The sequence below is a fragment of the Pseudomonas sp. NUPR-001 genome (assembly GCF_052147955.1).
Taxonomy (GTDB): Bacteria; Pseudomonadota; Gammaproteobacteria; order Pseudomonadales; family Pseudomonadaceae; genus Aquipseudomonas.
Genome location: NZ_CP197353.1, coordinates 3,592,189 through 3,647,356 on the forward strand (window position 1 = coordinate 3,592,189; position 55,168 = coordinate 3,647,356).

The 55,168-nt window shown below is 61.6% G+C and carries 60 protein-coding genes and 1 tRNA gene (2 of these 61 running past the window's edge); 25 read left to right on the top strand and 36 right to left on the bottom strand.

What is annotated here, in order from left to right:
* The 11 genes from ACP6KB_RS16025 to ACP6KB_RS16075 all read right to left on the bottom strand — a co-directional run.
* Nucleotides 1-24 carry the beginning of a DUF4398 domain-containing protein gene (locus tag ACP6KB_RS16025; RefSeq protein ID WP_442108005.1) on the bottom strand. Its footprint begins 381 nt before the window's first position, so the window shows 24 of its 405 coding nt (coding positions 1-24); it begins with the start codon at nt 22-24; its stop codon lies off the left edge, out of view.
* Nucleotides 25-306: 282 nt separating this feature from the next.
* Complete coding sequence (locus ACP6KB_RS16030; protein ID WP_442108007.1) at nt 307-810, bottom strand: GNAT family N-acetyltransferase; 504 nt, start codon at nt 808-810, stop codon at nt 307-309.
* A gap of 93 nt (nt 811-903) precedes the next feature.
* Nucleotides 904-1,398 (bottom strand): DUF934 domain-containing protein, encoded by a 495-nt coding sequence (locus tag ACP6KB_RS16035; RefSeq protein ID WP_442108009.1) that lies wholly within the window; start codon nt 1,396-1,398, stop codon nt 904-906.
* On the bottom strand, nt 1,386-3,068 hold the full coding sequence (locus ACP6KB_RS16040; protein WP_442108011.1) for a nitrite/sulfite reductase: 1,683 nt from the start codon (nt 3,066-3,068) through the stop codon (nt 1,386-1,388). The genes ACP6KB_RS16035 and ACP6KB_RS16040 overlap by 13 nt, the downstream gene beginning before the upstream one ends.
* A 185-nt stretch (nt 3,069-3,253) precedes the next feature.
* Nucleotides 3,254-4,219: a Csu type fimbrial protein gene (locus ACP6KB_RS16045; RefSeq protein WP_442114319.1), complete on the bottom strand. Its 966-nt coding sequence runs from the start codon at nt 4,217-4,219 to the stop codon at nt 3,254-3,256.
* Nucleotides 4,216-6,510, bottom strand: a complete 2,295-nt coding sequence (locus ACP6KB_RS16050) for a fimbria/pilus outer membrane usher protein (RefSeq protein ID WP_442114320.1) — start codon at nt 6,508-6,510, stop codon at nt 4,216-4,218. The genes ACP6KB_RS16045 and ACP6KB_RS16050 overlap by 4 nt, the downstream gene beginning before the upstream one ends.
* A 116-nt stretch (nt 6,511-6,626) precedes the next feature.
* Nucleotides 6,627-7,415 (bottom strand): fimbrial biogenesis chaperone, encoded by a 789-nt coding sequence (locus ACP6KB_RS16055; protein WP_442114321.1) that lies wholly within the window; start codon nt 7,413-7,415, stop codon nt 6,627-6,629.
* A gap of 43 nt (nt 7,416-7,458) precedes the next feature.
* Nucleotides 7,459-7,950, bottom strand: coding sequence for a Csu type fimbrial protein (locus tag ACP6KB_RS16060; RefSeq protein WP_442108013.1), 492 nt, complete (start codon nt 7,948-7,950; stop codon nt 7,459-7,461).
* A 12-nt stretch (nt 7,951-7,962) separates the two neighbouring features.
* Nucleotides 7,963-8,496: a Csu type fimbrial protein gene (locus tag ACP6KB_RS16065; RefSeq protein ID WP_442108015.1), complete on the bottom strand. Its 534-nt coding sequence runs from the start codon at nt 8,494-8,496 to the stop codon at nt 7,963-7,965.
* A gap of 17 nt (nt 8,497-8,513) precedes the next feature.
* Nucleotides 8,514-9,044 carry a Csu type fimbrial protein gene (locus ACP6KB_RS16070; RefSeq protein ID WP_442108017.1) on the bottom strand — a complete coding sequence of 177 codons (531 nt, stop codon included), beginning with the start codon at nt 9,042-9,044 and terminating at the stop codon, nt 8,514-8,516.
* A 49-nt stretch (nt 9,045-9,093) separates the two neighbouring features.
* The gene (locus ACP6KB_RS16075) at nt 9,094-9,621 is read right to left on the bottom strand and encodes a Csu type fimbrial protein (protein WP_442108019.1); all 528 of its coding nucleotides are present in this window, start codon (nt 9,619-9,621) and stop codon (nt 9,094-9,096) included.
* A 210-nt stretch (nt 9,622-9,831) separates the two neighbouring features.
* On the opposite strand from ACP6KB_RS16075, the gene zapE reads away from it, so the two are divergent.
* Nucleotides 9,832-10,917, top strand: coding sequence for a cell division protein ZapE (gene zapE, locus ACP6KB_RS16080; RefSeq protein WP_442108021.1), 1,086 nt, complete (start codon nt 9,832-9,834; stop codon nt 10,915-10,917).
* 119 nt (nt 10,918-11,036) lie between these two features.
* Here zapE and ACP6KB_RS16085 read toward each other — a convergent pair whose 3' ends face one another.
* The 4 genes from ACP6KB_RS16085 to ACP6KB_RS16100 form a co-directional block, all read right to left on the bottom strand.
* Nucleotides 11,037-12,926, bottom strand: a complete 1,890-nt coding sequence (locus tag ACP6KB_RS16085; RefSeq protein ID WP_442108023.1) for a propionyl-CoA synthetase — start codon at nt 12,924-12,926, stop codon at nt 11,037-11,039.
* A 236-nt stretch (nt 12,927-13,162) separates the two neighbouring features.
* A complete protein-coding gene (locus ACP6KB_RS16090) occupies nt 13,163-13,870 on the bottom strand; it encodes a YebC/PmpR family DNA-binding transcriptional regulator (RefSeq protein WP_442108025.1) in 708 nt (235 codons plus the stop codon).
* Nucleotides 13,871-13,966: 96 nt separating this feature from the next.
* Nucleotides 13,967-15,358 (bottom strand): FAD-dependent oxidoreductase, encoded by a 1,392-nt coding sequence (locus ACP6KB_RS16095; protein WP_442108027.1) that lies wholly within the window; start codon nt 15,356-15,358, stop codon nt 13,967-13,969.
* A 20-nt stretch (nt 15,359-15,378) separates the two neighbouring features.
* Nucleotides 15,379-16,695 (bottom strand): MFS transporter, encoded by a 1,317-nt coding sequence (locus ACP6KB_RS16100; RefSeq protein WP_442108029.1) that lies wholly within the window; start codon nt 16,693-16,695, stop codon nt 15,379-15,381.
* Between the two features lie 280 nt (nt 16,696-16,975).
* Between ACP6KB_RS16100 and ACP6KB_RS16105 the strand changes: the two genes are divergently transcribed.
* Nucleotides 16,976-17,845 (top strand): LysR family transcriptional regulator, encoded by an 870-nt coding sequence (locus tag ACP6KB_RS16105; RefSeq protein WP_442108031.1) that lies wholly within the window; start codon nt 16,976-16,978, stop codon nt 17,843-17,845.
* Nucleotides 17,846-17,915: 70 nt separating this feature from the next.
* Here ACP6KB_RS16105 and ACP6KB_RS16110 read toward each other — a convergent pair whose 3' ends face one another.
* Both ACP6KB_RS16110 and ACP6KB_RS16115 read right to left on the bottom strand, forming a co-directional pair.
* The gene (locus ACP6KB_RS16110) at nt 17,916-19,199 is read right to left on the bottom strand and encodes a Zn-dependent hydrolase (protein WP_442108033.1); all 1,284 of its coding nucleotides are present in this window, start codon (nt 19,197-19,199) and stop codon (nt 17,916-17,918) included.
* 32 nt (nt 19,200-19,231) lie between these two features.
* Entirely contained in the window at nt 19,232-20,719 is a 1,488-nt protein-coding gene (locus ACP6KB_RS16115) for an NCS1 family nucleobase:cation symporter-1 (protein WP_442108035.1), read from the bottom strand.
* A 325-nt stretch (nt 20,720-21,044) separates the two neighbouring features.
* Between ACP6KB_RS16115 and hydA the strand changes: the two genes are divergently transcribed.
* The 4 genes from hydA (at nt 21,045) to ACP6KB_RS16135 (ending at nt 25,787) form a co-directional block, all read left to right on the top strand.
* Nucleotides 21,045-22,490: a dihydropyrimidinase gene (hydA, locus tag ACP6KB_RS16120; RefSeq protein ID WP_442108037.1), complete on the top strand. Its 1,446-nt coding sequence runs from the start codon at nt 21,045-21,047 to the stop codon at nt 22,488-22,490.
* A gap of 95 nt (nt 22,491-22,585) precedes the next feature.
* Nucleotides 22,586-23,953, top strand: a complete 1,368-nt coding sequence (locus ACP6KB_RS16125) for an NAD(P)-dependent oxidoreductase (protein WP_442108039.1) — start codon at nt 22,586-22,588, stop codon at nt 23,951-23,953.
* Nucleotides 23,950-25,227 (top strand): NAD-dependent dihydropyrimidine dehydrogenase subunit PreA, encoded by a 1,278-nt coding sequence (preA, locus tag ACP6KB_RS16130; RefSeq protein ID WP_442114322.1) that lies wholly within the window; start codon nt 23,950-23,952, stop codon nt 25,225-25,227. The genes ACP6KB_RS16125 and preA overlap by 4 nt, the downstream gene beginning before the upstream one ends.
* 182 nt (nt 25,228-25,409) lie before the next feature.
* Nucleotides 25,410-25,787: a DUF2784 domain-containing protein gene (locus tag ACP6KB_RS16135; RefSeq protein WP_442108041.1), complete on the top strand. Its 378-nt coding sequence runs from the start codon at nt 25,410-25,412 to the stop codon at nt 25,785-25,787.
* A 9-nt stretch (nt 25,788-25,796) separates the two neighbouring features.
* On the opposite strand, the gene tam is transcribed toward ACP6KB_RS16135, so the two are convergent.
* From tam to ACP6KB_RS16150, 3 genes are all read right to left on the bottom strand, one after another.
* Complete coding sequence (tam, locus tag ACP6KB_RS16140; RefSeq protein WP_442108043.1) at nt 25,797-26,561, bottom strand: trans-aconitate 2-methyltransferase; 765 nt, start codon at nt 26,559-26,561, stop codon at nt 25,797-25,799.
* A gap of 83 nt (nt 26,562-26,644) precedes the next feature.
* A complete protein-coding gene (locus ACP6KB_RS16145) occupies nt 26,645-27,265 on the bottom strand; it encodes a TetR/AcrR family transcriptional regulator (protein WP_442108045.1) in 621 nt (206 codons plus the stop codon).
* 168 nt (nt 27,266-27,433) lie between these two features.
* Nucleotides 27,434-27,679, bottom strand: coding sequence for a DUF2790 domain-containing protein (locus ACP6KB_RS16150; RefSeq protein WP_442108047.1), 246 nt, complete (start codon nt 27,677-27,679; stop codon nt 27,434-27,436).
* A gap of 165 nt (nt 27,680-27,844) precedes the next feature.
* On the opposite strand from ACP6KB_RS16150, the gene pdxR reads away from it, so the two are divergent.
* Complete coding sequence (gene pdxR, locus ACP6KB_RS16155; protein WP_442108049.1) at nt 27,845-29,287, top strand: MocR-like pyridoxine biosynthesis transcription factor PdxR; 1,443 nt, start codon at nt 27,845-27,847, stop codon at nt 29,285-29,287.
* Between the two features lie 90 nt (nt 29,288-29,377).
* On the top strand, nt 29,378-29,815 hold the full coding sequence (locus ACP6KB_RS16160; protein ID WP_442108051.1) for a carboxymuconolactone decarboxylase family protein: 438 nt from the start codon (nt 29,378-29,380) through the stop codon (nt 29,813-29,815).
* Between the two features lie 90 nt (nt 29,816-29,905).
* On the opposite strand, the gene ACP6KB_RS16165 is transcribed toward ACP6KB_RS16160, so the two are convergent.
* From ACP6KB_RS16165 to ACP6KB_RS16175, 3 genes are all read right to left on the bottom strand, one after another.
* A complete protein-coding gene (locus ACP6KB_RS16165; protein ID WP_442108053.1) occupies nt 29,906-31,327 on the bottom strand; it encodes a short-chain fatty acid transporter in 1,422 nt (473 codons plus the stop codon).
* 131 nt (nt 31,328-31,458) lie between these two features.
* Entirely contained in the window at nt 31,459-32,115 is a 657-nt protein-coding gene (locus ACP6KB_RS16170; protein WP_274293214.1) for a CoA transferase subunit B, read from the bottom strand.
* Between the two features lie 36 nt (nt 32,116-32,151).
* Nucleotides 32,152-32,850 carry a CoA transferase subunit A gene (locus ACP6KB_RS16175; protein ID WP_028946065.1) on the bottom strand — a complete coding sequence of 233 codons (699 nt, stop codon included), beginning with the start codon at nt 32,848-32,850 and terminating at the stop codon, nt 32,152-32,154.
* Nucleotides 32,851-32,987: 137 nt separating this feature from the next.
* On the opposite strand from ACP6KB_RS16175, the gene ACP6KB_RS16180 reads away from it, so the two are divergent.
* The gene (locus ACP6KB_RS16180; RefSeq protein ID WP_442108056.1) at nt 32,988-33,908 is read left to right on the top strand and encodes a LysR substrate-binding domain-containing protein; all 921 of its coding nucleotides are present in this window, start codon (nt 32,988-32,990) and stop codon (nt 33,906-33,908) included.
* Nucleotides 33,881-34,702: an aldo/keto reductase gene (locus ACP6KB_RS16185; RefSeq protein ID WP_442108058.1), complete on the top strand. Its 822-nt coding sequence runs from the start codon at nt 33,881-33,883 to the stop codon at nt 34,700-34,702. The genes ACP6KB_RS16180 and ACP6KB_RS16185 overlap by 28 nt, the downstream gene beginning before the upstream one ends.
* Before the next feature lie 62 nt (nt 34,703-34,764).
* On the opposite strand, the gene ACP6KB_RS16190 is transcribed toward ACP6KB_RS16185, so the two are convergent.
* The 4 genes from ACP6KB_RS16190 to lexA are packed head-to-tail and all read right to left on the bottom strand — an operon-like array spanning nt 34,765 to nt 40,507.
* The gene (locus ACP6KB_RS16190; RefSeq protein ID WP_442108060.1) at nt 34,765-37,872 is read right to left on the bottom strand and encodes an error-prone DNA polymerase; all 3,108 of its coding nucleotides are present in this window, start codon (nt 37,870-37,872) and stop codon (nt 34,765-34,767) included.
* A complete protein-coding gene (locus tag ACP6KB_RS16195; RefSeq protein WP_442108062.1) occupies nt 37,848-39,263 on the bottom strand; it encodes a Y-family DNA polymerase in 1,416 nt (471 codons plus the stop codon). Before ACP6KB_RS16195 ends, ACP6KB_RS16190 begins: the two co-directional genes overlap by 25 nt.
* A 6-nt stretch (nt 39,264-39,269) precedes the next feature.
* On the bottom strand, nt 39,270-39,887 hold the full coding sequence (imuA, locus tag ACP6KB_RS16200; RefSeq protein WP_442108064.1) for a translesion DNA synthesis-associated protein ImuA: 618 nt from the start codon (nt 39,885-39,887) through the stop codon (nt 39,270-39,272).
* On the bottom strand, nt 39,887-40,507 hold the full coding sequence (gene lexA, locus ACP6KB_RS16205; RefSeq protein WP_442108066.1) for a transcriptional repressor LexA: 621 nt from the start codon (nt 40,505-40,507) through the stop codon (nt 39,887-39,889). The genes imuA and lexA overlap by 1 nt, the downstream gene beginning before the upstream one ends.
* 77 nt (nt 40,508-40,584) lie before the next feature.
* Between lexA and ACP6KB_RS16210 the strand changes: the two genes are divergently transcribed.
* Nucleotides 40,585-41,271, top strand: a complete 687-nt coding sequence (locus tag ACP6KB_RS16210) for an HAD family hydrolase (RefSeq protein WP_442108068.1) — start codon at nt 40,585-40,587, stop codon at nt 41,269-41,271.
* A 1-nt stretch (nt 41,272) separates the two neighbouring features.
* Here the strand turns inward: ACP6KB_RS16210 and ACP6KB_RS16215 are convergent, their stop codons facing one another.
* Nucleotides 41,273-41,623 carry a hypothetical protein gene (locus tag ACP6KB_RS16215; RefSeq protein WP_442114323.1) on the bottom strand — a complete coding sequence of 117 codons (351 nt, stop codon included), beginning with the start codon at nt 41,621-41,623 and terminating at the stop codon, nt 41,273-41,275.
* 160 nt (nt 41,624-41,783) lie between these two features.
* Between ACP6KB_RS16215 and ACP6KB_RS16220 the strand changes: the two genes are divergently transcribed.
* The 7 genes from ACP6KB_RS16220 to csrA all read left to right on the top strand — a co-directional run bounded on the left by ACP6KB_RS16220 (nt 41,784) and on the right by csrA (nt 46,476).
* Nucleotides 41,784-42,086 (top strand): DUF1883 domain-containing protein, encoded by a 303-nt coding sequence (locus tag ACP6KB_RS16220; RefSeq protein ID WP_133215748.1) that lies wholly within the window; start codon nt 41,784-41,786, stop codon nt 42,084-42,086.
* Between the two features lie 3 nt (nt 42,087-42,089).
* Nucleotides 42,090-42,260 (top strand): hypothetical protein, encoded by a 171-nt coding sequence (locus ACP6KB_RS16225; protein WP_442108070.1) that lies wholly within the window; start codon nt 42,090-42,092, stop codon nt 42,258-42,260.
* A 28-nt stretch (nt 42,261-42,288) separates the two neighbouring features.
* Nucleotides 42,289-43,362, top strand: a complete 1,074-nt coding sequence (locus ACP6KB_RS16230) for an NAD(P)H-dependent flavin oxidoreductase (RefSeq protein WP_442108072.1) — start codon at nt 42,289-42,291, stop codon at nt 43,360-43,362.
* Between the two features lie 81 nt (nt 43,363-43,443).
* Nucleotides 43,444-44,202, top strand: a complete 759-nt coding sequence (modA, locus tag ACP6KB_RS16235; protein ID WP_442108074.1) for a molybdate ABC transporter substrate-binding protein — start codon at nt 43,444-43,446, stop codon at nt 44,200-44,202.
* Complete coding sequence (gene modB, locus ACP6KB_RS16240) at nt 44,202-44,882, top strand: molybdate ABC transporter permease subunit (RefSeq protein ID WP_133215745.1); 681 nt, start codon at nt 44,202-44,204, stop codon at nt 44,880-44,882. Before modA ends, modB begins: the two co-directional genes overlap by 1 nt.
* A 2-nt stretch (nt 44,883-44,884) precedes the next feature.
* Nucleotides 44,885-45,973 carry a molybdenum ABC transporter ATP-binding protein gene (gene modC / locus ACP6KB_RS16245; RefSeq protein WP_442108077.1) on the top strand — a complete coding sequence of 363 codons (1,089 nt, stop codon included), beginning with the start codon at nt 44,885-44,887 and terminating at the stop codon, nt 45,971-45,973.
* 302 nt (nt 45,974-46,275) lie between these two features.
* Nucleotides 46,276-46,476 carry a carbon storage regulator CsrA gene (gene csrA, locus ACP6KB_RS16250; RefSeq protein ID WP_442108079.1) on the top strand — a complete coding sequence of 67 codons (201 nt, stop codon included), beginning with the start codon at nt 46,276-46,278 and terminating at the stop codon, nt 46,474-46,476.
* A gap of 72 nt (nt 46,477-46,548) precedes the next feature.
* Here the strand turns inward: csrA and ACP6KB_RS16255 are convergent, their stop codons facing one another.
* From ACP6KB_RS16255 to ACP6KB_RS16265, 3 genes are read right to left on the bottom strand one after another with little or no spacing between them, the layout of a single operon-like run.
* The gene (locus tag ACP6KB_RS16255; RefSeq protein ID WP_442108081.1) at nt 46,549-46,920 is read right to left on the bottom strand and encodes a response regulator; all 372 of its coding nucleotides are present in this window, start codon (nt 46,918-46,920) and stop codon (nt 46,549-46,551) included.
* A gap of 19 nt (nt 46,921-46,939) precedes the next feature.
* Nucleotides 46,940-48,385 (bottom strand): ATPase domain-containing protein, encoded by a 1,446-nt coding sequence (locus ACP6KB_RS16260; RefSeq protein ID WP_442114324.1) that lies wholly within the window; start codon nt 48,383-48,385, stop codon nt 46,940-46,942.
* A gap of 12 nt (nt 48,386-48,397) precedes the next feature.
* Nucleotides 48,398-49,552, bottom strand: coding sequence for a two-component system sensor histidine kinase NtrB (locus ACP6KB_RS16265; RefSeq protein WP_442108083.1), 1,155 nt, complete (start codon nt 49,550-49,552; stop codon nt 48,398-48,400).
* A 227-nt stretch (nt 49,553-49,779) separates the two neighbouring features.
* Here ACP6KB_RS16265 and ACP6KB_RS16270 point away from each other — a divergent pair.
* Both ACP6KB_RS16270 and ACP6KB_RS16275 read left to right on the top strand, forming a co-directional pair.
* Nucleotides 49,780-49,864: transfer RNA gene (locus ACP6KB_RS16270), tRNA-Leu, on the top strand.
* A 119-nt stretch (nt 49,865-49,983) separates the two neighbouring features.
* Nucleotides 49,984-50,397: a DoxX family protein gene (locus ACP6KB_RS16275; RefSeq protein WP_442108085.1), complete on the top strand. Its 414-nt coding sequence runs from the start codon at nt 49,984-49,986 to the stop codon at nt 50,395-50,397.
* A gap of 15 nt (nt 50,398-50,412) precedes the next feature.
* On the opposite strand, the gene ACP6KB_RS16280 is transcribed toward ACP6KB_RS16275, so the two are convergent.
* Nucleotides 50,413-50,598 (bottom strand): hypothetical protein, encoded by a 186-nt coding sequence (locus ACP6KB_RS16280; RefSeq protein ID WP_442108087.1) that lies wholly within the window; start codon nt 50,596-50,598, stop codon nt 50,413-50,415.
* An 85-nt stretch (nt 50,599-50,683) separates the two neighbouring features.
* Between ACP6KB_RS16280 and ACP6KB_RS16285 the strand changes: the two genes are divergently transcribed.
* Nucleotides 50,684-50,926 carry a hypothetical protein gene (locus tag ACP6KB_RS16285; RefSeq protein WP_442108089.1) on the top strand — a complete coding sequence of 81 codons (243 nt, stop codon included), beginning with the start codon at nt 50,684-50,686 and terminating at the stop codon, nt 50,924-50,926.
* A 27-nt stretch (nt 50,927-50,953) separates the two neighbouring features.
* Here the strand turns inward: ACP6KB_RS16285 and ACP6KB_RS16290 are convergent, their stop codons facing one another.
* Nucleotides 50,954-51,151: a hypothetical protein gene (locus tag ACP6KB_RS16290; RefSeq protein WP_442108091.1), complete on the bottom strand. Its 198-nt coding sequence runs from the start codon at nt 51,149-51,151 to the stop codon at nt 50,954-50,956.
* Nucleotides 51,152-51,372: 221 nt separating this feature from the next.
* Between ACP6KB_RS16290 and ACP6KB_RS16295 the strand changes: the two genes are divergently transcribed.
* Both ACP6KB_RS16295 and ACP6KB_RS16300 read left to right on the top strand, forming a co-directional pair.
* Nucleotides 51,373-51,612, top strand: a complete 240-nt coding sequence (locus ACP6KB_RS16295; protein WP_442108093.1) for a hypothetical protein — start codon at nt 51,373-51,375, stop codon at nt 51,610-51,612.
* 267 nt (nt 51,613-51,879) lie between these two features.
* Complete coding sequence (locus ACP6KB_RS16300; protein ID WP_442108095.1) at nt 51,880-52,464, top strand: hypothetical protein; 585 nt, start codon at nt 51,880-51,882, stop codon at nt 52,462-52,464.
* Between the two features lie 31 nt (nt 52,465-52,495).
* Here the strand turns inward: ACP6KB_RS16300 and ACP6KB_RS16305 are convergent, their stop codons facing one another.
* From ACP6KB_RS16305 to ACP6KB_RS16315, 3 genes are all read right to left on the bottom strand, one after another.
* Nucleotides 52,496-53,002 (bottom strand): hypothetical protein, encoded by a 507-nt coding sequence (locus tag ACP6KB_RS16305; RefSeq protein ID WP_442108097.1) that lies wholly within the window; start codon nt 53,000-53,002, stop codon nt 52,496-52,498.
* Between the two features lie 230 nt (nt 53,003-53,232).
* Nucleotides 53,233-53,427: a hypothetical protein gene (locus ACP6KB_RS16310; protein ID WP_442108099.1), complete on the bottom strand. Its 195-nt coding sequence runs from the start codon at nt 53,425-53,427 to the stop codon at nt 53,233-53,235.
* A gap of 122 nt (nt 53,428-53,549) precedes the next feature.
* Nucleotides 53,550-53,759, bottom strand: coding sequence for a hypothetical protein (locus ACP6KB_RS16315; RefSeq protein ID WP_442108101.1), 210 nt, complete (start codon nt 53,757-53,759; stop codon nt 53,550-53,552).
* 144 nt (nt 53,760-53,903) lie between these two features.
* On the opposite strand from ACP6KB_RS16315, the gene ACP6KB_RS16320 reads away from it, so the two are divergent.
* Both ACP6KB_RS16320 and ACP6KB_RS16325 read left to right on the top strand, forming a co-directional pair.
* Entirely contained in the window at nt 53,904-54,581 is a 678-nt protein-coding gene (locus ACP6KB_RS16320; protein ID WP_442108103.1) for a thermostable hemolysin, read from the top strand.
* Nucleotides 54,571-55,168, top strand: partial view of an AMP-binding protein gene (locus ACP6KB_RS16325; RefSeq protein WP_442108105.1) — the 5' portion only. 869 nt of this gene lie beyond the right edge of the window; the window shows 598 of its 1,467 coding nt (coding positions 1-598); it begins with the start codon at nt 54,571-54,573; its stop codon lies beyond the right edge, outside the window. Before ACP6KB_RS16320 ends, ACP6KB_RS16325 begins: the two co-directional genes overlap by 11 nt.

Consider the following 55,168-nt stretch of genomic DNA (forward strand, 5'->3'; position numbering starts at 1 on the left):
TTTTGAAGTGCGTTTTACAGCCATAGAAAGACTCCATCTGCGTTTAAGCAGTCTTCCCACCGTTCAGGCACGCAGACGCAACCGTTGCCCTGCAGCACAGGGCAATAGGTGTGTCAGAAAGTCTGCAAGCCGGGGATGGTGATCGGCGCGGTGAGCGCGCAATACACAACAAAAGGTGGGATTAACTGAACATCGGCGACAGCCGTTTAGTTGAGACGGCGCAAGAGTATTCCGACAGACAGGGCTTACCAATCGGAAGCATTCGCCCTATCTAGTAGGATTTTTCTACAGACAACACACTGATTGTCAGCCCCTGAGCATCACCCAATCGCGGTGCAACTCTGGCCCACACTGGAAAAACGCTTCGCCCACCTTGTGAAAGCCATTGCGCTGATAAAAGCCGATCGCCCGGGCATTCTGTTCGTTGACGATCAGGCGCACCGCGCCCGCCACCTGCGCCAGGGTGTCGTCGAGCAAGCGCTGCCCGGCGCCGGTACCGTGCTGTTGGGGCAACACGTAGCAGCGGCTGAGTTCCGGCAAGCCCTCAAGCGCCACAATCCCAAGGTCATCGGGCAGCGTGTCGATCATGCTGTAGCCGACCACCTGGCCGTGCTGTTCAAGCACCCGCAATTGCCTGGCTGGGTTGTCCAGGTGCAGATGAAAGTGCGCCGCTTGCAACTGCGTGTGGATATAGCATTGCAGGGCACTGGCAGAGGCATCTGCCGGACTTGCCAAGGCAAATGTCTGGGCAGCCACACGGCTTAACGCCTCGGCATCGCTATGCCGGGCTTCACGGGTACTGAAGGGCATGGAACAACATCCTGTTGTATCGGGCTGACCCGCATAGTAGCCCGACGCTGCGTGCACCGACAGTCTGTACCGCTCAAGCGCGTGTGGCGTGCTTTAACGCCGACGAAACAGCGGCCGTGGCTCGATTACCGAACGCCCATAGAGCACGCTCATCCCGGCCAGCCCCTTGAGCGCGTCCTCGGCGCTCTTGTCTTCGCGGATGGCAAAGCTGTCGAAACCGCACTGGCGCATATGGCTCAGTTGATCGCGCAGCACGTCACCAATGGCGCGCAGCTCACCCTGCCAACCCAAGCGCGTGCGTAACAGGTAGGCCTGGCTGTAGCCGCGGCCGTCACGAAAGCTGGGGAAATCCACCGCAATCAAAGGCACCTGCACCAGCAAAGGCCGCAGCGGCTCGACGTCGTCATCCGGCCCCAGCCACAAGCCATCGCGGCCTTCAGGCTGCATCGCCTGGCGCGCCAGCCAGGTCTGCAGGGGCAAAATCAGTGCCCCTGCAGGCAATGCCGAGCTGTCGTCGCGCACCAGCTGCCAGGCGTCCTCGACCTGCAACTGTGGCTCACCGTTGCGCAACGCAATCACATTACGCATATCAACTCCTCGGAACGCTTGGCATAGACTCGCTCCTTGAACGGCTCCAGACCGACCCGGCGCACCGTGTCGATAAAGGGTTCATCCAGTTCACGGTAAGCGCAATACGTAGCGATGATCTGCTCGATCACCCGCGGGATTTCTTCGGCGCTGAAGGATGGGCCAATCACCTTGCCCAGGGTGCTGTCCTTGCCCTGCGCGCCACCGAGGGTGATCTGGTACCACTCGCTGCCGTTCTTGTCGACGCCAAGGATGCCGATGTTGCCGATATGGTGATGGCCGCAGGCATTGATACAGCCCGAAATGTTCAGGCTCAGGTCACCCAGATCGTGCAGGTAGTCGAGGTCTTCGAAACAACGCTGGATCGACTGTGCAATGGGGATCGACTTGGCATTGGCCAAGGCGCAGAAGTCACCGCCGGGACAGGCGATGATGTCGGTCAGCAGGCCGATGTTGGCGGTACCCAGGTCACGCTCACAGGCCAGGCGCCACAGGGCGTGCAAGTCTTGCTTGCGCACGTCCGGGAGGATCAGGTTCTGTTCGTGGGCGATACGGATTTCACCGAAACCGAACTGTTCGGACCAGTCGGCCACTGCCTCCATCTGCGCCGCGGTCAGGTCGCCAGGGGGTGAGCTGATGCCGGGTTTGGTCGACAGCACCACGCTGGCATAGCCAGGGACTTTATGCGCCTTCACGCAGCAGGCCACCCAGCGGGCAAAGCCATGGTCCTGGGCCAGGTGGGTTTCGTACTCAAGGTCGTTGTCAGTCACGCTGGCATAGGCTGGCGGCTCGAAGGCTGCCGCCACGCGCTGGAACTCATCTTCGGTGAGCTGCGCCGGGCCGTCCTTGATGTGTTGCCACTCCTGCTCCACTTCCTCAGAGAAGGCCTCGATGCCCAGCGCCTTGACCAGAATCTTGATCCGCGCCTTGTACTTGTTGTCACGTCGGCCATGGCGGTTGTACACCCGCAGGATCGCCTCGACATAAGACAACAGGTGCTGCCACGGCAAGCCCTCACGGATCTGCAAACCCAGGATCGGCGTCCGCCCCAGACCACCACCGACCATGACCCGCAGGCACATGCGCCCCTGCCCGTCGCGGTACAGGTACAGGCCGATGTCATGCATCATGATCGCCGCGCGGTCTTCTTCGGCCGAACAGATGGCAATCTTGAACTTGCGTGGCAGAAACAGGAATTCCGGGTTGATTGTCGACCACTGGCGGAGGATTTCGGCCAGTGGCCGCGGGTCGAGCAGTTCGTCGGCCGCCACCCCGGCAAAGGCTTCGGTGGTGATATTGCGCACGCAATTGCCGGAGGTCTGGATGGCATGCATTTCGACTTCCGCCAGGCGCTGGAGGATGTCGGGCACCTGCGCCAGTTCGATCCAGTTGAACTGGATGTTCTGACGGGTGGTGAAATGCCCGTAGCCACGATCGTAGTCGCGGGCGATGTGCGCCAGAGTGCGCATCTGGCGGGCGCCGAGGGTGCCATAGGGAATCGCCACCCGCAGCATGTAGGCATGCTTTTGCATATACAGGCCATTTTGCAGGCGCAGCGGCAGGAACTCTTCTTCACTCAGCTCGCCAGCCATGAAACGCTGCACCTGGTCGCGGAACTGCGCCACACGCTCAAACACCAGCGCACGGTCATACTCGTCATACTGATACATGGTTCGGACCTCATCACGGAGGCCCTTACTATGGCGTTTGGGTGTACTGAGTTACAGATTCAGGTCTTGGGGATTTGTACGGATCAGATGAGTCCGCTTCGCGGGGCAAGCCCGCTCCCACCGGTGTGAGCAACTGTCTTGCACCACCGGTGGGAGCGGGCTTGCCCCGCGATGAACACCCTCAATCAAAACTGCACATCGAGAATCACGTTATCCAGATAGGTGCCGGCAGGCGGTGTGCTCTGGTCGCTGTAGATCCGCGCGTTGTAATTGAACACCTGACTGCCGGTCCCGGTGCCTGCGCCCGGGTTGATGTCCGCGTCGCTGCTGGCCCGTCGCGCACTGCTCAGCGCTCCCCAGCGCTGGCTGCCGGCGCTTTTGAAAATGTCGTAGGCAAGAAAGTCAGCGTTAGCAGATTTCATCCGCCGCCTTCCTGCCGCCGCGTTCTGCCCATCATCCAGGCCCACGGTGTAGCTGCTGCCCTTGGTGCACGACAGGCTGACACTCTGGTTGACGGCAGCAAAGCCACTGATCACCGGCGCGCTGCCAAAGCTGATCGCCGGGGTGGTGATCTGACAATCGTTGGTCACAGTCAGGCTGACGGTCAGGTTGGTGGTCTGTTTTAATACCTGACGGCCCAGGCATACATTGATCACACTGAGGCCGTAGCAATAGTTGATATCCCACTCCACCACGAAGGTCTCCTGATACAGCCCCGCGGCAACGTTGCTGCCGATCAGGGTTTTCAGGTAAATCGGCACGCTCTTGGGGACGGTACCGTTGAGCAATCCCAGCGCATCGATGATGCCATTACGGGCGAAGTCATAGCGCTGGTTGCGGGTGATGACGAAGTTGGTGGTGTTGTTGGCATACAGGGTGTAGTTGATGATGTCGCCAGTCGGCCCGACCAGCCCGGTGGTACCACCAACGGGGGTGAAGGTGGCATAGAAATGGTCGTCGCTGGCCAGCAGGCTCAACAGCGAGCCAGTGCACTGCAAGCCGGCGTTGGTGGTGGATGCCGATTGAACCACCAGGCGCACCTGGGTCGAATTCAGGTTGCCAAAGCTGGCCGGGTTGGTCGCCACGACCGAACACAGCGCCTGGGCCTGGGCGCTGATCAGCAGTAACAAGCTCGCCATCAGCCACTTCATTGGCATACCAGCGGCCCGATCAGCGGCACCTGCGCCTGATCAGCCGGTACCTTGAACTGCACCCGGCAACTGCTGCCATCGCTGAGCGCCACTTTCACACTGTTGTGTTCCGACAATCCTTCCAGGTACACCAAGCCATCCCAACCCACCACCGTGCGCGCCCCGCTCTGCTCGTCCAGCACCTGGCTGCCCAGCGGCAGGTCGTGCTGCGCCGCATCGACCAGGTGCAGGCTCGCCGCGACCACCCGCTGCATCGGAAACTCGAGTAAATAGCCGCTACCACGGCGTACCGCTATACGCTGCTCCACCTGCGACACTTGCACGGTGCTGGGCAATTCCATTGGATCAACTTCGTATTTGCCGCGGTAGTAACCACTGCTCCATGGCACCAGCAAATGGCCGTTGTTGTCGGTACGGCCGACCAGCTGATTTTCGTAGCGCACCGGCACGTCGGCAAAGCCATCGGTGCTGACCACCACGAACGCATCGTCGATGCGATTGGCGGCAAACACCCCGGCATCCATCCACACCAGCGAGCCACTGGCATCCGCCCAACGCGTGGTGTCAGACTCGGTGCCATAGGCGCCGACCTGTAACTGCACCGCCTGCAAGCGCCAGGTCAGGTCGGCCTGGCGATAGGCCTCGCGGTCGCTATTGGCATAGCCAAGGTTGTAGCCCACACCACTGTCCACCGGCACGGCGCGACTGTAGTTGACCCGCTGCAGCTGTTCACCGCTGTTGCTGCGCTCAAGGCTCAAGCTCAAGGTGCCACTGAGGTCGAACGGTATGACCCATTGCGCCTGCACGGCCCATTGGCTGTTACCGATTTCGCGGTTCGCTGACAGGTACAGGCTGCTGTTGCCCCACAAGGGTTTGCTCCAGCTCAGGTTCAGCAAGCGGGTACGACTGTTGTCACCGGCACGTACATCGAAGTAGCCCGCACCCAGGCTGCCGTAGCGCGCCAGGTTGAGGCTCAGGCTGACCTGCTCGCTGCGCTGGCTCAGGCGCGTGTAAGGGCTGTCGAGCAGCGACAGATCGGCGTAGTCGCCACGGCGCTGCAAGCGTTGGTAATTGAAGCCCAGGCGCGGGCTGTTGTACTGATAGCCCAGGCTCCATTGCTGCCCGCTCAGGCTGTCGAAACGGCTCTGGCTCAACGCCGCATTGACCACGCCCCAGTTACCCACCTGCCAGTTGCCGCCCAGCCCCCCCAGAGCCAGGGACTCTGCCACTTCAGCATGACTTTCCAGGGTAAAACGGTCACTTAGGCCATAGCGCAGGCTGGCAGCGGCCACCCCCGGACCATAGGCAAAGTCACGCAAGGCGTAGTCGCGGCGCAGGCTGCCGGCGGCCACCGAGAAGTCGCTCAAGCCTTTTTGCAACAGGCTGCTGGTGACATAGAACGGCAGCGTGGTGGATACCTGCCGCCCGAGAGCATCGGTGGTCACCACCACCGCTTCGCCGGCGCCGTTGATGAAGGGAATGTTGGTCAGGGTGTAGGGCCCGGGCTGCAACTGGGCGCTGGAGCTTTTGTAGCCGTTGATGAACAGGTCCAGGGATGAAGGCACCGCCGCTTCACCGGCAAAGGCCGGCAATGGATAGGTGACCAGGTCCGGACGTACGGCAAAGTCGCGCGACACCTGGATACCACCCAGGCGCACCGAACTGGTCCAGGGCAAGGCGCCGCTGAGTACATCACCCATCTCCAGGGTGAGCAGTCGGGTTTCATCGGTGTAGCGCCAGGTGGTGTCGTAGCGGCGAAAGCCTTTCTGGCTGTCGTCGACGTCATCGCCAGCCAAGGCCTGACGCCACTGCCCGGTGCTCGACAAGGTGCCCCAGGTGTCAAACAGGCGCACTTCGTTCCACGCCGCCAGGTAAGTGCCCGCATCGTCGCTATCGCTCAGGTACAGGTCATAGTTGAGCAGCGCCCCCAGGCTGCTGTGGGCTTCGCTGGCCGGGTACAGCTGGCGGTTACCGATGGCCTGGGTCGGCAACCAGGCCGCAGGCACTTGCAGCAGCAAGCGTTGCCCCTGGCTGTCGTAATCGCTGTGCAAGCCGTTGATGCTGTCCAGCGCCACGTCCCCGTCAGCCAACCCTGGCACTTGCACACCGGCGGCCTGCAGGTCGGCGCTGGCCATGTACAGGCGCCCGGCGCGTTGCTGCACCACCACCAGTTCAGGGCTGCTCATCTGATTGACCACCAGTTCCAGGTACAACTGCGCATCGCCAACGGCCTCCAGGCTCGCCGGTGGCGGCGGCAGTTCGCCGCCGAACAGCGGGCCACAGCAAAGCAGCAGCACACATGCCTTCAGTACCTGCGGGCCGAACGCGCCCGAACGAATACTCACGCACCGTATCCAACCATTACCGGGTCCTCCCTGGCCCCTGATCCTGCACTGTCACCTGCTACTTACTGGCCCTGGCTGAGGGTCTGTGCCGGCTCCTGTCCATTGACCCGCCCCTTTAGCACCGACGCCGCAGTCATTGGCTGCGGCAGCGGCCAGCGCATGCTGGCGCCGGGCAGTACGTAACCGAGCAAGCCTTCAACCAGCGGCCGAGGGTTGCCACCCTGTTGCAGCACGACATCGGTCAAGCGCGCATGCACCGGTCCCGTGTTGCGGATCTCGACGTACGGGCGGCCTTGTACCGACACCGGGCGCCAGCTCAGCGACGGCTTGCCGACACCGCTCTGATCACGCTGGCCATTGGGGTCGGGCTTGCCCCACAGGCCCTGGCCATACACGAACAACGGCACCGAATAGCGCATCTGAAAGCGAATGGCGGCCTGGGGTTTGCCGCTGCTGGCGATGTCGGGCAACGCTGGTGGGATTTCGTCGATGATGATCCGGTAAGCCTGCTCCTGGCCCACCGGTGAGGCGCTGGTGCGGGTCAGGCGGATCAACTGCTTTTGCCCCGGCGCGATCGTGGCCACCGGCGGGCTGCCGATGATCTCGCGCTGGGCCTGGTACTGGTCGTCATAGTCGCCCTGGCGCCAGGCGAACACCCGCACTTGCAGGTTGGTCACCGACGTACCACGGTTTTCCAGCCATAACGCCCCGGCTTTCTGATCGGCCTCAAGCACCGGATCGATCGGCCAGATCAGCACCGAGGTGGCGGCCTGCAGTGGTGCTGCGCAGAGCAGCGCCAGGGTAACGCCGAGCCCGCTGATGAGCCGCCGCGCTTTGCCCGTACCTGACATCATCCATCTTCTCCTTGATTGTCGATGGCCCCCGGCAAGTCCCTCACCAGGTCAATTGCACCTGCAGCACATCGGTGTAGCTGCCCGCTGGCACGCTGCCGCTCAGTTGTGCCCGGGCGTACAGCGGTAGCGTGATTGCATTGGCGTTGCTGTAGCTCACGGCAACCGGCTGGTCGATACCAATGCTCTGGCTGAAACCGGCGTCACTGAACAATTGATAAGCGACCAGCTGCGAGCCGCTGCTGCGTTTGAGGTTGCGGCCGTTGCTGTTGTTCTGGCCGGCGTTGATGCTCATGCTCAGCTTTACCCCCGGCGTGCATTGCAAGGTCACGGTGGTGCCACTGAGCGTGGTGCTGACCGGGCCGCTGAGCAGTGCCGAGTAGTTGCCGAAATCGAGGTTGCCGTAGGTGCTGACGCCACCGACCACCAGGCACCCCGCCACCACCTGGGCGCTGACCTGGAAGGTACTGGTGAGCGCCGCTGACAACGGCCCCGGTGGCAGCCACAGCAACCCTGCCAGCAGCCCATACTGCAACCGCACCACGCCTCAGAAACTCAACTCGACATTCACGGTGTCGGTGTAGGTTCCGGCCGGCAGATTCGCCTTACCCTTGGCCAGGCCATAGAGGTTGACCGTTTGTGCCACCCCGGTGCTGGTCGGCAGGGTGATGGTGCCGTTGATCGCCAGCACCTGTGAATGCCCGGCATCGGTGTAGAAATCGTAGGGCACAAAGTTGCCGCTGCCATCGGCCAGTGCCCGCGTGCCACCGGCGGATTGCGAATCGTGGGCACCGGCGCCGACCTTGATCACCGGCACAGTACCGCTGGAGCAGAGAATACTCATGGCGTTACCACCACCGCCCAACACCTGGCCCGGCGCCTGGGTAAACAGCGCCTCCTGGGTACCGAAGTTCAACGCACCAAAGTTAAGACCGGTGCTGCCGCCGGAACCGTTGACCTGACAGCTGGCGATCAGTGTCAGGCTGGCATTGATCGTTCCGGTGACGCTGGCGGCCTGAGCCTGCGTGCACAGCGCCAGGCCCAGGCCTGCGTAGATGAAGCGTGAGAGATAAGGCTGCATGAGTCACTCCTTGCGTGTTACCAGTCCAGGGTCACCATCAGGGTGTCGCGATAAATACCGGCCGGCAGCGCCTGGGGATGGGCGACCACCACGCCATAGATCGGTATGGGGATCTGCGCTGCGCTGCTGATGGCAAAATTGCGTTGCTGGCCAATGCCGTAGCGGGCGCTGCCGGAGGGGTCGGATGCCAATTGATAGGCAATCAGTTCACGGCCATTGCTCAGGCGGCGATTGGCGCCATCGCCGTGGGCGCCGCCATTGATGCTCACGGTAAACGCCCGTACTGAAGGGTTGCAGCGCACGTGCAGGCTGCCGCTGCTGCCCTCTTCGTCAACGTGCGAACGCAGCGGGCTGGTCCAGCTCGGGCCCTGGCTGCCGAAATCGAGTACGCCATTGCCGTCGTTGTCGAGGCTGCCGCCTGGGTCGCCACTGACCTGGCACGCCGCACTGATCACCAGTCGCGCCTGGATATGCCCGGAGACTGCGGCAAAGGCGTCGGGGCTCAGCAGTAACAGCGGCCCCACACTCAACAACAGGATCTTGTTCATACTGCCAGTTCCTTTAGCAGGCACGCCTTGCCAGGCCGTGCAGTGATCGTCACCAGATGACCGTCACCTTGAGTAAATCCGAATAACGTCCCACCACCGGTATCTGCGTCATGCGGTCGATGCGGGCATACAGCGGCAACTCAACCGAGCCACTGCCGGGCACCCGTGCGTGCTGGATTTCATTGACCGGCAGGGGTTCGCGCCAGGCCGGGTCCTGGTACAAGCGATAGGGAATCGGTTGTGCCGACGGCTGGCCGCTGGCCAGATAGCGCACCTCCCCTACACCACCGTGTTGGCCGGCATCGACCTGAATCTGGTAGCTGGTGTCCGGGTTGCACTCAAGACGCGGCGGACGCTGGCTGAGCAGCTGCGCGGTCCTCGGCCCGGACGGATCGTCCAGGCGGGCGGCGGTGCCAAAGTCAATCACGCCCAAGGCCTGGGCGCCGGCCTCGCGGGGCTGGTGAACGAGCACGCAGCCACGCTGTACCTCCATTTTGACTTCGACCATCAATTCGGCGGCCACTGGGCTTTGAGCAATGAATAGCCCGAGCAGCGCGGCCAGAGAGCGTCCTTTCACTATCCCGTCCTTTACAGCAGGATTGACCTGCCCTTGAGGGTAGCAGTGCAAGCAAAAGCTGCCAGAACGCATGGAAATGTACAGGCCTGGTAGAGGATTTTGCCCGTCCGTTGCCGCACCTGCAGGCTGTCAGCTGCGGGGCATTTGGGTTAAATTAACCGCGCTTGCTCAAGCCGCCCCTTGAGTCCTGAAAGCCTCGAGGAGCCCAGTTTGTCTGCCCGCCCGTCCTGGATACGTTCACCGCTACGCGCGTTGCGCCAACGCCTCAAGCCTGCGCCGCACGACCCGGCCAACCTTGCCGGTACCGTTCGTCAGCATTTTCGCCACAAGGCCGCTGCGCAGGGTTTCACCTTGAGCGCAGGTCAGTTGCAGGTCATTGAACACATGATCGCTGAGGCTGGGCGCCTGGACAGTGGCCGGGCCCGCAGTCTGTACCTGCATGGCGCGGTCGGACGAGGTAAGAGCTGGCTGCTAGACGGCTTCTTTCAGGCCCTGCCCCACGTGCACAAGCGCCGTTTACACTTTCATGACTTCTTTGCCCGCTTGCACCAGGGCATGTTCGAACACCGCCACCAGCAAGACGCCCTGGCCTGCACCTTGGATCAATTGCTGCAAGGCTGTCAGGTGCTGTGCTTCGATGAGTTCCATGTGCACGATATCGGCGATGCGATGCTGATCACCCGCCTGTTCCAGGCCTTGTTCGAGCGGCGCATCTTCGTTCTGCTGACCTCCAACTATGCCCCCGAAGGCCTGTTGCCCAACCCGCTCTATCACCAGCGTTTCGAGCCGGTGATCCGCCTGATCAACAGTCAGATGCAGGTGCTGGAAGTGGGTGGCGACCAGGACTACCGCAGCCTGCCGGGCAATACCAGCCAGCAGCGTTTTACTCAGGGCCACTACCTCTGGCCGGGCAGCGCTGAACAACGCCAGGCGTTGCGCTTGCCGGCGTTTGAAAGCGCACCGCAGATACTGAACGTGGGCCAGCGTCAGTTGCAGGCCCGGTTGATCGCGGAGGGTACGGTGGGGTTTGATTTTGCCCAGATCTGCGAACAGCCTACGGCCGTGATTGATTATCTGGAACTGGCCCAGCGCTTCGACCACTGGATTATCGACGGCTTGCCGTGTCTGGAGGCGTGTTCGATTGCCGAACAGCAGCGCTTCATCAACCTGGTGGACGTGCTGTATGACCAGGACAAGCATCTGGTGCTGATTGGCAGCAGGCCACTGGCTGATAGCCTCGCCGGCAGCGCCAGCGACCTGGCGCGGACCCGTAGCCGCCTGGGGCAATTACAGTAGGAGCGGGCTTGCTGTGGGAGCGGGCTTGCCCCGCGATCGCGGTGTGACAGATACACTTCAATCGCGGGGCAAGCCCGCTCCCACAGGTGGTGCAAGACAGTTACCTACAGCATTAGCATTCAGCCTGCGCGGGCGAAGCTCGCCAGCACCGCTTCGATTTCGCCAAGTACCGCCGGATCATCCAGTGTCGAGGGCGGTGTGTAGGCCTGCTGGTCGGCAATTTTACGTAGCACGGCGCGCAAGATCTTGCCCGAACGGGTCTTGGGCAGGCGTTTGACCACCCTGACCTGGTTGAAACACGCCAACGCTCCGATCTGCTCGCGCACGCTGGCCACCAGCTCGCTCTGCAACGCCGCTTCACTGATCGCCTGACCGTCCTTGAGCACCACCAGGGCCAAGGGCACCTGCCCCTTGATCTCGTCATGCACACCAATCACCGCACACTCGGCCACCGCCGCATGACGGGCCACCAGATCCTCCATTTCGCCGGTAGACAGGCGATGGCCGGAGACGTTGATGACGTCGTCGGTGCGCCCCATGATGTAGACAAAGCCGTCTTCGTCGAGATAACCACCATCACCGGTGTGGTAGTAGCCCGGATAGGTGCTGAGGTAGGCGTCCAGGTAACGCTGGTGGTCGCCCCACAAGGTCTGGCTGCAACCCGGTGGCAACGGCAAGGCGATGACGATGGCGCCTTGCTGGTTGGCCCCCAGCAGTTGGCCGTCGTCATCCAGCACACGCACATGGTAGCCCGGCACCGCGCGGTTGCTCGAACCAGGGCGCGCCGCGCTGCCGTCCAGCCCCACACAAGGTGCGGTCACCGGCCAGCCGGTTTCGGTTTGCCACCAGTGATCGTGAACAGCCTTGCCGCTGGTCGACTCCAGCCACTGATGGGTGCTGGAGTCCAACTTTTCACCGGCCAGGAACAACTGACGCAGGGAACTCAGGTCGTAACGACGCAACAGTTGGCCTTCAGGGTCTTCCTTGCGGATCGCACGCATGGCGGTCGGCGCGCAGAACAAGCCGTTGACGCGGTACTGCTCAACCACCCGCCAGTAAGCGCCAGCGTCCGGCGTACGGATCGGTTTGCCCTCATAGAACACCGTGGTGCAGCCGTTCATCAACGGGCCGTAGACGATCAGCGAATGGCCAACCACCCAGCCGACATCAGAAATCCCCCACCACACGTCACCCGCTTGCATGCCGTAGATATGGCGCATGGCAAAGCCAAGGGCGACGGCGTTGCCGCCGTTTTCGCGGACGATACCCTTGGGTTTTCCGGTGGTGCCCGAGGTGTACATGATGTACAGCGGGTCGGCTGCTGCCAGCTCCACTGGCTCCACCGCGCTGGCTGTGGCCACGGCGTCTTGCCAGTCCAGGTCACGACCTTCTACCAGCGTTGCCCGCGCCTGTGGCCGCTGCAACACCAGCACCTGCCGCGGCTGATGGCGGGCCAGCTGCAAGGCGCGATCCACCAGCGGCTTGTATTCGATGACCCGGTCGAACTCCAGGCCGCATGAAGCGGTGAGCAGCAAGGTCGGACGCGCATCGTCGATCCGCAGCGCCAGCTCGTTGGCGGCAAAACCGCCGAACACCACCGAATGCACCGCCCCGATACGCGCGCAGGCGAGCATCGCCATCGCCGCCTGCGGCACCATCGGCATGTAGATGATGACCCCGTCACCCTTTTGCACCCCGAGCGAGCGTAGCAGCCCGGCCAGGCGCGCCACTTCGTCGCGCAACTGGTTGTAGGTAAAGGTTTGTTGAGCGCCGGTGACCGGCGAATCGTAGATCAGCGCGGTTTGCTCGCCACGGCCTTGCTCGATCTGATGATCCAGGGCCAGGTAGCAACTGTTCAGACGCCCGTCGGCGAACCACTGGTGGGTGCCATCGGAATTCTCGCTGAGGGTTTGCAGGGGCTTGCGATACCAGGCCAGGCCATCGGCCTGCTCGGCCCAGAAAGCAGCGGGATCGGCGATGGAACGGGCATAGCTGTGCTGATAAGTCATCGATACTGAACCCTGAGTTTGTTGTTATTTAGAGGGCGAATATCGAGTATGGCTGGCTATCGTCTGACTGCCATCGGACTTAAGTCTTATCAGATATGCACAAATGCAGGGTCAGCAGGAACGGGCCAAATGTGGGAGCGGGCTTGACCCGCGATGCGACGTAACAGACCTATCGCTATCGCGGGGCAAGCCCGCTCCCACACCGGATGATCAAGACAGTTCCAGCGAACCGGGGATCAGCCGGCCAGGCCGACGTAGACGTTTTGCACGTCGTCGTGGTCATCGATGGCGCTGAGGAACTCTTCAACCTCGGCCATCGCCTCGTCACTCAAGCCGCTGACCGGGTTCTTCGGGGTGTAACCGATTTTTGCCGAAGCCACGGTGAAACCTTGGGCAGGCAAGGCTTTCTGCACAGCATCCAAGTCGGTGGTATCGGTGATGAATAGGGTCGAGCCTTCTTCTTCACCTTCGGCAAAATCCTGGGCGCCCGCTTCGATAGCAGCCATTTCCGGATCTGCGTCAGGGCTGTTCGGTGTCGCTTCGATCAGGCCAACATGGTTGAAGTCCCAGGCGACCGAACCCGAAGCACCCAGCTGGCCCTTGCGGAACAGCACGCGGATCTGCGCCACGGTGCGGTTGACGTTGTCGGTCAGGCATTCGACGATCAGCGGCACCTGGTGCGGGGCAAAGCCTTCGTAGGTTACCGCCGTGTAGTTCACCGCTTCACCATCAAGGCCTGCGCCTTTGCGAATGGCGCGCTCGAGGGTCTCGCGTGTCATCGAGGCTTTTTTAGCCTGTTCAATGGCCAGGCGCAGACGTGGGTTCATGTCCGGGTCGGCGCCGGCCTTCGCAGCGATCTGGATCTCCTTGGACAGCTTGCCCATGATCTTGCCTTTGGCGTTGGCTGCTGTTTCTCTATGCTTGGCTTTCCACTGTGCGCCCATTTCGACTCTCTTTGTTTCAACTGCCAGTTCAGGTAGCGACCAGCAAAGTGGGTGCAGTTTATACATCCTCGTTCAGGCAATCGACAAAAAAACCACTCAGGCCTTGTCGGCCTTGCCCGCCGCCGCGGCAAAGCGCGCCAGGCGGACGTCCATATGCCGCGGACGGCGGCCGTGGTCTTCGGCCTGTTCCTTGCGACGAATGGCATTGCGCACCATCAACGAGCCCAGATAGCGGATCGGTTCAGGCGGGAAGTATCCCAGCGGTCCGTTGACCAGCGGTGAACGGGTCCATTCATTGTCCAGCCCCAGGGCCAGCGAAGAGAGGATCTGCCCCCCCATATGACACGGCCCGACGCCACTGCCCGAGTAACCAAAGCCATAGAAGACGTTAGCGTGCGCCCCCAACCGGCCAAAGAACGGCAGGCCGGTCACCGAACGGTCCGAAGGGCCATTCCAGGTCGCGGCCACCGGTACCTGGGCCAGGCTCGGGAAGAACTCACCCAGACTGCGCCGTAGCAGCGCCTCGTAGGGAGACGGTTGGTCGAACACCGGCAGCATTCGCCCACCATAGGCGAAGGTGTTGCCGCCCTTGCCGAGCATCAGTCGGCCATCGCTGGTGTTGTGGTAGTAGTGCACGAAGATCCGTGAATCCAGCACGCTGACGCCGCTGGTCAAGCCGATCTGACCCAGCAGCTCCGGGCGAGGCTCGGTGATGATCATGTCACTGGAAACAATCGCCACACTGCGCTCGAACTGCGGGAACGCCCGCGCCATCCAGGCATTGAGGGCCAGCACCACGCGTCCGGCGCGCACCGTGCCATTGCGGGTTTCGATACCGGCCTGCGGGCCTTCCTGCAGGCCGGTCATGGCGGTGCCTTCATAAATGCGCACACCTTTTTGCAAGGCCACCCGGCGCAGGCCACGCACCAGTTTGCCCGGCTGCACGGTGGCTGCGGCGGGCGAAAACCAGCCCTCCAGGTGTTTGGCCGAACCGGCCATGCGCTGCACCTGCTCCACCGGCAGGCGCTGGAACGAATTGATGCCCTGACGCTCCAGGGCGGCGATCACGCCATCGGTGGCGCCCATCTGGGCGCGGTTGGTGGCGGTGTACAAGGTGCCATCGAGGCGGTAATCGGCGTCGACGCCATGCGCCCGGCAAAAATCGCCGATCGCATAAATGCTCTGCTCCGACGCCTTGACCAGACGCACCGCCTCCTGCATCCCGAACAGCCGTTCGAGGGTGAAATACTTGGCCGACCACGACAACGCACAACCGCCATTACGCCCACTGGCCCCGGCACCACAGATGTCGGCTTCGAGCAGCACGACATCCAGCGCCGGGTTCAGCTCCTTGAGCATCAGCGCCGTCCACAGCCCGGTGTAACCACCGCCGACGATGCACACATCGCATTGTGTGTCGGTTGCCAGCGGCGGGCATGCAGGTTGATCTTCCTGATCCAGCGCCTGTTGCAGCCAGAAGGGTCTCATGGTCGGTGTCCTCGTCGTATTCAGGTACGCAGCGGTTTGATGGCCATGGCGGTGTTCGGTGCCACTGCCGGGGTGTGCTCAGGCGTTGCCGGGCGGCTGTTCCAGTGCGGTACCAGGACCAACGCCGAGAACAGTGCGCAACCGGCAAACACGATAAACACCGTGACCCCGTCGAAATAACCCGGCAGCAAGCCGCCGAGGATGGCGCCGACCGAACCACAGCCGTTGACGAAACCGGCGGCCGTGGCACCGGCTTTGGCGGTACCGAAGTCAATGGCAGCAGCGCCACTGATCATCGAGTCAGGTCCGTACAGGGTCAGGCCCATGACGAACAGCAAGGCCACCACCAGCGCCACACTGCCGCTTTGCATCGCACCCATGAACAAGCCCAGGACCACGGTGAGCACCAGCAGGCTGATGACACAGGCCGGCATACGCCGGGCACCGAAGAGTTTGTCTGAAGCCAGACCGATCATGATCGGCCCCAGCAGGCCGGCCAGTTCGAAAGCGGTAGGAATGATCGCCGCACCGACTTTGCCCACCGAAGGCATCTGTTCAAAGACGATCACCGGCCCCCACAACAGAATCGCGTAGCGGGCCGGCTTGAGCAGGAAATAGGCCAGGCCCAGGGTCAGCACCGTGCGGTTACGCAGAATCTCGCGCAACGGCGCCCAGACACTGCAAATGGTCGTGCCGGGCACCATGCTTTCAGGTTCTGGCTCGACCGCTGGCAGGCCAACGTCTTCAGGCTTGTTGCGCTGCAAAAAGAAGAACAACACGGCCACCAGCGCCACCACTGCGGCGCTGGAAAAGAACGCCGCATGCCAGCTGCCGACCAGGGTGTAGGCCCACCAGCCGGCGAATGGCGAGGCAACCAGGCCGCCAAAGGCGTAGCACGAGCTCCATAGCCCCAGCACCCGTCCGCGTTGCGATGATGGGAAGAAACTGCCGATGTTCTTGCACAACCCCGCCCAGCCAGTGGACTGCGCCAAGCCCTGAACCAGCATGCAGGTAGCGAAAATCGGGAAGGTCGCGTAGCTGCCCATGACCAGGGCCGCCGCCGCAGAAATGATCAAGCCGCCCAGCACCACCACCCGTGGCCCGAAACGGTCGGCGAGCATACCCCAGGTGAACTGCCCTACTGCGTAAGCCGCCAGGTAGATGGCGTCGAGGTTGGCCATGGCCATTTTATCGAGGGTGAAGCTTGGGTCTTCGCCGATGCCCAACTTGGCGACCGAGAAGGCTTTGCGGGTGAAGTAGAACGCAGCGTAGGCAATCCAGGTAACGGCAAAAATCTGCACGCGCCAACGCTTTATATCTGCAATGTGTTTATTCATGGTGACCCTGACCTCGGAGCTTGAGTGTGCCGGCAGAATTTGAAAAAACGCCTGTTTTGTTGTTGTGTTGCGCACTGCGTGGCGGCCGGTCGGGGCCGTCACCTGGTCAGATGGAACCTGGAGCATGCGGGTATTGTTATGCCTTGTCAGCCAGGTCCATGACCCACCAGTCACTGCAGGTGACAGGGCGGGCTGGATGAGATAGAAACAATTACTGACTGATAAATAAAATCGATTTATCGTATTTCACAAATAAGCTCAGCTTGTAATAGGTACTTCGATGTCGGTTTCCCATGCCCAGTTGAAAGCCTTTCATGCCGTTGCCCTGCACGGCAGCTTCACCCGTGCTGCCGAACGCCTGTTTCTGACCCAGCCGGCAATCTCCGACCAGGTACGCAAACTCGAAGAGCGCTTCGGCGTATTGCTGTTTCATCGCAACAAACGTTCCGTGCAATTGACCGACCTTGGTGAGCGCCTGCTGGGCATTACCCAACGCCTGTTCGCCTGCGAGGCCGAGGCCCATGAGCTGCTGCAGGACTCACGGGCGTTGCAGACCGGCACCCTGGTGCTGGCGGTAGACGCGCCGGTGCACGTGCTGCCGCAAATCGCCCAGTTCTGCCAGCAGTACCCCGGCATCAGCGTCAAGGTGGAAACCGGTAACACTGATGAGTCGCTGCTACGGCTATTCAATTATCAGGCCGACTTGGCCCTGCTTGGCCGCGACGTGGATGATGAGCGCCTGCTGTGCGTGCCGATGCGCAGCGATCCGATGGTGGCGTTCGTGTCCCGTCACCACCCCTGGGCCGACCGCGAATCGATCAGCCTGGCCGACCTTGACGACACCCCCATCGTGTTACGTGAACCGGGCTCGGTAACCCGACAAACCCTGGAAGAAGAAATGCAACGCGCGGGCCTGCGCATTCGTCCGGCGATCCAGGTTGAAGGTCGTGAAGCGGCGCGCGAGGCGGTGGTGGTGGGGATTGGCGTGGGGGTGGTGTCGGCAGCCGAGTTCGGCGCCGATGCGCGGGTGTGTGCGCTGCCGATTGTCGATTGTCAGCGGCGCCTGACCGAGACCCTGGTGTGCTTGCGCGAGCAGAGTTCGCGGCGGCTGGTGGCGACGTTTTTGCAGATGGTGCGGGACAGTCTTTGATCGCGGGGCAAGCCCGCTCCCACAGGTTATCTGAACTGCCTGTGGAACGGGCTTGCCCCGCGATCGAAGGCTACGCCGCCTCCCTCCCCCGCGCCACCGCCTGCGCCGCCGCCAGCATGGCGCGCAGCAGCACCGCGCAACCGTCGGCCAGGTCCCGGGGCGAGGCATTCTCGATTTCGTTATGGCTGATCCCACCTTCACAAGGCACGAAAATCATCCCCGCTGGCCCCAGCTCGGCGAGAAAAATCGCGTCATGCCCGGCACCACTGACAATGTCCATGTGCGACAACCCCAGCCCCTGCGCCGCACTGCGTACCGCCTCGACGCAGCCCTTGTCGAAGTACAGCGGCGGGAAATCGGCAGTCGGTGTCAGGGTATGGCTGAGCCCATGCTGCTCGCAGGTGCTGCTGATCACATCACGTACCTGAGCAATCATCGAGTCGAGCCGGGCCGGCTCCAGATGACGGAAATCCAAGGTCATGCGCACTTCACCGGGAATCACGTTGCGCGAGCCCGGATAAGCCTGCAGACACCCCACTGTGCCACAGGCATGCGGCTGATGTTCCAAGGCCACGCGGTTGACTGCGGCAACCACCGCGCTGGCACCGACCAGGGCGTCTTTGCGCAGATGCATCGGCGTCGGACCCGCGTGTGCTTCGACACCGCGCAAGGTCAGGTCGAACCATTTCTGCCCGAGGGCGCCCAGCACCACGCCGATGGTTTTCTGTTGGTCTTCAAGGATCGGGCCCTGCTCGATGTGCGCTTCGAAATAGGCCCCCACCGGGTGGCCGCTGACCGCTCTGGGCCCGGCATAGCCGATGGCATTGAGCGCCTCGCCGACGCTGATGCCTTCGGCGTCGGTCTTGGCCAGGGTCTGCTCCAGGGTGAACTTCTCGGCAAACACTCCAGAGCCCATCATGCACGGGGCAAAACGCGAGCCTTCTTCGTTGGTCCACACCACCACTTCCAGCGGCGCCTCAGTCTCGATGTTCAGATCATTGAGGGTGCGCATCACTTCCAGCCCGGCCAGCACACCAAAGCAGCCGTCGAACTTGCCGCCGGTGGGCTGGGTGTCGATATGGCTGCCAGTCATCACCGGCGGCAACTGCGGGTTGCGCCCGGGACGGCGGGCAAAAATATTGCCGACGCCGTCGATGCTCACCGTGCAGCCCGCCGCTTCGGTCCATTTGACGAACAGATCACGGGCCTGGCGATCAAGGTCGGTCAAGGCCAACCGACACACCCCGCCTTTGGCCGTCGCGCCCAGGCGGGCCAGGTCCATCAACGATTGCCAAAGGCGCTCGGCGTTGATGTGCGGTTGGCTCGATTGCAGAACGTCCTGTGCTGTTTGCATGCTTATCTCCCGGCCTCTACGGGCCCTAGGCGCTACACGGTGGGTTTGAGGTTGGCCGTGCGGGCCGGCTTGAGTTGGCCAAGCCCGTAGTAGATCAGCCCGCCCAAGGCGGAGCCGGTGAACCAACCGAAATCGTAGAACCAGCTGAACGCCGTGCTTTGCAGCGACAGCAAGGTCAGCGCTACCGGCACCCCGAAGGCGATGAAGCCTGCGGCATTCCAGGCCGGGTAAGTGTCATCGCGGTACAGGCCGGCCAGGTCGAGGGTCTGTTTGCGGATCAGGAAGTAGTCCACCACCATGATCCCGGCGATCGGCCCCAACAGGCTGGAGTAGCCCAGCAGCCAGTTGGAATAGACGCTCTCAAGGCTGACGTCACTGACAATCAAACCGAGCTTTTTCAGCAGTTCATGGGCCATCAGCAACAGCCCCACCAGCCCGGTCAGCAGCACCGCCTTGGTGCGGCCGATCCACTTGGGGGCCAGGTTCTGGAAGTCGTTGGTGGGCGAAACGATGTTGGCTGCGGTGTTGGTCGACAAGGTCGCGATGATGATCAAGGCCATGGCCAGGGCTACCCACATCGGGCTCTGAATATGCCCGATCAGGCTCACCGGGTCAGACACCGTTTCCCCCACCAGTGACGCCGAGGCAGCGGTCAGCACCACCCCCAGCGCTGCGAACAGAAACATGGTCAGTGGCAGGCCGAAAATCTGCCCGAGGATCTGGTCTTTCTGGCTTTTGGCGTAGCGACTGAAGTCGGGAATGTTCAGCGACAAGGTGGCCCAGAAGCCCACCATCGCCGTCAGCCCGGCAAAGAAGTAACCATAGACACTGGCCCCTTCCGGCCGTTTGGGCGGTTGCGCCATCAGTTCGCTGATCGAGACGTTGGGCAAGGCCCAGACCAGCAACCCGGCCCCCACCAAAACCAGTAGCGGTGCCGACAGGGTTTCCAGCCACTTGATCGACTCGGCGCCGCGTAGCACCACCCACAGGTTCAGGCACCAGAACAGCATGAAACCGATCACCTCACCGGTGCCGCCCAACGCCTTCCAGTCGGCCGACAGCGAGCCCAGGAACAAGTGAATGGCCAGGCCACCGAACATCGTCTGGATACCGAACCAGCCGCACGCTACCAGCGCGCGGATCAGGCACGGCACGTTGGAACCGATGATACCGAACGAAGAGCGCAGCAACACCGGAAACGGGATGCCGTATTTGGTGCCGGCAAAGGCATTGAGCGTCAGCGGTATCAGCACCACCACGTTGGCCAGCAGGATCGCCAGCAACGCTTCTCCTACGGTCAGGCCGAAATAAGCCGTCAGAACGCCGCCCAAGGTATAGGTCGGCACACAGATCGACATACCAACCCACAACGCGGTGATGTGCCATTTGTTCCAGGTGCGCTCATGCACCTTGGTCGGCGCGATGTCGTGGTTGTATCGGGGGCTGTCGAGGACGTCGCTACCGGCGTCCAGTTCATACAAGCCATCGCGTTCACGCACTTGCGATCGGGTCTGCTGCATGGCCACTCCACTATTTTTTGTGTTTTGGAGGTACTTGCACGGCTATGGGGGCAATCACGGGTGCCCATGAGAAATCTTGACCATTTCCACAACCTGTCAAGAACGACAGGACCACTGGTCGTTTTCCTCACACATCAAATAACAGAGTTATTCGTTTAATTTCAGCTAGTTAGCGTTGTTATAAGCTTATAAATTAATTATTTGCCCTAATCCTGAACCGCTACTAGATTCAATTCCTGACAGCAGTGACAGCTTTTGACCTACGCTGCAATCAGTACAAAACCTAGAACCGGTACCAACCGGTCAAGCCTGCGAGGAGCATCTGATGACGCTTATGATTCGTGGCGCCACCCTGATTACCCATGAGGAAAGCTATCGCGCCGACGTGCTGTGTGCCGACGGCGTGATCAAGGCCATCGGCACCGACCTCGACCTTCCCAACGGCTGCGAAGTGCTTGATGGCAGCGGCCAGTACCTGATGCCGGGCGGCATCGACCCGCACACCCATATGCAGTTGCCGTTCATGGGTACCGTCGCCAGCGAAGACTTCTACAGCGGCACCGCTGCAGGGCTTGCCGGTGGCACCACGTCGATCATCGACTTCGTTATTCCCAACCCGCAGCAATCCTTGCTCGAAGCCTTTCATCAGTGGCGCGGCTGGGCAGAGAAGTCCGCCGCCGACTACGGCTTTCACGTCGCCATTACCTGGTGGAGCGAGCAGGTACGCCAGGAGATGGGCGAGCTGGTCAGCCAGCACGGCGTCAACAGCTTCAAGCATTTCATGGCCTACAAGAATGCCATCATGGCGGCCGACGACACCCTGGTCGCCAGCTTTGAGCGCTGCCTGGAGCTGGGCGCGGTGCCCACCGTGCATGCGGAAAATGGCGAGCTGGTCTATCACCTGCAACGCAAACTGCTTGCCCAGGGCATCACCGGCCCTGAAGCGCATCCGTTGTCGCGCCCGTCCCAGGTCGAAGGTGAAGCCGCCAGCCGCGCCATTCGCATTGCCGAAACCCTGGGGACCCCGGTGTACCTGGTGCATGTCTCGACCCGCGAAGCGCTGGATGAAATCACCTATGCCCGCGCCAATGGCCAGCCGGTGTACGGCGAAGTATTGGCCGGGCACTTGTTGCTGGACGACAGCGTCTACCGTCACCCCGATTGGCAAACCGCCGCTGGCTACGTCATGAGTCCCCCCTTCCGGCCGCGCGAGGACGGGCACCAGGCTGCCCTGTGGCATGGCCTGCAGTCGGGCAACCTGCATACCACCGCCACCGACCACTGCTGCTTCTGCGCCGAACAGAAAGCCGCCGGCCGCGACGACTTCAGCCGCATTCCCAACGGCACCGCCGGTATTGAAGACCGCATGGCGGTGCTCTGGGATGAAGGGGTGAACACCGGCAAGTTGTCGATGCAGGACTTCGTCGCGCTGACCTCCACCAACACGGCGAAAATCTTCAACCTGTTCCCGCGTAAAGGTGCCTTGCGGGTCGGCGCCGATGCCGACCTGGTGCTCTGGGATCCGCAGGGCACCCGCACTATTTCTGCGGCGACCCACCATCAACAGGTTGATTTCAACATTTTCGAAGGCAAGACCGTGCGCGGTATCCCCAGCCACACCATCAGCCAGGGCAAGCTGGTCTGGGCCAATGGCGACCTGCGCGCCGAGCGTGGCGCCGGGCGCTACATCGAGCGCCCGGCGTACCCGGCGGTGTTCGATTTGTTGAGTAAGCGTGCTGAGCATCAGCGGCCAACTGCAGTCAAGCGCTGAATAGCTTCGCGGGGTAAGCCCGCTCCTACCTCGGTGGGAGCGGGCTTGCCCCGCGATCCAGGCATTAAAACTATAAGAACCATGAGGAAACTACCGTGATCGAGTCCCTCAACCATCTCCCGCGACCGTCCACCGACAACGCCAGCCTGGCCGAACACTTCAGCGACCTGGCGCCACCACTCAACGCCCGGCAGGCCGCCGTCGAAGCGTCACGCTGCCTGTATTGCTATGACGCGCCCTGCGTCAACGCCTGCCCCAGCGACATCGACATTCCCTCGTTCATCCGCAACATCCATCAGGAAAACGTGCAAGGCGCGGCAGAGAAAATCCTCTCGGCCAACATCCTTGGCGGCAGTTGCGCACGTGTTTGCCCGACTGAAATCCTCTGCCAACAGGCCTGTGTGCGTAACCACCATCAGGAATGCGCCCCGGTGCTGATCGGCCTGTTGCAACGTTACGCCCTCGATCACGCCGAGTTCGAAGAACACCCGTTCCAGCGCGCCGCCAGTACCGGCAAGCGCATCGCGGTGGTGGGTGCTGGCCCTGCCGGGTTGTCGTGTGCGCACCGTCTGGCCTGGCACGGTCACGATGTGGTGATCTTCGAAGCACGGCCCAAGGCCGGTGGTCTCAACGAATACGGCATCGCCAAATACAAAGTGGTCGATGACTTCGCCCAGCGCGAAGTGGACTTCGTTCTGCAGATCGGTGGTATCGAGATCCGTCACGGCCAGGTGCTGGGTGAAAACCTCACCCTGACCGAACTGCAACAGCAGTTCGACGCGGTGTTTCTCGGCCTGGGCCTGAACGCCAGCCGCCAGTTGGGCCTGGCCAACGAGACCGCGCCCGGCATGCTCGCTGCCACCGAGTACATTCGCGAACTGCGTCAGGCCGAAGACCTCACTGCCCTGCCCGTGGCCGATCGCTGCATCGTCCTCGGCGCGGGCAATACCGCCATCGACATGGCCGTACAGATGGCCCGCCTCGGCGCCCGCGACGTCAATCTGGTGTACCGCCGTGGCATCGAAGACATGGGCGCCACCGAGCATGAGCAGCACATCGCTAAAGAGAATCAGGTACGCCTGCTGACCTGGGCACAGCCGGAGCAGGTGCTGCTGGATGATCAGGGCAAAGTGCGCGGTATGCGCTTTGCTCGCACACAGCTGATCGACGGCCGCCTGCACAGCACTGGAGAAACCTTCGAACTGGCCGCCGATGCCATCTTCAAAGCCATCGGTCAGGCCTTCGACGATCAGGCCCTGAGTGACCACAGCGCGCAGATGCTGGCACGCGATGGCGAACGCATTCGCGTCGATGAACAGATGCGCACCAGCCTGCCCGGCGTCTATGCCGGCGGCGACTGCACCCATCTGGGCCAGGACCTCACGGTGCAAGCGGTACAACACGGCAAGCTGGCCGCCGAGGCCATTCATGCGCAACTGACGCTCAATGTGGAGGCTGCATAATGGCTGACCTGTCGATCGAATTTGCTGGCATCAAGGCGCCCAACCCGTTCTGGCTGGCCTCTGCGCCGCCCACCGACAAAGCCTACAACGTAGTCCGCGCCTATGAGGCAGGCTGGGGCGGCGTGGTGTGGAAAACCCTCGGCGAAGACCCGGCCGCCGTCAACGTGTCCTCGCGCTACTCGGCCCATTACGGGGTCAACCGCGAGGTGATGGGCATCAACAACATCGAGCTGATTACCGACCGTTCGCTGGAGATCAACCTGCGGGAAATCACCCAGGTGAAAAAGGCCTGGCCCGACCGTGCCCTGGTCGTGTCGCTGATGGTGCCGTGTAACGAGCAGGCGTGGAAAACCATCCTGCCACTGGTGGAAGCCACCGGTGCCGATGGCATCGAACTGAACTTCGGCTGCCCGCACGGCATGCCCGAGCGCGGCATGGGCGCGGCGGTAGGCCAGGTGCCGGAGTATGTCGAACAGGTCACACGCTGGTGCAAGACCCACTGCTCGCTGCCGGTGATCGTCAAACTCACGCCCAACATCACCGACATCCGCCAGTCTGCCCGCGCGGCCCACCGTGGCGGCGCCGACGCGGTGTCGCTAATCAACACCATCAACTCGATCACCAGCGTCGATCTCGAACGCATGGTGGCCCTGCCGATTGTCGGCGACATGAGCACCCACGGCGGCTACTGCGGCTCGGCGGTCAAACCCATTGCCCTGAACATGGTCGCCGAAATCGCCCGCGACCCGGCCACCCGTGGCTTGCCCATCAGCGGTATCGGCGGTATCGGCAGCTGGCGTGATGCTGCCGAGTTCATTGCCCTGGGTTGCGGCGCGGTGCAGGTGTGCACGGCAGCCATGCTCCATGGTTTTCGCATTGTCGAAGACATGAAGGATGGCCTGTCGCGCTGGATGGACAGTCAGGGCTATCGCAGCCTGCAAGATTTCAGCGGGCGTGCGGTGAGCCATACCACCGACTGGAAGTACCTGGACATCAACTACCAGGTCATCGCCAAGATCGATCAGGACGCCTGCATCGGTTGCGGCCGTTGCCACATCGCCTGTGAAGACACCTCGCACCAGGCCATCGCCAGCCTCAAGCAGGCCGATGGCAGCCGTCGTTACGAGGTGATCGACGCCGAGTGCGTGGGCTGCAACCTGTGCCAGATCACCTGCCCGGTGCAGGACTGTATCGACATGGTGCCGCAGGACACCGGCAAACCGTTCCTCGACTGGCAGCACGACCCGCGCAACCCCTACCGCGAAGCTTCCTGAGACCCCTTGTCCCGGTGGGAGCGGGCTTGCCCCGCGATAGCGATATGTCAGACACATCGCATCGCGGGGCAAGCCCGCTCCCACCGGCCCGACATCCAAGTTGCGAGATTTTTTCTAAGTAAACACCACTACTCCCGCATAATGGTGCATACCCGCATCCGCCACCGCAAAGGTGCATCGTCATGCTCTACCGCCTCGGCGCCGAAGGCCTGGTGCTGTTTCACCTGCTGTTCATAGTCTTCGTGCTGTTTGGCGGCTTGTTGGTGCTCAAATGGCGCGGCGTACTGTGGTGGCACTTGCCAGCCCTGAGCTGGGGCATCGCCGTGGAGTTCCTGCACTTGTACTGCCCGCTCACCGACTGGGAAAATTACTTACGCCAGGCCGCGGGCCAAGCGGGCTACCAAGGCGGCTTCATTGAGCACTACATCCTGCCGATCATCTACCCGGCGGGCCTGACGCCGGGTATTCAGGTGCTATTGGGCTCGGTGGTGGTCGTGGTCAATGCCCTGGTGTACCTACAGGTGATCCGCCATTGGCCGCGCCGGCAAGTCAGCCGCTGAAGCCCGTGCTCAGCGCGTGGCCACAATGAACAAGCGCGGGAACGGCAACAACACCTTGCCGTCTGCGGCGGCCGGGTAGCTTTGCTGCATCGCCTGCAGGTAGAACTGAAGGAAATCCGCTTGTTCATTGGCCTTCAGGGCCGCCAGATAGGGCCGCAACGCTGAACCCTTGAACCACTCCACCACCGCTTGCGCGCCGCCCGTCAACGGGTGGTAATAGGTGGTGCGCCAGACCTGCACCTCCCGGCAATGCGGACTGAGGATGTCGTAGTAGTAATCTGCGGTGTGCCGTGGCGGGTGCTTGATTGCCGCAATTTTCTGCGCCCAGGGCCCCCGGCTGGCGATTTCACGAGCCTGGCGATGGGCGGGTTCGTCGAGGTTGTCCGGCGTCTGGATCGCCAGCTGGCCGCCCTCGGTCAATTGCCTGGCCAGGTGCGGATACAGCAATGCGTGATCTGGCAGCCATTGCAGCGACGCGTTGGCGAGGATCACGTCCACCCCTTCAGGCGCGGTCCAGGTACCGATATCCCCCAACGTGAATTCGATGTCAGGCAGACGCTGGCGCGCAGCCTGGAGCATGTCCTCGGAGCTGTCGAGAGCAGTGACCTTCGCCCCCGGGAAACGCTCGGCTAGCACCTCGGTCGAATTGCCAGGGCCACAGCCGAGGTCGATGGCGGTGTTGATCGGACGCTGGGGCAAAGCCGCCAGCAGGTCGCGCACCGGCCGGGTGCGTTCGTTTTCGAAGGTGCTGTACTGGGTTGCTGACCAGGTCATTGCGGACTCCTTGTTTGTCAGAAAATCATCCTGTTGGAGCGGCGGTGCGGAAGGCATAGCGCAATCACGGGGCAAGCCCGCGCCTACGGTTCCAGGCCGATGCCGCGCAGGATCACACTGGTGACCGTCTGCACCGCCCGTTCGAACTGCAATTCATTGAGTGGCTGATGGTCGTTGAGCACGCCCACCTGATGGCTGAAATCGGCATAGTGCTGGGTCGACGCCCAGATCATGTACAACAAGCCCGAAGGCTCCACCGCCAGGATGCGGCCATCGTCGATCCACTGGCGGATCTTCGCTTCCTTCATCTTGGCCCAGTCGTACAGCGGGTCGTCCAGCGCCTCGCCAAGGTTGGGCGCACCATGGATGATCTCGTTGGCCCAGACTTTGGAGCCAAAGGGCCGTGTACGCGAATGGTTCATCTTGGCGCGGATGTAGCTGCTGAGGACGATGCGCGGATCGTCGTAAAGCTCAAAGCACAGGGCATCCTGCTTCCACACATCGAGCAAGCCGAATAACACCGCCTGATAAAGCTCAGCCTTGGTGCTGAAGTAATAGTGCACATTGCTACGCGGCAACTGCGCCGCTTCGGCAATGTCGGCCATGGCCGTCCCGGCATAGCCTTTTTCCGCAAAGACCTGCTCGGCCGCCAGAAGGATGTTGTCGACATTGCGTTGGCGAATGCTGAGCTTGTGCTGGGCCATGACCAGATCCATTGCGACTGACACTGCAAGGCTACCACCGGATCTGGCCGATTCGGTGGTTGCTGGCAAAAATCTTCACAAGCAGATTCCTGCCCTGCTCAGCGGGCACCGTCCAGCCACCCCGGCGCGGTGCGGCCGGCCAGGGTGATCATTGCCTACAGACTGCGCTTAACCGCCATCGCTGCACGCCAGCGCCAGCTTGAGGTACTGCAAGGTATGTTGCTGACCGGCAGAGTCGAGATAGACCATGCTGGCCTGCACCACATCGCAGAGTTGGCTATCAGGTTCGCTCATCTGCACTACCTTGGCGATATCCAGCGGCATGCCGTAGTGATACACAGCGGTTGATTCGGAAGCCTGGACGGTGGCGGTCACTAACAACCCCAGGCCGAGTAGCAGAGTTCGCAGGTACATGGCGACGCTCCTGTTTGCGCAAGAGGTTCGCCGACACGCCGGAGAACCCCGACGATTAAAGTGTGGCGCGCATGGGGGCAAACGTCGTTCGAGGGGATCAACGGCAGTGCCCGGGCAGATCGGTTAATCTGCTGCTCTGTCAATTGCACGCGAACCGGCCCCGGCATGGAACTTCATATCAACCTGCAAGGCCATAAAGGCCTGGCCGAGCAGCTCTATCAGCAACTGCGCGAAGGCATCGACAGCGGGCGCCTGGCTGCGGGCACGCAACTGCCGCCAACGCGGCTGCTGGCCGAGCAACTGGGCGTGTCGCGCAAGACCGTGGCTGAAGCCTATTCCCGCCTGACCTACGACAACCTGCTCAGCGCCACGGTGGGTAAAGGCACCTTCATCACCCCGGCCTCGACCCGCTTGCCGCCAGTCACCGCTGCCCTGCCCCTGGCCAGCGCTTCGACCCTGGAAAAGTGGCGCGCACGACGCAACTTGCTGGCTGACTTGGCGCCCAGCACCTTGCGCTATGACTTCATCGGCGGCGCGTCGAGCAAGGCGCAGTTTCCCTTTGATGAATGGCGCCGCTGTAACCAGTACGCGCTGCGCCAGATACGTCGTGGCAGTGCCCGTTATGCGGCCCATCAGGGCTTGCCGGAACTGCGTGAAGCGATTGCCCGGCATATCGCCTTTGCCCGCGGGGTACGTTGCACCAGCGCCGATGTACTGGTGTGCAACGGCGCCCAGCAAGCGCTGGACCTGATCGCCCGGGTGCTGATCGAGCCGGGCTGTCAGGTGGCCATGGAAGACCCCGGCTACACCCCCGCGCGTCAGCTGTTCCTGTCTCAAGGTGCGCAATTGCAGTACGTTCCGGTCGACGACCAGGGGCTGTGCGTGGAGCAGATTGCCGACGGCACCCGCTTGATTTACGTCACCCCCTCACATCAGTTTCCGCTGGGCATGCCGATGAGCCAGGCGCGGCGCCAGGCCTTGCTGGCGCGTGCGGCGGCATTGGGCGCAATCATCATCGAAGACGACTATGACAGCGAGTTCCGCTACCAGGGGCGGCCCAGCGACTCACTGCAGAGCATGGACCGCCATGGCCTGGTCGCCTACGTCGGGACCTTTTCGAAAACCCTGTTACCGGAACTGCGCCTGGGCTACACCATCATGCCGCCGGCCCTGCACGAAGCCTTGTGTATCGCCAGGCAATTGACCGATTGGCACACGTCGACGCTGAACCAGTGGGCCTTGGCCCGTTTCATCAGTGAAGGCGCACTGCTTAAACACATTCGCCGCGTGCACGAAGTTTACGCCGCACGCCGCCAGCGCATCCTGCAGCGTTTGCAGGGGGACCTGGCGCCCTGGTTCGAGGTGGTCCCAGCCACTGCGGGGTATCATTTGAGTGCCCTGACCAAGGGCGATCTGGACGTGGACTTTTTGATCAGCATGGCGCGCAAGGTCGAGGTCGGGCTGTATTCGTTGGCGCCCTTTTACGCACAGGCCCCGGTCCGCCCAGGCTTGCTGCTGGGCTTTGGCGCCATCGAACTGCTGGACATCGACCCGGCACTGGACCGCGTGCGTGACACCCTGCAGACCCTGGAGGGATTGGCCTCCTGAGAATCGCCGCAATTGGCTATTCGAGGTGCCACGCAGCAGCGCTAAGGTAGTGCCATCCCTGCCTGAGGCAGCACTGACTGGAGCACACAGATGAGCAATCGTATCGAATGGGCCAAGCATTCACCCGAGGCGTACAAAGCCATGGTCGGCCTGGAAATGGCCCTGGGCAAATCGGGCCTGGAATCTTCGCTGCTGGAGCTGATTCGCTTGCGTGCCTCGCAAATCAACGGCTGCGCCTATTGCGTCAACATGCACGCCAATGACGCACGCAAGGCCGGTGAAACCGAGGCGCGCCTGCAAACCTTGAGCGTTTGGGAAGAGACCACGTTCTTCACGCCTCGCGAGCGTGCCGCGCTGGCCTGGACCGAAAGCCTGACCCGCCTGCCCGAGCGACATGCGCCAGAGCATCAATACCGGGCTCTGCTTGAACACTTCAGCGAAGCCGAGGTGGTCAATCTGACCCTGGCCATCGCCACCATCAACGCCTGGAACCGGTTTGGCGTCGGCTTCGCCATGATCCCAAGCTGATCCTCCAGTGTGGGAGCGGGCTTGCCCCGCGAGGCGCTGTGACTGACACGCCGCTATCGCGGGGCAAGCCCGCTCCTACAGCAGGTGGTATTAGCCTGGCATTACTGGCGGGGTGTATTGCAGCGTGGTACCGAGGAACCACAGCAGAAACAACACCAGCGGGATATGCACCAGCAACTGCACAAAGGAAAAGCCGATCAGGTCACGTGCCTTCAGCCCCAGTACCCCTAACAGTGGCAGCATGTAGAACGGGTTGATCAGGTTCGGCAGCGCTTCGGCCGCGTTGTAGATCTGCACCGCCCAGCCCAGGTGGTACTGCAGGTCATTGGCCACCAGCATCACGTACGGGGCTTCGATGATCCACTTGCCACCGCCCGACGGAATGAAGAAGCCCAGCACCGCCGAGTACACGCCCATCAGCAGCGCATAGGTGTCATGCGAGGCGATCTGCACAAAGAAGGTCGAGATGTGGTGCGCCAGGGTTTGCGCGTCCGCCCCCTGAACCTGGGTGAGGATCGCTGCGATCGAGCCATACAGCGGGAACTGGATCAGTACCCCGGTGGTGGTCGGCACCGCACGGGACACCGCATCGAGGAAGCTGCGCGGACGCCAGTGCAGCAAGGCGCCAAGCATGATGAACAGCAGGTTGTAGGTGTTCAGCCCGGAAATCGCAGTAATGGCCGGTTTGGTGCTGAACTCGTTGTACAGCCAGCCCGCAGCCAGGGCCACCAGCAGCAAGATCAGGATCGGGCTGTATTCCAGCCACTCGCCCGGGCGCGTGCGCTGCGGTGGTGGCGGTGCCGAGAAGCTTGGGTCAACGCCACAGTCGGCAGCGCTACGGGCACTGCTCGGGCCAGGCGCGGTGGCATAGGCCACGATCAGGGAAATCACCACCAGCGCCGCCAGCATCACGCCCGACTGCCAGAGGAAAATGGTTTCGGTAAACGGGATCACCCCGGTGATCGCCAGGATCGACGGCGGCAGGCTGGCCGGGTTGGCCTGCAACTGCGCGGCCGACGACGACAGGCCCAACGCCCAGACCGCCCCCAGGCCCAGATAGGCTGCGGCACCGGCGGCGCGATAGTCCATGTGCAAGTCGGTACGCCGCGCCAGTGCGCGGACCAGCAGGCCGCCGAACACCAACGACAATCCCCAGTTCAGCAACGAGGCGAGCATCGAGATCAACGCCACCCAGCAGACTGCCGAGCGGCCGTTTTTCGGGATGCGTGCCAAGCGGTCGATCAGCTTGACCGCCGGTGGCGAGCTCGCCACCACATAGCCACCGATGACCACAAAAGCCATCTGCATGGTGAACGGAATCAAGCTCCAGAAACCGTCACCAAAAGCCTTGGCGGTGTCGGTCGGCTTGGCGCCCATCGCCAGGGCGGCAACGCTGACCAGCGTCACGGCCAGGGCGGCGAACACCCAGGAGTCGGGGAACCAGCGTTCGGCCCAGTTTGAGCAGCGCAGGGCAAAGCGTGCGGAGCGGCTGTCTTGGATATCAGCGGCCACGGGGGAATTCCTTTTATTGGTTTTATTTGAAACGACAAGGGCCTCATCGCGGGACAAGCCCGCTCCTGCAAGGAATGCGTGGTTCCCTGTAGGAGCGGGCTTGCCCCGCGATGAGGCCCAAAAAGCGAACGTTAGAACGTCATTTCTTTCACATCATCCGGCACGATCAGCTTGCCAGCGGTCTTCTCGATGATCTCTTCGACCGTCACCCCTGGCGCGGTTTCACGCAGAATGAAAGCGCCGTTCTCGATCTCCAGGTAAGCCAGGTCGGTCAGCACCTTACGAATGCAACCGGCACCGGTCAGCGGCAGGCTGCAACGGGGCAGCAACTTGGATTCGCCGTCTTTGGAGGCGTGGGTCATGGTGACGATGATGTTGTCGGCGCCGGCCACCAGGTCCATCGCCCCGCCCATGCCCTTGACCAGTTTGCCGGGGATCATCCACGAGGCGATGTTGCCTTCCACGTCCACTTCGAAGGCGCCCAGTACGGTCAGGTCGACATGGCCGCCACGGATCATGGCAAACGATTCGGCCGAGCTGAAAATCGACGCGCCACGGCGGGCAGTCACGGTCTGTTTGCCGGCGTTGATCATGTCGGCGTCCAGCTGCGCTTCGGTAGGGAATTCACCCATGCCCAGCAGGCCGTTTTCCGATTGCAGCATGACGTCCATATCGGCCGGGACATAGTTGGCCACCAGCGTTGGAATGCCAATACCGAGGTTGACGTAGTAGCCGTCCTTGAGTTCGCGGGCGACGCGCTGAGCCATTTGTTCGCGGGTAAGTGCCATAGTCAGGATCTCTTTGTTGTTCTGTTCGGGGACGGTTCAGGCTTTGAGGGTGCGTTTTTCGATACGCTTCTCGAAGGTGCCGACAATCACCCGGTCGACATAGATACCCGGGGTATGGATCTCGGTAGGCAGCAAGACGCCCGGCTCGACGATTTCTTCGACTTCAACCACAGTGATCTTGCCGGCCGTGGCGGCCAGCGGGTTGAAGTTCTGCGCGGTGTTGCGGTACACCACGTTGCCGTAGTGGTCGGCCTTCCAGCCCTTGACGATGGCGAAGTCGCCGGTGATGGCTTCTTCAAGGATGTATTTGCGACCGTTGAACTCACGCACTTCCTTGCCGTCGGCCACTGGAGTGCCGTAGCCGGTCGCGGTGAAGAAGGCCGGAATGCCGGCGCCGCCAGCACGCATTTTTTCCGCCAGGGTGCCCTGTGGCGTCAGTTCCACTTCCAGCTCGCCGCTGAGCAATTGACGTTCGAATTCGGCGTTCTCGCCCACGTAGGAGGCGACCATTTTGCGAATCTGGTGATCTTCCAGCAGCACGCCGAGGCCAAAGCCATCAACGCCGCAGTTGTTCGACACCACGGTCAGGCCCTTGACGCCACGACGCTTGATTTCGTTGATGAGGTTTTCCGGAATGCCGCACAGGCCAAAACCACCGGCCAGTACCGTCATGTTGTCGGTCAGGCCTTCAAGAGCCTGTTCATAGGTTGCTACGCGCTTGTCCAGTCCGGCCATGCTGATCCGCCTTTTGTAGTTGTTGATCCGACAAGGGTGTCGGCGAGCGTTTGCGCCATCTTCACCCCAACCGACTTATTTGTTAATTTTGTTTTTATGATCATTTGATTAATTTTCCAAAAGAATAGCCGGTACCGATGAACGTCAAGCAGCTACGCGCCTTTGTCACTGTTGCCAAATACCGAAGCTTTGCCCAGGCCGGGGAGCGCCTGCACCTGTCGCAACCGGCACTGAGCCTGACCATCAAGGCCCTGGAAGATAACCTTGGCGGCGCCCTGCTCAGCCGCACCACGCGCAGCGTCAACCTGACCCCTGAAGGCGAGGTGCTGCTGCCCCTGGCCCGGCAACTGCTGGCCGACTGGGACAACACCGAAGAACTGCTGCGCCAGCGCTTCACCCTGCAACTGGGACGGGTGTCGATTGCGGCCATGCCAGCCTACGCCGGTAACCTGTTGCCGGCAGTGTTGAAAGAGTTTCGTCAGCGCTATCCACGGGTCAACGTCACCGTACACGACGTCATCAACGAGCAAGTGCTGGAGCTGGTCCGCCACCGCCGCGTCGAGCTGGGTATTGGCATTGAACCGGAAGTCAGTGCGCCGCTGCTGTTCACACCGTTGTACCTGGACCGTTTCGTTGCGGTGGTGCCCGCTGACTCACCGTTAGCGCTACAGGCTCAGGTCAGCTGGCATGAACTGCTGGCCGAAGATTTCATTGCCTTGCAGCGGCCTTCCGCTGTGCGGTTATTACTGGAGCAGCACCTGGCGGCCGAGCATGGCAAGCTGGCGGTGGCCTTTGAGAGTCACCAGCTGTCGACCATCGGCCGTATGGTTGCCAATGGTCTGGGCGTCAGTGCCGTGCCGGCCTTGTGCATTGGCCAGATGGAAGAATTGGGCGCCCGGTGCGTGGCGCTGGTCGAGCCGATTATTGAACGGCGCATTGGCGTGTCGATGCTGGCTGATCATAAACTCTCGGCAGCAGCCCAGGCGCTGCTCGACGTATTACAAGAACAAACTCGCCCACAGGAGGTGACATGCGCACAGTCAAACTTGCCGGTGTAGAGGTTCCGGCCATTGGTCAGGGGACGTGGTACATGGGGGAAGATCCGGGCCAACGCAACGCTGAAGTGGCCGCGTTGCAGCAAGGGATCGAACTGGGCCTGACGCTGATCGACACCGCCGAAATGTACGCTGAGGGCGGGGCTGAAGAAGTGGTCGGCGAGGCCATCGCCGGGCGCCGTGATCAGGTGTTCGTGGTCAGCAAGGTGTACCCGCACAACGCCAGCCGCAAGGGTGTGCCGGCCGCCTGCGAGCGCAGCCTGAAACGCCTGGGGACCGACTGCATCGACCTGTACCTGCTGCACTGGCGCGGCCAGCACCCACTGGAAGAAACCGTTGAAGCCTTCGAGCGCTTGCGTGAAGCGGGCAAGATTCGCCGTTGGGGCGTATCGAACTTCGACACTGACGACCTGCGCGAGCTGCACAACCCGGACTGCGCCACCAATCAGGTGCTGTACAACCCTGCCCAGCGCGGTATCGAGTTCGATCTGTTGCCATGGAGCCAGCAACGCCAATTGCCGACCATGGCCTACTGCCCGTTGGCCCAGGCCGGCCGTTTGCTCAAGCACCCGACCCTGAGCGAGATTGCCGAGCGCCATGGTGCTACCCCGGCGCAGGTCAGCCTGGCCTGGGTAACGCGCCAGAACGGCATCATTGCGATCCCCAAGGCGGTCGATCCCGAGCATGTACGCCTGAATGCCGCGGCCGCCAGCCTGACCCTGAGCAGCGAAGACGTGCGCGCCATTGACCGCGCCTTTCCCGCACCCACTCGCAAACAGCACCTGGCGATGGTGTAGGAGCGGCTTGCCCCGCGATAGCGGTGTGTCAGGTATACCGCTATCGCGGGGCAAGCCCGCTCCTACCGGAAGTCGCGGCTGCGGATATCCAGCCCTTGCAGCAAAGGGCTGAGATCTTCCAGGCGCTGGGCTATCAGGTGGCGCACACCGCTTTCAGATTCCAGCCGCCCACTCACCCGCAGCAAGCGTGAGCCAACCAAGGCCCGGCGCTGACGCTCGGCCAGCTCACGCCAGACCACGACGTTGACATTGCCAAACTCATCTTCAAGGGTGACAAAGGTGACGCCACTGGCGGTCTGCGGGCGTTGCCGGCCGGTCACCAGGCCGGCGACGCTGACTTTGTCGCCATGCTCGGCGCCCTCCAGGGCCTGCGAGCTGCGACAGCCCAGGGCATCGAGACGGCGGCGCAACAAGGTCAGTGGATGCGGGCCCAAGGTGGTGCCAACACTGGCGTAATCGGCAAACAGGTCTTCGCTGACCGAGGGTTGCGGCAGGCTCACTGGCGCTTCTGGCGGCGCCTCGATACCGGCGAACAAGGGCAACTGCGCCTGCACCGCCGCCACACTCCAACGCGCCCGGTAGCGGTCGCTGGCCAACCCGCGCAAGGCCCCGGCGTCGGCCAGCAGTTCACGGGCCCGGGCATCGAGTTGGGCGCGCAGGCAGAGGTCGCTGACGTCACGCCAGGGCGCCGCGCTGCGCGCCTGCTCGATACGCTGGGCATCTTCCTGGCGAAAGCCGCGAATCTGCCGCAAACCCAGACGAATCGCCAACGCCTGCCCTGCCCCCGGTTCCAGGCTGCAGTCCCAGTCGCTATGGCAGGCATCCACCGGGCGGATCTCGATGGCATGCCGGCGTGCATCCTGCAGGATCTGGTCAGGGCTGTAGAAGCCCATCGGCCAACTATTGATCAGCGCGCAGGCGTAAATTGCCGGCTCATGACACTTGAGCCAGCAACTGGCGTAGGTCAACAAGGCAAAGCTGGCAGCGTGGGACTCAGGAAAGCCATAGCTGCCAAAGCCTTTGATCTGCTCGAAGATGCGCTCGGCGAACTCACGGCTGTAGCCATTGCCGAGCATGCCGCTGATCAGGCGTTCGCGGTGCGGTTCCAGGCCGCCATGGCGTTTCCAGGCCGCCATGGCACGCCGTAACTGATCGGCCTCGCCTGCTGAATAGCCACCGGCGACCATGGCCAGCTCCATCACCTGCTCCTGAAACAGCGGCACGCCCAAGGTGCGCTCGAACACCTGCTGCAACGCTGGCGACGGGTAAGTCACCTCCTCCAGGCCCTGGCGCCGACGCAAGTAAGGGTGAACCATGTCGCCCTGGATCGGCCCGGGACGCACGATCGCCACCTCGATGACCAGATCGTAGAACTTCCGCGGTTTGAGGCGCGGCAACATGGCCATCTGCGCCCGCGACTCGATCTGGAACACGCCGATGGTGTCGGCGCGGCCGATCATGTCGTAAGTGGCGGCGCAATCGGCGGGGATCTTGGCCAGGCTCAGTTGGCGACCGCGATGGCGGTACAACAGGTCAAAACAGCGGCGCAAGGCGCTGAGCATGCCCAGGGCGAGGATATCGACCTTGAGCAGGCCGACCAGATCCAGATCGTCCTTGTCCCACTGGATCACCGTGCGCCCCGGCATTGCCGCATTCTCCACCGGCACCAGACTGGCCAGCGGCTGCTCGGAAATCACGAAGCCGCCCGGATGCTGAGACAGGTGGCGCGGGAAGCCGATCAATTCGCCGGTCAACACCAATACCCGGCGCAACAACGGGCTGTCGGGGTCGAAGCCGGCTTCACGCAACTGTTCCGGCGGCGGCAAGCGATCGCTCCAGCGCCCGCAACAATCGGCCAGTGCGTTGATTTGTGCCACCGGCAAGCCCAACACCCGGGCGATATCACGCACCGCACCGGCGGCATGGTAGGTGCTGGCCACGGCGGTCAAGGCGGCACGGTGACGACCGTAGCGGTTGAACACGTACTGCAGGACCTCTTCACGGCGGTCGTGTTCGAAATCGACGTCGATGTCGGGCGGTTCATCGCGTTCGCGCGACAGAAAACGCTCGAACAACAAGTGACTGTGCATCGGGTCGAGCTCGGTGATGCCCAGCACGAAACACACCACCGAGTTGGCCGCCGAACCGCGCCCCTGGCAGAGGATGCCCTGGCCACGGGCAAAGTTGACGATGTCGTAAACGGTGAGAAAGTAGTGCTCGTAGTTCAGCTCGGTAATCAGCTCGAGCTCGTGTTCCAGCGCTTGCCGCGCCTTCTCGGCAATACCCTGCGGCCAACGCCAGTGCTGTTTCTGCTCGCACAAGTGGCGCAACCAGCTGCTGGCTGTCTGGCCGGCGGGCACCAGTTCGCTGGGGTACTGATAGCGCAGCTGGCTCAGGTCGAAGCGACAGCGCCCGGCAATACGCAGGGTTTCATCGAGCAACGCCTGCGGGTACAGCTCGGCCAGTTGCGCCAAGGGCCGCAGGTGGCGTTCGCCGTTGGCGAACAGACGCTGCCCGGCCTCGGCCACGGTGCAATGGTGACGGATCGCCGTCATGCTGTCTTGCAAGGCCCGGCGACCACGGGCATGCATGTGTACATCACCCGCCGCCACCGCAGGCAGTTGCAGCGCCGCAGCCAGGGCCAGAAGCTGTTGCAGGCGCCGCCCGTCATCAGCGCCACGGTGCAGTTCCACCGCCAGCCACAGGCGCTCGGCGAAGCGTTCCTGCAGCCACTGGCCACGCGCCAGGTCGTGCTCGTTTTCATCAGGCACCCAGAGGGCCAGCAAACCCTCCAGTGGCGCGTCGAAATCTTCACGCAGCACCTGGTAAGCGCCTTTCTGCGCCCGTCGCCGCCCTTCGGTGATCAGCCTGCACAGGTGCTGATAGCCGAGCAGATTTTCTGCCAGCAGCACCAGCTTGGGCCCCTCGTGCACACGTATTTCACTGCCGACGATCAACGGCACCTCGGCCGCCTTGGCCGCCTGCCAGGCCCGGACGATACCGGCCAAGGTGCACTCGTCGGTGATCGCCAAGGCCTGATAACCCTGCTGGCGCGCTCGGCTGAACAACTCCTGGGCGCTGGAGGCACCGCGCTGGAAGCTGAAGTTCGACAGGCAGTGCAGTTCGGCATAGGCCACTGGCGTGCTCATGCAAACCAACCCTGCAGCCACAGCGGCCCCGCCTCGCCAAGGGTGCGGTAGGCCCAGGCGTACTGCCCGGTGGGGGTCTGCACCCGGTAGTAGTCGCGACGCACATCGCCGCCGTCCCACCAGCCAGACTCGATCCGCTCAGCCTCGGTCAGCAGTTGCATGCCCTGCTCCGGCAACGCCTGGGGCTCGGCCAGCAGCCAGCCCGGACGCAGCGCTGTTGCGGTAGAGGGAAGCAGCAGCGCCGGATTGTCCAGGCGCCAGGCGCATTCCGGGCGGTGGTCGGCCTGGGTTGACAGGCTGTGTACCGCCGCGTCGCCCAAGCGTGCACGCAGACGCTCGCGCAGTTGCTCCCAGGGCTGGTTCTGCTGCGCACGCGGGTCAAACAGTTCGCGGTGCTGCGGGACAAAGGCCGGCAGGTCTTCGGCCTGCAAACGCAGGTTGCGCACCGGCGCCTGCAACTGCAGTTGCTCAAGGCGGCCACGGGCCAGCTCAAACAGCATCAGCGGGTCACGCTCGGCGGCCAGCAGGCCAACGGGCACACAGGTGTCTGCGCCCTCGGCATGCTCCAGGTGCACGGTAAAACGCTGCACGCCACTGTCGCGGCCGGCCAGGAATGCCGCCAGGTCGTTAATCAGACGACGCAGCGGAAAGAGCAAGGCCTGGTGCGACTCAACATCGAAATTCAGCTCCAGGCGCGCATCGAAACGATCGGGCGGCAGGTAGAACGTCAGGGCCATGGGCCGCAGCCCAAGCAAACGGTCCAGATGCAGTTGCACCGCCGCGGCAAAACGCCGGGCCACGGCTTCGCGGGGCAGCGCCATGACCTGAGCGAGCCTGCGCAGCCCCATGCGGGCGAAAGCGCTGGCGGCCTCGGCGGGCAAACCGACACGTTCGATGGGCAGTTGCTCAAGGGCGGCGCGCGTTTGTTCAGGGCAATCGAGCGCCAGGCCATCATGACAGTTGGCAAGCATACGCGCGGCCACCGGGTTACTGGCCAGCACAATACGGTGACGAAAACCCAACGCACTCAACTCGGCGCGCAAGCGTGCTTCGAACGCAGGCCACGGGCCAAACAGGCCGAGGCTGGATTCGACTTCCAGCAACAGCACCCGTGGGTAGTGCAGGCTGACCTGGGAGCTGTACTGGTAAGCCCAGGCCGCGAGCAGTTGCTGCAGGGCGTCGATGGCGGCAGGGTCATGGTCGACGCAGGCGAAATTGCCCGCCAGCGCCTGAGCGCTGGTCAGTGGCTGCCCGGCGCGCAGGCCGAGCGCCGCCGCTGCCGGATTGACCGCCTGCAGCACCCGGCGCTGCGGTGGCCCGTTGAGCAGCACCAGCGGCGCGTCAGGGTCAGCGCGCCCACGCAATACCGCGTCGAGTGCCAGCTGTGGCAGCACAATACAGGCCCAGAGCATGATCCATCAGCCTCGCCCTGGGCAGGCAATCGGCATCGCCGGGGCCAGACCGCCACGGCACTTGAGGACGCGCCATTGCGCCGGGTGGCTATCGACGGCAATACGCAAGGCCGCCGGTGACGGGTTCAATGCGGCCTGCAGAGGGCGCAAGGCAAAGGCCAGGGTCTGTCCGCTTTCAGCGGCCACCTGCAAGCGCCGCAGAGCGCGGTCGTCGGCTTTGTCCGGCCAGCACAACACCGCCCCGCAACTGCCCGAGCGCAAACATTGCTCGGCCGCCCAGAACACTTCGTCCGCCGCCGTCTCGACCAGCGTCAGCCACTGCAGATCAACGCCAGCCGCCTGCCAGGCCGGTGCATACGGAATGAACGGAGGGCTAATCAGCACCACCCGCTCGGCAGCGGCGGTCAGGCGCGCCAGGCTCGGCCAGAGCAACTGCAGCTCACTGCTGCCGCGGGCAGCCAGCAACACTTCGGTCAATGCAGCGGGCGGCCAGCCACCGCCGGGTAGCAGCGCATCCAGCGGCGCATGGCCGGTGGGCTGCTCACCCCGGGGCTGAACCTGAGGGCGCCCCTTCCAGACCCGCCGCTGGTCGAGCAACCCGTCGAGGCTGACTACCGCGCCCATCAGCCGCGCCTCACCAGACCGCAGAACACGCCCTCAATGACGAAGTCCTGGCCCGGGCCAACCTCGATCGGGGCATAGGCCGGGTTACGCGGCAGCAAACGGTACTGCTGGGCACTGACCCGTTCGAAGCGCTTGATGGTTACCTCGCCGTCCAGGCGGGCGACGATGATCTGCCCGTCACGGGCTTCTGCCTGTTGCTTGATACCGACCAGGTCGCCGTCAAGGATGCCGTCATCGAGCATCGAGTCGCCGCGCACCTTGAGCAAGTAGTCGGGCGAACGGCTGAACAGCTGGGCATCGAGCATCAGCTGCTCGTGGATATCGACGTCCGGGCCGATCGGCCGCCCCGCCGCCACCTGGCCCAGCACCGGAATTTCCAGCACCTCGGGGCGGCGCAACGCCCCGGCCAGGCGAATGCCGCGGGCCTGGTTGCGGGTGACCTCAATGAAACCGGCCTCGGCCAGCGCCTGGATATGTTTGCGGGCCACGCTACGGGAGGCAAAACCGAATGCCGTGGCAATGTCGGCCAGGCTCGGCGGCTGGCCATGCTCGGCAATGCGTTCGCGGATGAAAGCGAGGATGGCGCTGCGTTTGGGCGATAAAGTATTCATGGAGTACATTTGTACTCTTTTCCGCGCACACTGACCAGCCCCCATGATCGGGTTATGATGAGCGGCCACTGCAGCGGATACTCAGCATGCTTGATGCGTTATTGTTTGATCTCGACGGCACCCTGACCGATACCGACAAACTCCACCTGCTGGCCATGCAACAGCTGTTGCTCGAAGACGGCCGGGTATTGACTGAGGCGCAGTTCGACGCCCACATCAGCGGTCGGGCCAACGCCGACCTGTGCCGCTACCTGTTTCCCGACCGCCCGCTGGCCGAGCACCAGGCCTTCGCTGACCGCAAGGAAGCGCGTTTTCGCGCCCTGTCACCGACCCTGCAGCCCACTGCCGGGTTGCTGCGCCTGCTGGCGCATGCCGAAGAGACCGGCATCGGTATGGCGGTAGTCACCAATGCGCCACGGGCCAATGCCGTGCATATGCTCAAGGCCATGGGCTTGGGTGAGCGCTTCAAACATGTGCTGGTCGCCGAAGAGCTGCCCCGGGCAAAACCGGACCCGCTGCCCTACCTCACGGGCCTCGAATGCCTGCAAGCGCAGGCCAGCCATGCCCTGGCTTTCGAAGATTCAATGCCTGGCGTAACGGCCGCCAGCCGTGCCGGGATTTTCACCGTTGGCCTGGCCACCAGTCAGACACCCGAGGCCCTGATCGCCGCTGGTGCACAACTGGTCATAAAAGATTTCGAAGATCCACAACTATGGGCACTGATCACCCACATGCAGGCAGGCGCGGGCTTGCCCCGCGATAAACCCTGCTGACTCACCCAGAAATACAGCGCGTGGCAGCCGTTTTCACGTCACCCAGACGCAGCGGAAAGTTATTGAGCCGCTCATACAACTTGATGCTGCTGCCGCTGCCGCGCTCATTGATATCCACCAGCGCCGCAGGCCCGGCACCGACTTTCTGCGGAACCACCAGGCGCAAGCCATCGTGGTGCTGCTCAACTTCAAGCGGACCCCGGGTTTCAGCCAAGTGCTGCTGTACGCAGGTGGCGTACTCCTGGGGCTTCTTGCCAGAAATCACGTTCAAGGTTTCCGGCGAATTTTCAAGCTCCGATACACTGGCGCAACCGCCAAGCGTAACTGCCAACGCTGCTACAACCCACTTCATCAAGCTACACCTCCACCACGGAAAAACACTCTGACCACGCAAAGACCATTTTGCTCCCTGGATTGGCAGATTTATCCCGGCACCGACACGAAGCACGACCGTATCAGCAATGATCATGGTATCGTTTTGAATTGCCCAAAGATCCATTGCGGAGAGCAACATGAAATTCGTACACCAGCGCGAGCACCTCAACGAAGACGATATCGTCGTCATCGAGTGCTCCCAGCGCTGCAATATCCGCCTGATGAACGACGCCAACTTCCGCAGCTTCAAGAATGGCGGGCGCCACACCTATCACGGCGGTGCATTCGTCGACTTCCCGGCAAAAATCACCGTACCCAGCACCGGCTTCTGGAATATCACCATCGATACCGTTGGCCCGCGCGCGTTGTCGGCAGTGAGCAAGCCGACCTTCACCCACAAGATCAAGTTCATCCGCCGTTCGTCGTCGAAACTGAGATAAGCCATGAGCCAGACCACCAAATACGTCATCAAATACAAGCTTGACGGTGAACAACGCTTCGACTTCGCCCAGATGAGCAGCGATGCCCCTGAGGAAGTACAGGCTGCACTGCAGAAGCTCCACGGCGAAGACGCGAAAAAAATCACCGATGTAAAGGTCAGCAAAGCCCTGTAACGGTCACAACGCACAAGGAATCCCAGGCATGAGCCAATGGCCGGACACCCGCCTTCTCGATCTGCTAGGCATTGAACTACCGATCATTCAGGCGCCGATGGCCGGAGCCACGGGCTCGGCCATGGCCATTGCCGTGAGCAACGCAGGCGGCCTGGGCTCGCTGCCGTGCGCAACCCTGAGCCTGGAGCAGATCCGCGCCGAACTTGAAGCCTTTACCCAGGCCTGCAAGGGGCCGCTGAACGTCAATTTCTTCTGCCATCAGCCGCCGCAACCCGACCCCGCTCGCGATGCGGCCTGGAAGCAGGCACTCAAGCCCTACTACGACGAGCTGGGCGCCGATTACCAGGCACCCACTCCGGTGTCCAACCGCGCACCGTTCGACGACGCCACCTGCCAATTGGTCGAGGAATATCGCCCCGCCGTGGTGAGCTTCCACTTTGGCCTGCCGCAGGCCGATTTGCTGGCACGGGTCAAGGCCACCGGGGCCAAGGTGCTGTCCAGCGCCACCACCGTCGATGAAGCGATCTGGCTGGAACAGCACGGCTGCGATGCGATCATCGCCATGGGCTACGAAGCCGGTGGGCACCGCGGGATGTTCCTCAGCAGCGATCTGAACACCCAGGTCGGCACGCTGGCGCTGGTGCCACAAATCGTAGATGCGGTGAAGGTGCCAGTGATTGCCGCCGGTGGCATCGGCGACCATCGCGGCATTGTCGCCGCCCTGGCGTTGGGCGCTTCGGCAGTCCAACTGGGCACTGCTTACCTGTTCTGCCCGCAAGCCAAGATTTCGGCCGCCCACCGCCAGGCGCTGCACAGCGCCAAGGAAAGCGACACCGCACTGACCAACCTGTTTACCGGGCGCCCAGCGCGCGGCATCAACACCCGGATCATGCGCGAGCTGGGGCCGATCAGCCCACTGGCACCGCAGTTCCCCTTGGCTGGCGGTGCGTTGATGCCGCTGCGGGCGATCAGCGAACCTCAGGGCAACAGTGATTTCAGTAACCTCTGGTCGGGCCAGGCGCTGCGTCTGGGACAAGCCCTCCCCGCCGAAGAACTGACCCGCACCCTGGCAGAAAACGCCCTCGCGCAACTCAAGCGCTGAAGCAGTGCTTCCCGTTTGTCGGGTAATCGCTATATAGTCACCTACATAACGATTATCCCTCAGCCTATGGAGCTGTGTTTCATGAGTAAGTGCGCCCCTCGATTTGCCTTGGCCGCCCTGGCCACGTTCATGACCTTCACCAGTGCCTGGGCCGATGAGGTTCAGGTCGCTGTCGCGGCCAACTTCACCGCGCCGATCCAGGCCATCGCCAAAGATTTCGAGAAAGACACCGGTCACAAGCTGGTCGCTGCCTACGGCGCTACCGGGCAGTTCTACGCGCAGATCAAGAACGGCGCACCGTTCGAAGTGTTCCTCGCCGCCGATGACAGCACCCCGGCGAAGCTGGAAAGCGAAGGCGACAGCGTCAAGGGCTCACGCTTTACCTATGCCATTGGCACGCTGGCCCTGTGGTCAGCCAAACCAGGCTACGTCGATGCCCAGGGTGAAGTGCTGAAAAAGAACGCGTTCAAGCACCTCTCGATCGCCAACCCGAAAGCCGCCCCTTATGGCTTGGCCGCTACCCAGGTGCTGGACAAGCTCAAGCTCACCGAAGCCACCAAGGGCAAGATCGTCGAAGGCCAGAACATTACCCAGGCCTTCCAGTTCGTCTCCACCGGCAATGCCGAGTTGGGCTTCGTAGCGCTGTCGCAAATCTACAAAGACGGCAAAGTCAGCGAAGGTTCGGCCTGGATCGTCCCAGCCAGCCTGCATGAGCCGATCAAGCAAGACGCCTTGATCCTCAACAAAGGCAAAGACAACCCGGCCGCCAAGGCGCTGGTTGAGTACCTTAAAGGTCCGAAAGCAACGGCCCTGATCAAGTCCTACGGTTACGAAATCTGATGCCACTGGACGCCAGCGACCTGGGTGCCATCTGGCTGACCTTCAAACTGGCCAGCCTGACCACCTTGATTCTGTTGTTGGTCGGCACCCCGATCGCCTGGTGGCTGGCGCGTACGCGCTCCTGGTTGCGCGGGCCGGTGGGCGCGGTGGTGGCCCTGCCGCTGGTGCTACCGCCGACGGTCATCGGTTTCTACCTGCTGCTGGCCCTGGGGCCGAACGGCTGGATCGGACAAACCACCGAAGCGTTGGGGCTGGGCACCGTGGTGTTCAGCTTCAGCGGCCTGGTGATCGGTTCGGTGATCTACTCGATGCCCTTTGTCGTGCAACCCTTGCAGAACGCCTTCAGCGCCATTGGCGAGCGCCCGCTGGAAGTGGCCGCTACGCTGCGTGCCAGCCCATGGGACAGCTTTGTCCATGTGGTGCTGCCACTGGCCCGGCCCGGCTTTATCACCGCAAGCATCCTTGGCTTTGCCCACACCGTGGGCGAGTTCGGCGTGGTGCTGATGATTGGCGGCAACATCCCTGACAAGACCCGCGTGGTGTCGGTACAGATCTTCGACCACGTCGAAGCCATGGAATACCTGCAGGCCCACTGGCTGGCGGGTGCCATGCTGGTGTTTTCTTTCCTCGTGCTACTGGCGCTGTACTCCAGCCGCCAGGGCAAATCGACCTGGAGCTGAGTGTGGAGAAAATGATTCACGCTCGGCTCAAAGTAGCCCGCGACAGCTTCGAACTGGATGTCGACCTGCAATTGCCCGGGCGCGGCATCAGCGCACTGTTTGGCCATTCCGGCTCGGGCAAGACCACCTGCCTGCGCTGCCTGGCGGGCCTGGAGCGGGCAGCCGATGCCTACATCGAAGTCAACGGCCAGATCTGGCAAGACTCGCGCCGCAACCACTTCATCGCCCCACACCTGCGCCCGATTGGCTATGTGTTTCAGGAAGCCAGCCTGTTCCCCCACCTGACGGTACTGGGTAACCTGACTTTCGGCTGGCGGCGCATTCCGGCCCAGGCGCGCAAGGTCAGCCTGGAGCAGGCCTGTGCTTTGCTGGGGATCGAGCACTTGCTCGAACGCAAACCGGCCACATTGTCGGGCGGTGAGGCCCAGCGTGTGGGTATCGCCCGAGCCTTGCTCAGCAGCCCGCAATTGCTGTTGATGGACGAGCCACTGGCTGCCCTCGATGGCCCCCGTAAACGCGAAATCCTGCCTTACCTTGAGCGCTTGCACTCAGAACTGGAGATCCCGCTGATCTACGTCAGCCATGCCCAGGACGAAGTGGCCCGGCTGGCAGATCACCTGGTGCTACTGGAACAGGGCAAGGTTCAGGCCAGCGGTCCGATTGCCGCAACCCTCGCGCGTCTCGACCTGCCCTTGGCTCAGGGCGACGATGCCGGTGTGATCATCGAGGGCCGGGTGAGCAGCTATGACGCTGACTACCAATTGCTCAGCCTGCAATTGCCTGACAGCACGCTGCAGCTACGTCTGGCTCACGAGCCTCTGGCCCTGGGCACACCCTTGCGACTCAAGGTCCAGGCCCGCGATATCAGCCTGAGCCTGAACGAAGACGCGCACTCAAGCATCCTCAATCGCCTTCCGGTACGGGTCGTCAGCCACCAGGCAGCCGATAATAGTGCCCACGTGCTGGTCAGTCTCAATGCTGACGGCAGCGTGCTGCTGGCCCGCATCACCCGTTATTCTGCCGATCAATTGGGGCTACACAGCGGCCAGCAGCTCATGGCCCAGATCAAGTCGGTGGCACTACTGGGATAATCACGCCCCTGCCCCCTTGAAAAACGATTCAGCAGACCTCAGCTCTACTATCATGCAGAGAAATTTCCCATATTCGCTCAAGCCCCCTATGCTTGCGGGCGTAAGCAGCATTCGCTGCTACAGAACGCTCAATGGCCCCCAAGGGAGCCTGCGACCAAAGACTCTCTACAGAATCTGTGTTCGAGGGAATTAATATTCCCCGAAAGCGTCTTTAATGAAGGAAAAGAGGAACGCGTTGCACGCGCTCCGGGCTTGTGTGGGTGCGACCTGCCAGGCAACTTATCGTTACCAAGGAGATATACATGCTGATACTCACCCGCAAGGTTGGCGAAACCATCGTCATTAACGATGACATCAAAGTCACCATTCTGGGCGTCAAGGGCATGCAAGTGAGGATTGGCATCGATGCACCTAAAGATGTCCAGGTGCACCGTGAAGAAATCTACAAGCGCATTCAAGCTGGCAGCCCGCCACCAGAAAAAGGAGACAGTCACCACGACTAATATCTGCTGATTCAAGCCGCACGGATGCGCTTGAGCCCAAGCACAACCGCTCCAGAGGTGGCAGCAATGCCCTCATGACGGCTTGGGCGGTCGAAGCAGTTCGTTTACCTTGGCGACCAACGTGGGGATATCGAAGGGCTTATCGAATACGGCCACGAACAATTCCGGGCTATCCCACCCTTCGTGCGCCTGGGCACCGCTGATCAAAATCACTGGTAATGCCCGCAACTGTGGGTCTTCACGCATTTTCAGCGCCAGCTCCTTACCGTTGAGCCTGGGCATCATGTAATCGGTGATCACCAGCTCCACCGGTGTGCGCGCCAGCGTTTCCAGTGCCTGTTCGCCATTGCCGACCTTCAATACTTCAAAGCCTTCGTCTTCCAGCAGAAATCCCAGAATATCGGCAATCAGGTACTCGTCGTCGACCACCAGGATCGTGCTCATGATCGCCCCGACCGCCGACTCACGCGCCCGCCGCTGGCGCTGGCGTGCCGGACAGCACTGCCGTGGCCTGGGTGAAGGCTTTGTGTAGTTCGATACCCTGGGCGCTGATGATCAGCTCCAGCAGCGCCGGATCGTAGTCGCTATCGCGCACCTTGAGAATCGACAGCAAGCGCTTGAGCTCCGACTCCAGTTCAACAAAACGCATCAGCAGCAGGTTATCGACAATACTCGACAGGTCGGGCGCAGGCGCATTGATTTCCGAACCGAAAATATCGCGCATCTCCCAGGTTGCCAGCACACTGACGTCACGCGCACGCAACTCGCCGATCAAGGCTCGAAAGAACTCGTTGAGCCGCGCCGGATGGGTGGCCAGGCGGGAGAAAGCCCCCAGACTGTCAATCAGGACACGACGAATGCCCAATGTCTGAACCTGACGCAGCAAACGTGCCCCCACCTCATCGAGCACACCTTCGGTGGTCGGCTGCCAGGCAATATGCAATGCACCACTGCGTTCCATGGCCACGAAGTCATGCCCCAGGGCGCTGGCTTTCAAGCGCAGGCGCTGAGGCGTTTCATAGAAACCAAAGTGCAGCCCAGGTTCCTTTACCGTGGCGGCCGCCAGAAAACTGACCCCAAGCGATGTCTTGCCAATCCCCGACGGCCCCATCGCCAGGGTCATCGAACCTGAAGGCAAGCCACCGCCGAGCAACTGATCGAGACCCTTGATCCCACTCGAGACCCGCTTCAATTCACTACTGCCCATGCCGCTGGGGTGACTGAACAGCGATTCCAGGCGCGGATAGACTTGCAGGCCATCCGCGGTGATTTCACATTCATGCAGCCCCGACAACGCACCACTACCGCGCGTTTTGCGCAGCTGGATATTGCGCACGGAGCGACTGCCCGACAGCGCTTCGGTCAGTTCGATAACCCCATCGACCATGGTGTGCTCGGGGCTGCCATCATCCAGCTGCGAGCTGGTCAACAGCAACACCGTGCATCCCGCAAACGCGGCATGACCTTGCAGCTCGGCAATGAATTTTTTCGTGTCCAGCACGGTGTCTGCGCGCGACCGTGCGGTCAGCAGACCATCGACGACCAGCAGCGTCGCCTGATGATGGCTGATTTCGCCACGCAGCAATTTGACCACGTGCTCCAGCCCTTCCCGCTCCAGGGTATCGAACGCGCTGACAAACTGGATCTGATTACCCAGCACAGCTGAGTCAAAGAAGCTCAGGGTCGACAGGTACTGGAACAATCGCTCATGGGACTCGCTCAGCAGGGTGGCGACCAGCACGCGCCCGCCTTGACCGGCGTGCTTGAACGCCAACTGATTGGCCAGAATGGTCTTCCCCGACCCTGGCCGCCCCTGAACGATATAAGAGGCGCCAACGATCAGCCCCCCTTTGAGCAATGCATCCAGGCCTTCGATACCCGTGGTCAGGCGTTTGAGTGGCTCCACGATAGGTGCACCTGTTCAGTTTGCCGTGGTAATGCCCGGTTGGAATGCTGGCAGATACAAACTCACCGAGGTGCCTTCGCCGGGAACGCTGTCGACACTCACGGCACCATTGCTCTGCTTGGTAAAACCATAGACCTGACTCAACCCCAGTCCAGTTCCTTTACCGAATGCCTTGGTGGTGAAAAAGGGCTCGAAGATCCGTGGCAACACGTTGGGTGCGATGCCTCGGCCATCATCGCTGACCTCCAGGCGCACGAAGGCGCCATGCAAGTCTTCAACCTCACCGTCAAGCCGGCAATTACTGCCCGCCATGCGGATCACCCCCTCGCTATCCATCGCATCACGGGCGTTGAGAATCAGGTTGAGCAAGACCATTTGCAACTGACCACGATCAACTGCGACGTCTTGTAGCCCTTCCTCCAGCTGCACCTGCAGCTCGACGCCTTTAGGCAGGGCATGGGCCAGCAGCAAGCGAATCGATTCGATCAACTCCGACACCTGCACCCGCCCCTGCTTCAACGCCCTGTGCCGGGCAAAGCTGAGCAATTGCTGGGTCATTTGCGTGCCCCGCTCGCCGGCATCGAGGATGTGCTCAAGTAAACGTTGGCTACGCTGCTGATCAGTGCTTTTGAGCGCCAGCTTTGCCGAGGCGATGATGATGGTCAGCAGGTTGTTGAAGTCATGGGCCATCCCCCCGGTCAGTTGCCCCAGCGCTTCGAGTTTTTGCGACTGGAACAACTGCGCGCGCATGGCATCAAGTTGTTGGGCAGCCTCACGGCGATCGGTAATGTCCCGGGTAACTTTCGCCAGGCCGACGATCTCACCGTCTTCAGCGCGGATCACATCCAGCGCCGCCAAGGCCCAGAAGCGCGTGCCGTCTTTGCGTATACGCCATCCCTCATCCTGAGCGACACCGGTGCTCAAAGCTCGCTCGAGCAACATGGCCGGTTTGCCTTCGAGGCGATCTTGCTCGGTGAAGAACAGGGAAAAGTGCTTACCGATCACTTCCTCGGCACGCCAGCCCTTGATCCGTTGAGCCCCGGCATTCCAGGACACTACATGCCCCTGAGGATCGAGCATGTAGATGGCGTAATCCACCACCGCCTGCACCAGTTGCTCGTAACGGCTGGCCTGCATGGTTGGCACATCCGAGCGATCAGAAGGATCCATGGTTGCTCCATGTAAATCGCACACTTGATCAAGCATAGACAGCCAACCTCGTGGGCAATTCCAGTGGACTGCCAATGATTGCCGGCCAAGGCCGCTTCAGCCCCTCCCTGCGGTTGACTCAAATATAGCCATGAGTTATAAAGCACGCTTGATTGCGGAGGAAATGTACATTCTCCAGGGCTTCTATCCCATAGCACGCCCCGGTCGCCAGACCCTTTCAACACTGTGCGAGTGTGGTGGAATTGGTATACACAGCAGACTTAAAATCTGCCGGCGTGAGCCTTGCGGGTTCGAGTCCCGCCACTCGCACCATCTTCTGAAAAAGGCGCCTTCGAGGCGCCTTTTTTGTCACACGTGAATCCCCCTTCCACGGCGCAAAGGCAACAACCAGGTGCTAAGGTGAAATGGCCCCACAACAAAGGAAGGCGGCCATGCGCTATACCCTGTTCGATAATCAGCGTGACGTAATCATTTTGCTTGCGCGCATCCTGCTCATGATTTTGTTCATCATGTCTGGCTGGAGCAAACTGACCGGATTCGACGGTACCGTCGACTACATGACCTCATTAGGCGCCCCCATGCCCACGGTGGCCGCCGGTATTGCCGTGGTGATGGAGTTTTTCGTGGCCATCCTGCTGATCCTCGGGTTCTACACCCGGCCGCTGGCATTCCTGTTCGCCCTGTTCGTCATCGGCACGGCCGTGATTGGCCATCCGTTCTGGAGCATGGTGGACCCGGCGCGAGCTGCCAACAGCGTACAGTTCTTCAAGAACCTGAGCATTTGTGGAGGCTTGCTACTATTGTCGGTAACAGGTGCAGGCAAATTCTCGGTTGATGGGCGCTAGCCCAACGACGGGCACCTACAGGTCATCGAGCGGATCGACGCCTTCGTCCCAGTCGACTTCATCCAGGGCGTCGGCCTGCTCATCATCCTGTGGGTCGAACAACGGGTCGACTTCTTCCTGCAGGGAAGCATCGACTTCATAGAACTCATGATCGAGCAAGTGATCATGTTCAGGCTCGTGAATGTCCAGGTCGTCGTTCATTATCAGTTCCTGCAGCAGCGCTTTTGGCAAAAAGGGACGCTTGTATAAGCCACTGACTTCCAGTCGTCAACGCCAGGGAGCGCCTATGAAATACCTGTTGATCTTCATCGCCAGCCACGCTGCCACCTACTTTGCCCTTGGCGCGATCATCGACTCGCGCCTGCAGATCCTGGCAGAAGACTTGCGCCACTACCCCCATGCGCCCACCCAGGCACAGTACTTTGAAGACGTGCGCTTGCATGCACAGCATTCAAGAATCGAGTACAGCATCGTGCTGGGTACAGTACTGGCATTCATGCTCTCACTGCTGGTTTGGGGGCTGAGCTGAATCAACAGCGCAGACACGCCTGACAACCTAGCCTTGGTGCCGCAACAAAGCGGCATTGGCCTGGCGAACCATCTCCATCCATTCACTGGCACTGACCGACCCCGACCGCTCCAGACGCTCGGCAGCCAGCAACGCCTGGTCATAGGCAGCCTCTTGCAACACGCCATTACCCAAGAAGCTGCTACGCCATTGCACAATAGCAACAGCGCCTTTCTTTTCATCCATTTCCATCCCCAACGAGCACTGATTTCAAGCAGCTGACTGAATTGCCACGCAAGCGGCGGCGAGGTTACACGACCGCAACATCACTGAGAATACTTTTCATTAGCATTTCATCCGAACAAAATCGGTTCAGTGCCAACCTCTTGTCGCCTGCCCTTCAGCTTTGTTGCAGCCCCTCAAATGGATAGCTAATAGTTAGATGTCTGCCTGGGGAGGCACAAAAAATGCAAACAAGATTCGTTATCGTCCCAGCGGTGCCTATCGAGCAGGAATCTTTCCGTGCTGGCACCCGCTTCTACGCTACAACCGTTTCCGGCGGCTTCGACATCTACGATAACCAGGAAAAAGTGCGACTCAAACCAAGCTACCCCGGCAAGGAAGAAGCCATGATGCACTGCACACGGATGAACGCTGAACACAGTGAAAACCTGGCAATCGGTAACGCGTATGTAATCGTGTCATAGCCAAATAACAGCCAGCGCCTGGCGACCCGTTATGTGGGAATCGGGCGCTGGATCAGACGCCTATTCCGCCAGGTAGCAAGAAAAATTACTCTACCGCAGCGAAAATCGCGGAATGATCTGTGGCCGCTATGTATAATATCGGCCGAATTTTGCAACTGACACTCAATCGTATTAACACCTTACGATGAGTGTCGTGCGCCTCCATTTACTGCGCCCCTCGCCGGGCGAACCTCTTGCATCGGGCACGACCCTATCAAGGACGACTCCATGACCCTGTTCAAACTCGTGATGACCGGTATTTTGATCCCATCCAGCGTTTTGGCTGCCGACACGCTCCAGCCCATCGCCACCTGGGCGCAGGAGCCGACGTCGTTCATGGGGGTTGACCTGCAAGGGGATTTCCTCAAACAAGTTGCCGAATGCCCGGCCAACGCGACCACATCGACTACGCTGTGCCGCTCTGCGACGCAAACCCCGGGCCGATACGTAATTCTGGGTACCAACTCCCGCCGCGTACTACTGGGCTACAAACTAGTGGCCCAAGTCGCCAATGGCAAAATTGAAACACTGGAATTCACCGGGCCGTCGAACAGCAGCAGCCTGGTTGCCGAGATGCTGCGTGCCGACTACGGGCCGCCTTCGCAAAGCAAAAGCAACCTGATCAAAACCAAATCAGGCGCCAGCTTTGATAACGAAGTGTTGCACTGGAAAGGCAAAAGCCTGTCGATCAAATCGCAGCGCAACGATGCGGACCTGGGCACTTACAACGTAATGCTCACCACCACACCGATGTCAATCAGTAATGCACAAGGTGCAGATCAAGCTGCCGAACCAGACGTGTCGCAACTGTAAAGCGCACACAACGCTGATCCGGGTTTAGCCTTCAAAGTCCGGGAAAAGAAGCCTGCAGGATCGCCTCGCGCGCCTGCAGGGCGCGCTCCGCAATCACATCCCTTGATGCCGGAAATGCAATTGCCTCCATCAACGACGACCACTTCAGGTAAGCATGGCTGACGGTACGGTACCCGGCAGGCGGGTTCTTGCTTGAGGTGTAGTAGTTGTCAAAGTAATAGCTATCAACGATGGGTACCGAGCGCTTGCTGCAGCCAATCGCCGAACTCTCGCTACGTTCATCCAGGCATCTTTCCAGCGACTTCGACATCAGTTGCACAACATTCTGCTCTGCCGAACGCGTGGGGCTGATCTGCCCGCTGAGCCATTCCTCATGGCTGGGATACCTGGCCCTGTCCTTGGCCCATAGGGCTTCGGCGAACTCCCGCTGCTGCCTGGCCTCCTCTTCTGTCATCGGCTTCCATTTCGGCTGGCAGGCCGACAACGCCATCGCCAAGAGTACAAGTGCAGCAGAACGTGTGAACATATCGATTTCCATGAAGGGTATCTGCGGGCATGGCTGCTTGGTGTTCAGCCAAATGCCCTCCCTGTAAATTGACGCGCTGGGCCTCGCCCAAAGCGGGTCATCCATTATTCCAACTAGACGCCATCAGGCGAAAAGCCTGCAGGCAAAGGTACGCTCGGTACTATTTGCACGTAATAAAAAACCGGCATTTTGGCCGGTTTTCTGCACACCTACCCGCTACAGCGAATAGTAATTGACGACAATCACACGCGCTCTGCAATCTCTTTGATGGCAGAGCGGGCCACCGATTTGTGATCAACGCTTGCGCCACCTCCTTGTACAGTGTCAGCGAAAATCAGCCCTTCTGCGCGCTGTGCAATTTCGTTCTTATCGTGCCTGGCGGCCACCAGAAGCGCTGCAATTGCAATTTCCAACGCAATTTCACGATCAGTCGCCATGTCATCTCCTTACCCCGGCCCCTGTGCCGGCCCCCCATCAATACCCCATCCCACCCCAAATTGCCACCATGCCCCGTCCATGGACGAAAGCGGCATCACTTTTAATGCGTTTCACACGCGGGTCACTTTCGGCGAGGGCAGCGACGAACAAAAGTACTGAGGAAAAGGCCGATAGCGGCAATAAAAAGAAACGGCGATCGGTAAGACGGAATTGCCCAAGCAAAGAGCAAATGACTCAACGCCATCGCCACCGCAAAGAGACGTAGCTGCAGATTGGAAAACCGATTAGTGAATCGCTTGATTGCCTGGTCAAGCACAGTGAGAAAGCTCATGCCGAACGTCCTTATAGGTCAGGCGCGGATTCTACCCCACGGTGCAACCTGTTCAAGGCGCTGAAGCGGCCATCAGCAACTTCAGACTACATTCAGATTCACCATTGATACTCCCCCCATCGAACGATCTCTGGGGGGATTACCATGACCCAGCAAGAATGGAACGCCCTGTTTCCATTGCATTTCGGATCTGTCGCCACACGGCAGGCCTGCCTGATGTTATGCGCCGAGGGCGACGCTGGCCGTGAAGCGCTGGAAGCGTTTATTCACGCGCGTTTCGAATCCACTCATCACGCCAATGTTCATCGCTACTTGCCGCAACTGATCGGACTGCAGGACAGCCACGGTCAACTGATCGCGGTTGCCGGAATCCGGCCAGCCAGCCTGGGCCCACTGTTTCTCGAGCAGTACCTGGACGACCCGCTGGAAAGCGTGGTGTCGCGCCATGCCGGTTGCAGTGCGACGCGGGAGCAGTTGGTCGAAGTGGGCAATCTCGCAGCGCTCAGTGCAGGCAGTGCGAGGGTGATGATCACAGCCATTACTTGGCTGCTAGCGGCACGCGACCTGCACTGGGTGGCATTCACTGCAGCTTCGACACTGGTCAACAGCTTCCATCGCTTGGGGCTGCAGCCGACGCTTATTGCAGAAGCCGACCCGCACCGCCTGAATGGCGAGTTGGCCAGCTGGGGAAGCTACTACGCGCAACATCCGCAGGTGTATGTCGGCAACATCGATTATGGCCATGACGAACTGCAGCGCACCGGCATCTATCAACGCCTGGGTTTCCCGTTGCGAGTACAGGGGGCCGACCATGCCGCATGAGCTGAGCAGTTTTCGTAAGGTGTTGCAGGCCCACGCTGTAGAGCGCGCAGCGCAGACGGCAATACGCGGGGTAACGGGCAACGTGACCTATGCGCAATTGCTGATCGAAGTGCAACGCCGCGAAGCCTGGTTGAACCAGCAGCCCGACGGCGTGTTCGCAATGGCGCTGGAAAATGGTCCACAGGCATTGTTCTGGGATCTGGCGGCGCTGCTGGCTAAGCGTCCCTGTGTGCTCCTCCCGCCTTTCTTCAGCACGGCCCAGCGCGCCCACTGCTTGATGCAGACCCAGGCGACGCTGGTCCTGGCCGATGAAGCACTTTCCGAAGAGTTGCGCGATGCGGGTTTCACGGCGGGCGAGCACTTCTGGGGGCGCCCCTTGGTCGGCGACGCAGGATTGCTTCCCGGCACTGCGAAGATCACCTACACCTCCGGTAGCACCGGGACACCCAAAGGCGTGTGCCTGAGCGCCGCATCGCTGCTGCGGGTGGCGCGGGAGCTGGAGGTCGCAAGCCGCCCGGCTGCACCATCCAAGTACCTGGCCGTGCTGCCGCTTGCCGTTTTGCTGGAGAACCTCGGCATTTACGCGG

Coding starts and splice junctions, on each gene's coding strand:
- ACP6KB_RS16230 (WP_442108072.1), top strand. CDS start 42,289: ATGAGCCAATGGCCGGACACCCGCCTTCTCGATCTGCTAGGCATTGAA.
- ACP6KB_RS16280 (WP_442108087.1), bottom strand. CDS start 50,598: ATGAACGACGACCTGGACATTCACGAGCCTGAACATGATCACTTGCTC.
- ACP6KB_RS16180 (WP_442108056.1), top strand. CDS start 32,988: ATGAACGTCAAGCAGCTACGCGCCTTTGTCACTGTTGCCAAATACCGA.
- ACP6KB_RS16135 (WP_442108041.1), top strand. CDS start 25,410: ATGCTCTACCGCCTCGGCGCCGAAGGCCTGGTGCTGTTTCACCTGCTG.
- ACP6KB_RS16275 (WP_442108085.1), top strand. CDS start 49,984: ATGCGCTATACCCTGTTCGATAATCAGCGTGACGTAATCATTTTGCTT.
- ACP6KB_RS16310 (WP_442108099.1), bottom strand. CDS start 53,427: ATGGCGACTGATCGTGAAATTGCGTTGGAAATTGCAATTGCAGCGCTT.
- ACP6KB_RS16215 (WP_442114323.1), bottom strand. CDS start 41,623: ATGAAGTGGGTTGTAGCAGCGTTGGCAGTTACGCTTGGCGGTTGCGCC.
- ACP6KB_RS16105 (WP_442108031.1), top strand. CDS start 16,976: ATGTCGGTTTCCCATGCCCAGTTGAAAGCCTTTCATGCCGTTGCCCTG.
- ACP6KB_RS16285 (WP_442108089.1), top strand. CDS start 50,684: ATGAAATACCTGTTGATCTTCATCGCCAGCCACGCTGCCACCTACTTT.
- ACP6KB_RS16070 (WP_442108017.1), bottom strand. CDS start 9,044: ATGAACAAGATCCTGTTGTTGAGTGTGGGGCCGCTGTTACTGCTGAGC.
- ACP6KB_RS16195 (WP_442108062.1), bottom strand. CDS start 39,263: ATGCTCTGGGCCTGTATTGTGCTGCCACAGCTGGCACTCGACGCGGTA.
- ACP6KB_RS16095 (WP_442108027.1), bottom strand. CDS start 15,358: ATGAGACCCTTCTGGCTGCAACAGGCGCTGGATCAGGAAGATCAACCT.
- ACP6KB_RS16100 (WP_442108029.1), bottom strand. CDS start 16,695: ATGAATAAACACATTGCAGATATAAAGCGTTGGCGCGTGCAGATTTTT.
- tam (WP_442108043.1), bottom strand. CDS start 26,561: ATGACCTGGTCAGCAACCCAGTACAGCACCTTCGAAAACGAACGCACC.
- ACP6KB_RS16085 (WP_442108023.1), bottom strand. CDS start 12,926: ATGACTTATCAGCACAGCTATGCCCGTTCCATCGCCGATCCCGCTGCT.
- ACP6KB_RS16265 (WP_442108083.1), bottom strand. CDS start 49,552: ATGGATCCTTCTGATCGCTCGGATGTGCCAACCATGCAGGCCAGCCGT.
- ACP6KB_RS16150 (WP_442108047.1), bottom strand. CDS start 27,679: ATGTACCTGCGAACTCTGCTACTCGGCCTGGGGTTGTTAGTGACCGCC.
- ACP6KB_RS16220 (WP_133215748.1), top strand. CDS start 41,784: ATGAAATTCGTACACCAGCGCGAGCACCTCAACGAAGACGATATCGTC.
- modB (WP_133215745.1), top strand. CDS start 44,202: ATGCCACTGGACGCCAGCGACCTGGGTGCCATCTGGCTGACCTTCAAA.
- lexA (WP_442108066.1), bottom strand. CDS start 40,507: ATGTACTCCATGAATACTTTATCGCCCAAACGCAGCGCCATCCTCGCT.
- ACP6KB_RS16115 (WP_442108035.1), bottom strand. CDS start 20,719: ATGCAGCAGACCCGATCGCAAGTGCGTGAACGCGATGGCTTGTATGAA.
- ACP6KB_RS16320 (WP_442108103.1), top strand. CDS start 53,904: ATGACCCAGCAAGAATGGAACGCCCTGTTTCCATTGCATTTCGGATCT.
- modA (WP_442108074.1), top strand. CDS start 43,444: ATGAGTAAGTGCGCCCCTCGATTTGCCTTGGCCGCCCTGGCCACGTTC.
- ACP6KB_RS16160 (WP_442108051.1), top strand. CDS start 29,378: ATGAGCAATCGTATCGAATGGGCCAAGCATTCACCCGAGGCGTACAAA.
- ACP6KB_RS16255 (WP_442108081.1), bottom strand. CDS start 46,920: ATGAGCACGATCCTGGTGGTCGACGACGAGTACCTGATTGCCGATATT.
- ACP6KB_RS16185 (WP_442108058.1), top strand. CDS start 33,881: ATGCGCACAGTCAAACTTGCCGGTGTAGAGGTTCCGGCCATTGGTCAG.
- ACP6KB_RS16065 (WP_442108015.1), bottom strand. CDS start 8,496: ATGCAGCCTTATCTCTCACGCTTCATCTACGCAGGCCTGGGCCTGGCG.
- ACP6KB_RS16110 (WP_442108033.1), bottom strand. CDS start 19,199: ATGCAAACAGCACAGGACGTTCTGCAATCGAGCCAACCGCACATCAAC.
- ACP6KB_RS16225 (WP_442108070.1), top strand. CDS start 42,090: ATGAGCCAGACCACCAAATACGTCATCAAATACAAGCTTGACGGTGAA.
- hydA (WP_442108037.1), top strand. CDS start 21,045: ATGACGCTTATGATTCGTGGCGCCACCCTGATTACCCATGAGGAAAGC.
- pdxR (WP_442108049.1), top strand. CDS start 27,845: ATGGAACTTCATATCAACCTGCAAGGCCATAAAGGCCTGGCCGAGCAG.
- ACP6KB_RS16315 (WP_442108101.1), bottom strand. CDS start 53,759: ATGAGCTTTCTCACTGTGCTTGACCAGGCAATCAAGCGATTCACTAAT.
- ACP6KB_RS16305 (WP_442108097.1), bottom strand. CDS start 53,002: ATGGAAATCGATATGTTCACACGTTCTGCTGCACTTGTACTCTTGGCG.
- ACP6KB_RS16145 (WP_442108045.1), bottom strand. CDS start 27,265: ATGGCCCAGCACAAGCTCAGCATTCGCCAACGCAATGTCGACAACATC.
- ACP6KB_RS16175 (WP_028946065.1), bottom strand. CDS start 32,850: ATGGCCGGACTGGACAAGCGCGTAGCAACCTATGAACAGGCTCTTGAA.
- ACP6KB_RS16040 (WP_442108011.1), bottom strand. CDS start 3,068: ATGTATCAGTATGACGAGTATGACCGTGCGCTGGTGTTTGAGCGTGTG.
- csrA (WP_442108079.1), top strand. CDS start 46,276: ATGCTGATACTCACCCGCAAGGTTGGCGAAACCATCGTCATTAACGAT.
- imuA (WP_442108064.1), bottom strand. CDS start 39,887: ATGGGCGCGGTAGTCAGCCTCGACGGGTTGCTCGACCAGCGGCGGGTC.
- ACP6KB_RS16055 (WP_442114321.1), bottom strand. CDS start 7,415: ATGTCAGGTACGGGCAAAGCGCGGCGGCTCATCAGCGGGCTCGGCGTT.
- ACP6KB_RS16045 (WP_442114319.1), bottom strand. CDS start 4,219: ATGAAGTGGCTGATGGCGAGCTTGTTACTGCTGATCAGCGCCCAGGCC.
- ACP6KB_RS16035 (WP_442108009.1), bottom strand. CDS start 1,398: ATGCGTAATGTGATTGCGTTGCGCAACGGTGAGCCACAGTTGCAGGTC.
- ACP6KB_RS16030 (WP_442108007.1), bottom strand. CDS start 810: ATGCCCTTCAGTACCCGTGAAGCCCGGCATAGCGATGCCGAGGCGTTA.
- ACP6KB_RS16290 (WP_442108091.1), bottom strand. CDS start 51,151: ATGGATGAAAAGAAAGGCGCTGTTGCTATTGTGCAATGGCGTAGCAGC.
- ACP6KB_RS16300 (WP_442108095.1), top strand. CDS start 51,880: ATGACCCTGTTCAAACTCGTGATGACCGGTATTTTGATCCCATCCAGC.
- ACP6KB_RS16210 (WP_442108068.1), top strand. CDS start 40,585: ATGCTTGATGCGTTATTGTTTGATCTCGACGGCACCCTGACCGATACC.
- ACP6KB_RS16090 (WP_442108025.1), bottom strand. CDS start 13,870: ATGGGCGCACAGTGGAAAGCCAAGCATAGAGAAACAGCAGCCAACGCC.
- ACP6KB_RS16170 (WP_274293214.1), bottom strand. CDS start 32,115: ATGGCACTTACCCGCGAACAAATGGCTCAGCGCGTCGCCCGCGAACTC.
- ACP6KB_RS16295 (WP_442108093.1), top strand. CDS start 51,373: ATGCAAACAAGATTCGTTATCGTCCCAGCGGTGCCTATCGAGCAGGAA.